The sequence below is a fragment of the Lentzea sp. CC55 genome (assembly GCF_021056325.1).
Classification (GTDB): Bacteria; Actinomycetota; Actinomycetes; order Mycobacteriales; family Pseudonocardiaceae; genus Lentzea; species Lentzea jiangxiensis.
Genome location: NZ_JAJCXE010000054.1, coordinates 269,038 through 326,708, shown reverse-complemented (window position 1 = coordinate 326,708; position 57,671 = coordinate 269,038). Strand labels below are relative to the sequence as shown.

The 57,671-nt window shown below is 68.9% G+C and carries 39 protein-coding genes, 1 tRNA gene and 4 pseudogenes (2 of these 44 only partly in view); 16 read left to right on the top strand and 28 right to left on the bottom strand.

The genetic code is table 11. The features are described from left to right. A protein-coding gene (locus L6E10_RS41020; protein WP_236224285.1) for a TetR/AcrR family transcriptional regulator crosses the window boundary here: on the bottom strand, positions 1 to 229 show its start. Its footprint begins 338 nt before the window's first position; the window shows 229 of its 567 coding nt (coding positions 1-229); the start codon lies at positions 227 to 229; its stop codon lies off the left edge, out of view. A 130-nt stretch (positions 230 to 359) separates the two neighbouring features. Here L6E10_RS41020 and L6E10_RS34230 point away from each other — a divergent pair, with 130 nt between their 5' ends. From L6E10_RS34230 to L6E10_RS34215, 4 genes are read left to right on the top strand one after another with little or no spacing between them, the layout of a single operon-like run. Next, on the top strand, positions 360 to 1,244 hold the full coding sequence (locus L6E10_RS34230; protein ID WP_236224284.1) for an ABC transporter ATP-binding protein: 885 nt from the start codon (positions 360 to 362) through the stop codon (positions 1,242 to 1,244). Further along, positions 1,241 to 1,948, top strand: a complete 708-nt coding sequence (locus L6E10_RS34225; RefSeq protein ID WP_236224283.1) for an ABC transporter permease — start codon at positions 1,241 to 1,243, stop codon at positions 1,946 to 1,948. Before L6E10_RS34230 ends, L6E10_RS34225 begins: the two co-directional genes overlap by 4 nt. Beyond that, complete coding sequence (locus tag L6E10_RS34220; protein ID WP_236224282.1) at positions 1,945 to 3,084, top strand: sensor histidine kinase; 1,140 nt, start codon at positions 1,945 to 1,947, stop codon at positions 3,082 to 3,084. Before L6E10_RS34225 ends, L6E10_RS34220 begins: the two co-directional genes overlap by 4 nt. Next, on the top strand, positions 3,081 to 3,686 hold the full coding sequence (locus tag L6E10_RS34215) for a response regulator transcription factor (protein WP_236224281.1): 606 nt from the start codon (positions 3,081 to 3,083) through the stop codon (positions 3,684 to 3,686). The genes L6E10_RS34220 and L6E10_RS34215 overlap by 4 nt, the downstream gene beginning before the upstream one ends. On the opposite strand, the gene L6E10_RS34210 is transcribed toward L6E10_RS34215, so the two are convergent. Then, a complete protein-coding gene (locus tag L6E10_RS34210; RefSeq protein ID WP_236224280.1) occupies positions 3,683 to 4,618 on the bottom strand; it encodes a squalene cyclase in 936 nt (311 codons plus the stop codon). The genes L6E10_RS34215 and L6E10_RS34210 overlap by 4 nt on opposite strands. 138 nt (positions 4,619 to 4,756) lie before the next feature. Here L6E10_RS34210 and L6E10_RS34205 point away from each other — a divergent pair. Then, positions 4,757 to 4,842 (top strand) — tRNA-Leu (locus tag L6E10_RS34205). A gap of 93 nt (positions 4,843 to 4,935) precedes the next feature. After that, positions 4,936 to 5,400: a hypothetical protein gene (locus L6E10_RS34200; RefSeq protein WP_236224279.1), complete on the top strand. Its 465-nt coding sequence runs from the start codon at positions 4,936 to 4,938 to the stop codon at positions 5,398 to 5,400. A gap of 452 nt (positions 5,401 to 5,852) precedes the next feature. On the opposite strand, the gene L6E10_RS34195 is transcribed toward L6E10_RS34200, so the two are convergent. The 3 genes from L6E10_RS34195 to L6E10_RS34185 form a co-directional block, all read right to left on the bottom strand. Continuing rightward, the gene (locus L6E10_RS34195) at positions 5,853 to 6,107 is read right to left on the bottom strand and encodes a transposase (protein ID WP_236224423.1); all 255 of its coding nucleotides are present in this window, start codon (positions 6,105 to 6,107) and stop codon (positions 5,853 to 5,855) included. Positions 6,108 to 7,173: 1,066 nt separating this feature from the next. After that, positions 7,174 to 13,653, bottom strand: coding sequence for an RHS repeat-associated core domain-containing protein (locus L6E10_RS34190; RefSeq protein WP_236224278.1), 6,480 nt, complete (start codon positions 13,651 to 13,653; stop codon positions 7,174 to 7,176). Between the two features lie 38 nt (positions 13,654 to 13,691). Then, positions 13,692 to 15,923 (bottom strand): tetratricopeptide repeat protein, encoded by a 2,232-nt coding sequence (locus tag L6E10_RS34185; protein WP_236224277.1) that lies wholly within the window; start codon positions 15,921 to 15,923, stop codon positions 13,692 to 13,694. A gap of 159 nt (positions 15,924 to 16,082) precedes the next feature. On the opposite strand from L6E10_RS34185, the gene L6E10_RS34180 reads away from it, so the two are divergent. Continuing rightward, entirely contained in the window at positions 16,083 to 16,343 is a 261-nt protein-coding gene (locus L6E10_RS34180; RefSeq protein WP_236224276.1) for a hypothetical protein, read from the top strand. A 383-nt stretch (positions 16,344 to 16,726) separates the two neighbouring features. On the opposite strand, the gene L6E10_RS34175 is transcribed toward L6E10_RS34180, so the two are convergent. The 3 genes and pseudogenes from L6E10_RS34175 to L6E10_RS34165 all read right to left on the bottom strand — a co-directional run. Further along, positions 16,727 to 17,059: a transposase gene (locus L6E10_RS34175; protein ID WP_236224275.1), complete on the bottom strand. Its 333-nt coding sequence runs from the start codon at positions 17,057 to 17,059 to the stop codon at positions 16,727 to 16,729. A gap of 51 nt (positions 17,060 to 17,110) precedes the next feature. Continuing rightward, complete coding sequence (locus tag L6E10_RS34170) at positions 17,111 to 17,557, bottom strand: helix-turn-helix domain-containing protein (RefSeq protein WP_236224274.1); 447 nt, start codon at positions 17,555 to 17,557, stop codon at positions 17,111 to 17,113. A 345-nt stretch (positions 17,558 to 17,902) separates the two neighbouring features. Further along, positions 17,903 to 18,411, bottom strand: a pseudogene (locus L6E10_RS34165) (arpA protein); the annotation flags it as partial. Here L6E10_RS34165 and L6E10_RS34160 point away from each other — a divergent pair. Continuing rightward, positions 18,313 to 22,956, top strand: a complete 4,644-nt coding sequence (locus tag L6E10_RS34160; RefSeq protein ID WP_236224273.1) for a type I polyketide synthase — start codon at positions 18,313 to 18,315, stop codon at positions 22,954 to 22,956. The pseudogene L6E10_RS34165 and the gene L6E10_RS34160 sit on opposite strands and share 99 nt — an antisense overlap. Positions 22,957 to 23,011: 55 nt before the next feature. Here the strand turns inward: L6E10_RS34160 and L6E10_RS34155 are convergent. The 11 genes and pseudogenes from L6E10_RS34155 to L6E10_RS34110 form a co-directional block, all read right to left on the bottom strand. Next, a pseudogene (locus L6E10_RS34155) lies at positions 23,012 to 23,326 on the bottom strand (SNF2-related protein); the annotation flags it as partial. A gap of 83 nt (positions 23,327 to 23,409) precedes the next feature. Beyond that, a pseudogene (locus tag L6E10_RS41310) lies at positions 23,410 to 23,826 on the bottom strand (hypothetical protein); the annotation flags it as partial. Between the two features lie 65 nt (positions 23,827 to 23,891). Next, positions 23,892 to 25,469, bottom strand: coding sequence for an MFS transporter (locus L6E10_RS34145; protein WP_236224271.1), 1,578 nt, complete (start codon positions 25,467 to 25,469; stop codon positions 23,892 to 23,894). A gap of 782 nt (positions 25,470 to 26,251) precedes the next feature. Continuing rightward, positions 26,252 to 26,749 carry a hypothetical protein gene (locus L6E10_RS34140; protein ID WP_236224270.1) on the bottom strand — a complete coding sequence of 166 codons (498 nt, stop codon included), beginning with the start codon at positions 26,747 to 26,749 and terminating at the stop codon, positions 26,252 to 26,254. Further along, entirely contained in the window at positions 26,746 to 27,690 is a 945-nt protein-coding gene (locus L6E10_RS34135; protein WP_236224269.1) for a hypothetical protein, read from the bottom strand. The genes L6E10_RS34140 and L6E10_RS34135 overlap by 4 nt, the downstream gene beginning before the upstream one ends. A 248-nt stretch (positions 27,691 to 27,938) precedes the next feature. After that, the gene (locus L6E10_RS34130; protein ID WP_236224268.1) at positions 27,939 to 28,415 is read right to left on the bottom strand and encodes a hypothetical protein; all 477 of its coding nucleotides are present in this window, start codon (positions 28,413 to 28,415) and stop codon (positions 27,939 to 27,941) included. Positions 28,416 to 28,496: 81 nt separating this feature from the next. Beyond that, complete coding sequence (locus L6E10_RS34125) at positions 28,497 to 29,759, bottom strand: hypothetical protein (protein ID WP_236224267.1); 1,263 nt, start codon at positions 29,757 to 29,759, stop codon at positions 28,497 to 28,499. Between the two features lie 2 nt (positions 29,760 to 29,761). Next, the gene (locus tag L6E10_RS34120) at positions 29,762 to 30,346 is read right to left on the bottom strand and encodes a hypothetical protein (protein WP_236224266.1); all 585 of its coding nucleotides are present in this window, start codon (positions 30,344 to 30,346) and stop codon (positions 29,762 to 29,764) included. Positions 30,347 to 30,705: 359 nt separating this feature from the next. After that, entirely contained in the window at positions 30,706 to 31,335 is a 630-nt protein-coding gene (locus L6E10_RS34115) for a zinc ribbon domain-containing protein (RefSeq protein WP_275677269.1), read from the bottom strand. Between the two features lie 92 nt (positions 31,336 to 31,427). Next, positions 31,428 to 31,655: pseudogene (locus L6E10_RS41305) on the bottom strand (recombinase family protein); the annotation flags it as partial. Between the two features lie 34 nt (positions 31,656 to 31,689). Continuing rightward, positions 31,690 to 32,802 (bottom strand): integrase core domain-containing protein, encoded by a 1,113-nt coding sequence (locus tag L6E10_RS34110; protein WP_236224264.1) that lies wholly within the window; start codon positions 32,800 to 32,802, stop codon positions 31,690 to 31,692. Positions 32,803 to 32,835: 33 nt separating this feature from the next. On the opposite strand from L6E10_RS34110, the gene L6E10_RS34105 reads away from it, so the two are divergent. Continuing rightward, entirely contained in the window at positions 32,836 to 33,000 is a 165-nt protein-coding gene (locus tag L6E10_RS34105) for a hypothetical protein (protein WP_275677276.1), read from the top strand. A 335-nt stretch (positions 33,001 to 33,335) separates the two neighbouring features. Here the strand turns inward: L6E10_RS34105 and L6E10_RS34100 are convergent, their stop codons facing one another. The 4 genes from L6E10_RS34100 to L6E10_RS34085 all read right to left on the bottom strand — a co-directional run bounded on the left by L6E10_RS34100 (position 33,336) and on the right by L6E10_RS34085 (position 37,213). Further along, complete coding sequence (locus L6E10_RS34100; protein WP_236224263.1) at positions 33,336 to 33,485, bottom strand: hypothetical protein; 150 nt, start codon at positions 33,483 to 33,485, stop codon at positions 33,336 to 33,338. Positions 33,486 to 33,936: 451 nt separating this feature from the next. After that, positions 33,937 to 34,335, bottom strand: coding sequence for a hypothetical protein (locus L6E10_RS34095; protein WP_236224262.1), 399 nt, complete (start codon positions 34,333 to 34,335; stop codon positions 33,937 to 33,939). A 378-nt stretch (positions 34,336 to 34,713) separates the two neighbouring features. Continuing rightward, positions 34,714 to 35,796: a serine protease gene (locus L6E10_RS34090; protein WP_236224261.1), complete on the bottom strand. Its 1,083-nt coding sequence runs from the start codon at positions 35,794 to 35,796 to the stop codon at positions 34,714 to 34,716. A gap of 94 nt (positions 35,797 to 35,890) precedes the next feature. Further along, positions 35,891 to 37,213, bottom strand: a complete 1,323-nt coding sequence (locus tag L6E10_RS34085; RefSeq protein WP_236224260.1) for a S8/S53 family peptidase — start codon at positions 37,211 to 37,213, stop codon at positions 35,891 to 35,893. 87 nt (positions 37,214 to 37,300) lie between these two features. Between L6E10_RS34085 and L6E10_RS41015 the strand changes: the two genes are divergently transcribed. Beyond that, positions 37,301 to 39,871, top strand: coding sequence for a CHAT domain-containing protein (locus tag L6E10_RS41015; protein WP_236224259.1), 2,571 nt, complete (start codon positions 37,301 to 37,303; stop codon positions 39,869 to 39,871). Between the two features lie 4 nt (positions 39,872 to 39,875). Here the strand turns inward: L6E10_RS41015 and L6E10_RS34075 are convergent, their stop codons facing one another. Together L6E10_RS34075 and L6E10_RS34070 are read right to left on the bottom strand one after the other, a co-directional pair. Then, complete coding sequence (locus L6E10_RS34075) at positions 39,876 to 40,307, bottom strand: hypothetical protein (RefSeq protein WP_236224258.1); 432 nt, start codon at positions 40,305 to 40,307, stop codon at positions 39,876 to 39,878. Between the two features lie 7 nt (positions 40,308 to 40,314). Then, positions 40,315 to 40,899, bottom strand: coding sequence for an RNA polymerase sigma factor (locus tag L6E10_RS34070; protein ID WP_236224257.1), 585 nt, complete (start codon positions 40,897 to 40,899; stop codon positions 40,315 to 40,317). 94 nt (positions 40,900 to 40,993) lie between these two features. Here L6E10_RS34070 and L6E10_RS34065 point away from each other — a divergent pair, with 94 nt between their 5' ends. Next, positions 40,994 to 42,439 carry a M6 family metalloprotease domain-containing protein gene (locus tag L6E10_RS34065; RefSeq protein WP_236224256.1) on the top strand — a complete coding sequence of 482 codons (1,446 nt, stop codon included), beginning with the start codon at positions 40,994 to 40,996 and terminating at the stop codon, positions 42,437 to 42,439. Between the two features lie 492 nt (positions 42,440 to 42,931). Here L6E10_RS34065 and L6E10_RS34055 read toward each other — a convergent pair whose 3' ends face one another. Continuing rightward, entirely contained in the window at positions 42,932 to 45,172 is a 2,241-nt protein-coding gene (locus L6E10_RS34055) for a glycoside hydrolase family 3 C-terminal domain-containing protein (RefSeq protein WP_236224255.1), read from the bottom strand. Positions 45,173 to 45,197: 25 nt separating this feature from the next. Then, positions 45,198 to 47,609: a glycoside hydrolase family 2 TIM barrel-domain containing protein gene (locus L6E10_RS34050; RefSeq protein ID WP_236224254.1), complete on the bottom strand. Its 2,412-nt coding sequence runs from the start codon at positions 47,607 to 47,609 to the stop codon at positions 45,198 to 45,200. A gap of 158 nt (positions 47,610 to 47,767) precedes the next feature. Between L6E10_RS34050 and L6E10_RS34045 the strand changes: the two genes are divergently transcribed. The 5 genes from L6E10_RS34045 (at position 47,768) to L6E10_RS34025 (ending at position 56,797) form a co-directional block, all read left to right on the top strand. Next, a complete protein-coding gene (locus L6E10_RS34045) occupies positions 47,768 to 48,787 on the top strand; it encodes a LacI family DNA-binding transcriptional regulator (RefSeq protein ID WP_236224253.1) in 1,020 nt (339 codons plus the stop codon). Between the two features lie 154 nt (positions 48,788 to 48,941). Next, positions 48,942 to 50,207, top strand: a complete 1,266-nt coding sequence (locus L6E10_RS34040; RefSeq protein WP_236224252.1) for an MFS transporter — start codon at positions 48,942 to 48,944, stop codon at positions 50,205 to 50,207. Next, positions 50,204 to 51,694: a glycoside hydrolase family 43 protein gene (locus L6E10_RS34035; RefSeq protein WP_236224251.1), complete on the top strand. Its 1,491-nt coding sequence runs from the start codon at positions 50,204 to 50,206 to the stop codon at positions 51,692 to 51,694. Before L6E10_RS34040 ends, L6E10_RS34035 begins: the two co-directional genes overlap by 4 nt. Then, entirely contained in the window at positions 51,691 to 54,141 is a 2,451-nt protein-coding gene (locus L6E10_RS41010; protein WP_236224250.1) for an alpha-L-rhamnosidase, read from the top strand. The genes L6E10_RS34035 and L6E10_RS41010 overlap by 4 nt, the downstream gene beginning before the upstream one ends. A gap of 31 nt (positions 54,142 to 54,172) precedes the next feature. Continuing rightward, complete coding sequence (locus tag L6E10_RS34025; RefSeq protein ID WP_236224249.1) at positions 54,173 to 56,797, top strand: glycoside hydrolase family 3 N-terminal domain-containing protein; 2,625 nt, start codon at positions 54,173 to 54,175, stop codon at positions 56,795 to 56,797. A 43-nt stretch (positions 56,798 to 56,840) separates the two neighbouring features. Here L6E10_RS34025 and L6E10_RS34020 read toward each other — a convergent pair whose 3' ends face one another. Further along, positions 56,841 to 57,671 carry the 3' portion of an FAD-dependent oxidoreductase gene (locus L6E10_RS34020; RefSeq protein WP_236224248.1) on the bottom strand. The gene runs 405 nt beyond the window's last position, so the window shows 831 of its 1,236 coding nt (coding positions 406-1,236); its start codon lies beyond the right edge, outside the window; the stop codon is at positions 56,841 to 56,843.

The following is a 57,671-nucleotide window of genomic DNA, read 5'->3' as shown; positions in this document are numbered from 1 at the left end:
CCAGGACGGCCTGCACGCTCGTGGTGAGCTCCTCCACGAGCTGGTCCTGCGCGAACAGGAGCAGCTCGTCCTTGCTGCGGAAGTACTTCTGCAGCAAGCCCGTCGTGGCGTTCAGCTCGCGGGCGATCCGCGGCAGGCTCGCCGCGTCCAGCCCTTCGGCGTCGACCACCCGGTAGAGGGCGGCGACCACCTGCTGACGCCGTTCGACCGGGTCCGCGCGTTTTGGCACGACCGTTAGATTACGACCTTAATCCAACGCTCGCAAGTTCCGGGGCGAGCTGGCCCGCATGACATCTGTCATGGGGAACTGATGTGTCGTGGCACTGCCGCGCGCCGGTGCCCGCCGAGATCGTTGAGGCATGACAGCGATCGAGGTGCGTGGGCTGACGCGCCGGTACAGCGGAGGGTTCGAGGCCGTGCGGGGCGTGTCCTTCGACGTCGAGCGGGGCGAGATGTTCGCGCTGCTCGGCACGAACGGAGCGGGGAAGACCTCGACGGTGGAGGTCGTGGAAGGGCTGTCGCGTCCGGCGGAGGGGACCGTGCGCGTGCTCGGGCACGACCCGTTCACCGAACGCGCGGTCGTCCGGCCGCGCGTGGGGGTGATGCTGCAGGAAGGCGGTTTCCCGCCGGACCTCACGGTGTCCGAGGCGACGAGGATGTGGGCGGGGACGCTGACGTCGCCGCGTCCGGTGGCGGAGGCGTTGGCGCTGGTCGACCTGGAGCACCGCGCGTCGGTGCGGGTGAAGCAGCTGTCCGGCGGTGAACGGCGGCGGCTGGACCTGGCGCTCGCGTTGCTGGGCAAGCCGGAGGTGCTGTTCCTCGACGAGCCGACGACCGGGCTGGACCCGGAGAGCCGGCGCAACACGTGGGAGCTGATCCGGACGCTGCTGCGCGAGGGCGTGACCGTGCTGCTGACGACGCACTACCTCGAGGAGGCGCAGGAGCTGGCCGACCGTCTCGCGATCATGCACCGCGGCCGGATCGTGGCGCAGGGAACGGTGTCCGAGGTCGTCGACGCCTACCCGTCGCGCATCTCGTTCGTGCCGCCTTCCGGGGTCCCGTTGCCCGTCGTGGCCGACGCGGACTCGTCGGGGCGCGTGACCGTGCGGACCAACGACCTGCAGTCGACGCTGCACGAGCTGCTGACCTGGGCACACTCGAACGACGTCGCACTGTCCGGTCTGGACGCCCGTTCGGCGTCGCTGGAGGAGGCGTTCCTGGCGATCGCGGAGGAGGCGGCATGAGGGCCGTGGCCATCGGGCAGGCGGAGCTGAAGTTGTTCTGGCGCAACCGGACCGCGCTGTTCAACTCGCTGCTGATGCCGTTGTTGCTGGTGCCGGTGCTGATCTCGGTGAACGCGAGCGGCGTGCCGCTGATCGCGGGCCTGATCGGGTTCTCGCTGCTCATGGCGGTGTACTACAACCTCGTCACGACGTTCGTGGCGCGGCGGGAGGAGCTGGTGCTCAAGCGGCTGCGCGTCGGCGAGCTGACCGACCCGGAGATCCTGTTCGGCGCGTCGCTGCCCTCGCTCGTGGTGGCGCTGGGGCAGATGCTGCTGTTCTCGGTCGTCGTCGCCGTGGTCGTCGGCGTCCCGCTGCCGCAGCGGCCGTGGTTCATCCTGCTGGGTGTGCTGGGCGGCATCGCGTCGTTCACGCTGCTCGCGGCGGCCTCCTCGGCGTTCACGCGGACCGTGGAGATGGCGCAGGTGACGTCGTTGCCGGTGCTGACGGCGTGCTTCTTCGGCTCGGGGATGATGTTCCCGCTGGACGTGCTGCCCGAGCCCCTCGCGAAGGTGCTGGCGTACCTGCCGCTCACGCCGGTCCTCGACCTGCTGCGCGCCGGCTGGGCCGACGGCCCGGTGCTGCGGCCGTTGATCGTCCTGGCGGTGTGGATCGGCCTGGGGACCTACGCTGTGCAGCGGTATTTCCGGTGGGACCCTCGGAGGTGAGCTTGCTCGGCTGGTGGCGGTCGCGTGGCAACGCGGCGCGGTTCGACTTCTTCGTCCGCGCCACGTTCTACCTCGCCTACTTCTTCCTGCCGCCACTGCTGATCATCGGCATCGCCGAGGAGATCAGCACCGCCGCGGTGGTCGCGACCTCCGCGGCGGTGCTGCTCCACCTCGCGCTGAGCCTGCGCCTGGCCCACCTCGGCATCGAGCACTACCTGGGCAGGACCACGTTCCCCGGCCGCCTGCTGGTGCTGTACGTGGCGTACACGAGCGCCGTCCTGCTGGTCGCCGAACTGACCTACCCGCACCCGTCGCCCGGCAGGATCGACAGCCCGGCCAACGGCATCGCGGTGATGTTCCTGGTGCTGACGATCACCACCCTGTCCGCCCTGCGCCCCACCCGCCCGCTCGCGGTGGTGTCCGCGGCCGCGATCGGGTTCCTGTTCCTCACCGCACCCATGGGTCACGCGGTCGCCAGCAGCGTCATGGTGCTGTTCCTGGCCTTCGCCTTCCGCACCACCCTGTGGATGCTCGGCCTGGTCTGGGAGCTCGACCGCTCCCGCGAGGTCCGCGCGAACCTCGCCGTGGCCGAGGAACGCCTCCGCTTCGCCCGCGACCTGCACGACGTGGTGGGCCGCAACCTCTCCGTCGTAGCCCTGAAAGCCGACCTCGCCGCCCAACTGGCGCGCCGCGGCCGTGACACGGCGATCGACGAGATGCTCGAGGTCCGCCGCATAGCCCAGGACTCCCTCGACGAGCTCCGCGCCGTCGTGAGCGGCTACCGCACCGCCGACCTCTCCGTGGAACTGGCCGGCGCCCGCTCCCTGCTGGGCTCCGCGGGCATCGACTGCCGGGTGATCGGCGACGTCACCTTCGGCGGCGAACCGGCAGGCGCCCTGGGCTGGGCGGTCCGCGAAGGCGTCACCAACGTCCTGCGCCACAGCGAAGCCAGGACGTGCACGATCACGTTGCGCGGCAAGGTCCTCACCATGTCCAACGACGGCGCCCGCCCCGGACCGTTCCGCTTCGGCAGCGGCCTGACCGGCCTGCGCGAACGCGTAGCGGCCCTCGGCGGCACCGTGACCGCGGCCCCGGAAGCCCCCAACCGCTTCGTCCTCACCGTGGAGCTCCCGTGATCCGCATCCTCCTGGCAGACGACGAGCACCTCATCCGAGGCGCCATGGCGGCACTCCTGTCACTGGAGGACGACCTCGAGGTCGTGGCCCAAGCCGCCACCGGAGCCGAAGCCCTCGCCACCGCCCGAGTGGTCCGCCCGGACGTGGCCGTCATCGACCTGCAGATGCCCGACCTCGACGGCGTCTCGGTGGCCCAGTCCCTGGCCACCGACCTCCCGACCTGCTCCACGATGATCGTCACCAGCCACGGCCGCCCGGGCCACCTGAAACGAGCACTGGCAGCAGGCGTCCGGGGCTTCCTCCCGAAAACCGTCTCCTCGGACGTCCTCGCCACAGTCGTCCGCACCGTCCACAGAGGCGGCCGCTACGTGGACCCGGCCCTCGCCGCCGAAGCCATCAGCGCCGGCGACAGCCCCCTGACCCCACGCGAAGCAGACGTCCTCGAACTCGCCCTGGAAGGCGCCCCCATCGAGGAAATAGCCCGCCGCGCCTCCCTCTCACCGGGCACCGTCCGCAACTACCTCTCCTCGGCAGTGGGCAAAACCGGCGCCTCCAACCGCCACGAGGCAGCCCGCTTCGCCCGAGCACGAGGCTGGATCTAGCTCTCCCACCACTTCAACACCCGCAGGGCGTAGAACGTGAGCCACTTCGACGGCTCCCCACGAGGCACGTCGACCTCGAACCACACCCGCCCCGCGTGCCGCCCGGCCTGCAACCACGTCCCATCGACCTGCCGAGCGTCGCGGATCATCCCGACGGCCTCCTCCATCCGCGGATCCTTCACCCCCGCGGCCCGGAAGTAGTCCATGGCGTTGAGCACGCTGTACCCCCACCGAAACGGCGACCGGAACTCGGCCACCCACTCCCCCACGACCTCCCCGGTGGACAACCGCCGGCACAGCCGCCGCGCGAGCAGGTACTCATCCCCCCGCCGACGAGCCTCCCGCGTAGCCGCCGTGCCACCAGTCGCCAACTCGTGAAACAACAACCCCTTCAACGAGTTGAGCGTGGAGTGGAACGACGACCTCACCGACCCCTCGACCCACTCGCAGTTCCACCCACCGTCCTCAAGCTGGTGCTCGACGAACCACTCCGCGATCCCCTCGACAGGCGCCCCGAGCCACACCCCGTTGGCCAAGGTCCACGAGTTGATGCAGCAGTCCACCTCCCCACCCCAGTAGGGCAGGTCCCGGTACTCCCACCGACACCCTTGGTCCAGCAACTCGACGGTCCGCCGCTTCCGCAACACGGCAGGATCAAGCCCCCACTCCCGCAACGAACTCAAGGACCAGGTCGTAGCCGTCCAAGGCTGTCCACCCTCCCCGGCCCCGTCGAACCCGGCAGGGAAGAACGCCCCACCCGCCCACATGCCATCGCTTCCCTGAGCGGCAAGCAGCCGAGCCCCGAACCCCTCCACAGCCACCCGCTCCCGCGTGGCACGCCACACAGCCTCAGGCTCCCCCACCAGATCCCGCTGCACCTGCCACCGCAACGCAGGGTCCGAGTCCATCAACCAGGCCATCACCTCAGGCATCCGACGACCCTAGCCCTCGTCCCCGTCCACATGTCCCCACCAGCGCAAACCCGTCCATGACACCCCGATTTTGGCGGGCGGCGACGATCATGTAATCTATGGACACACCACGGCGCGAGCCGAGGCAGAACTGAATACGTCCGGGTGGCGGAATGGCAGACGCGCTAGCTTGAGGTGCTAGTCCCCGAAAGGGGGTGGGGGTTCAAGTCCCCCCTCGGACACCAAAATGTCGCAAATTTGCGACGTCTACGTGGCAGGTGCTCAAGTCCACTTGAGCACCTGTTTTGCGTTTCCGTGCCACCTGCAGGTGGCGTTCGATGACGATTTCCTACATCCGCCCGATCGTCCCGGACACGACGTCGGAAAAGGCGTCCGACGCCCTGACCCGCGCCATTGCCCAGCCTCTCCCGCTGATCGCCGTCCCGGCGTCCCGGCCGCCCAGGCTGACGAACGTCCTATACCGGATGGCCACCGTGGACCAGCGCGGCCGCCTCGCCGACCGGCACACCACGGCCGCGCTGGACTGGAACGCGGGCACGAGGCTGAACATCCGCGAGCACGACGGCCTGCTGGTCATCACCGCCGACCCGCACGGCGTCTTCCACCCCACCAAGCAGGGCTACCTCCGCCTACCAGCAGACGCCCGCCGCGCCGCGGGCGTGAGCTGCGGCGACGGGGTGCTCCTTCTGACCCACCTCGACCGCCAGACCGTGACGGTGTTCCCACCCGTCGCGCTGGACGACCTGCTGCTGCGCGTCCTGCCAGGTGGTGAGGAGGCGTGACCGGCGCACCGACGCAAGCCGAACTCGACGCCGCACGCCTGGTCCTCGACCGCATGGGCGTGACCGCCGAGGACCTGCTCAACTCCATGAGGCCACCGGCACCCACGTTCGGCGAGTACATCCCGGTCGTCTCCGCCGCGGTCAGCGACGGCACCCGCCGCGCGTACACCCCGTACTGGAACCGCGTGCTGGACCAATGGGCGAACATTTCGCTGAGCGACCGCAGCCCCACCGACATCCAGCGGCTCGTCCAGCACATCAGGGCCAATCTGACCGTGCGGCGCAACACCCGCAACGGCAACTCCGCCGCCGAACACCTCATCGCCGCACCGCGCTGCCTCTACCGGCACGCCGTCAACGACGAACTGATCGACGAGCGGTCCAACCCTGCCGCCAAGGTCGCCAAACCGCGACGCCAGCCCTGTGCGTGCCGAAAACCGCATCCATGCAGATTAAGCAGCATGGCGGTACTCGTGGATGACTCCGCCGAAACGGACCTGTCGGTCTATCGTGAGGCGTTCAATCTGGTCGGGTTCAAGGGGCTGGGGCCGTGCCCGCAGAGGTGCTGCGGCGGCGAGGGATCGGTGGGTGCGGTGCTCGTTGTAATGCCGCTCGTACGCACGCAGCGCGTGCCGCAGATGGGCCTGATTCCAGATCAGAGTGCGGTCCAGCAGTTCGACGCGAAGGGTCTTCACCCAGCGTTCCATGATCGCGTTCATGCGGGGCATCCGGACACCGGTCGGCACCGAAGCGATTCCTGCGGTGCCGAGGATTTTGGGGGTCAACGCGGGGTATTTGGCGTCGCGGTCACGAATGAGGAACTTGATCTGCGCGAGGTGTCCTGTGTCCTCGAGGTCCATGAGCAGGTTGCGAATGACCTGGATGACCCATGCGTGGGTGGGGTGTGCGGTGGTGCCGACTATCCATGCACACCGGTTGGCGTGGTGGATGGCGGCGAGAATGTACTGATGCTGCCCGGTCAGCGTGACCGTCTCGATGAAGTCCATCGCCAGGATCGCCTCGGCCTGCGAACGCAAGAAGTCAGCCCAGGTAACGGTCGTCCGGCGCGGGGCCGGATCGATGCTGGCAGTCTTGAGGATCTCCACACCGTCGACGCGGCGGTGGCGACACCGAGCAGCGCGAGTTCACCGTGGATACGTCGATACCCCCACGAGGGGTTCTCGGTTGCCAGGCGCAGGACGAGCCGGCGAATCGAAGCGACAGTGCGCGGACGTCCGGACGCACGGTTCACGCTCAAGCGGACATGGCGGCGCTTATTCAAGTCGCGATGCCACCTCACTACCGTGTCCGGGCTGACCAACAGCCGGAGCCGGCGCAACGTCGCGCCGGTCGAGGGTACGAGCAAGGCGGCGAGCAACGCCCTGTCCTCTGGCTGCAGTCGTGGGCGCTGATCGCCGAGTTGCCGGTGCAGGACCGCGAGTTGGTGGCGTAGCGCGAGGATCTCGACGTCCTTCTCACGCTCGGTCATGCGCAGAAGCCACAGCGCGGCGAAGGCGTGGGAGACGGCGACGTAGGCGAAACGGACCAGCACGACCGCGATCATGCCGGATGATGAGAGCCACCCATCGATACCCGTTGACCTGTACGGACGTATTTCTCGGCACGTACAGGGTGCGCGCAGCGCTCAGGACCCGCACCCCAACAAGCTGTCAGCTGTGGTTCAACCGGACGGCGTGAACCTGGCCGTTCCGGTGAGAAGCCAGAACGGCGCACGGCCCGCGAAAAGCGAGCCGTGCGCCGTTCAGCGAGACGTCAGTCCTTGCCTCCCCTGGTTCCTCTGTACGGGAAGCATGCGGCCACCAGGCCCATGATGTACGTCATGACACCCGTGACGACACCCCACAGTGCGGGCAGACTCCACGGAATCGTCGTCGCGCTCGCCCAGATGACGAGAATGAACGAGATCAGGGCCAGTACGCCCGCGATGCAGAGGAAGATCTTCTGAGGGTCGACGCGGTTCGGGTTGATCTTGCGCAGCGCCTTGCCCGCCCTCTTGAGCGCCTTCTGCAGCCGGCTCTTGTACTTCCTGGACACCTTCTTGACCCGCTTCTGGGCCTTCTTGAGGACGCTCTTCGCCTTTTTCAGCTTGCTCCTGAGCGTCTTCTTGCTGCCGCAGCCGCACCCGCCGCCGCGTTCCTCCTTGTTGATCCTGCCGTCCAGGTCCACCCGGTTGACCGGGTCGGCCGGGTAGTTGTAGGCGTTGGTGTTGCCGCCGCGCACCGGATCGACGGACAGGAACAGTCCGGTCGCGGGGTTGTAGAGACGCGCACCCATGAGCGTGAGGCCCGCACCGGAGACCGCACGCTGCTTGGCGCCGAGCCAGCCGTACTGCACCTGACCGGTCCGGTTCGTGTTGCCCGGCGCCGGGTTGCCGTACTCGTCGTAGTCGTTCCAGTTGCTCAACGAGCTCGCGGTCGTCGCAGGTGTCGCGACGTCCACAGTGGACACCACGTCGCCGTGCGGGTTGGCGATCGCCAGGGATCCCGCGCCGTTCTGATCGACCATCAGCGAGAGGTCATCGCTCATCAGCTCGACGTACCGGCGGCTCGACTCTCCCGCGCTCACCCAGGTCGGATTGTCCGAGCTGTCGGTGTAGTGACGGGTCGTCGTGCTGAACTCGCTGCCTTCCACGACGGACTCCGCGAGTCGCCGGTCGGCGGCGTCCAGCGTGTACGACGTGGTGACACCGCCCTGGGTGATCGACTTGGCCTGGTCGTCGTCGTAGTAGCCGATCTCCACGGCACCGTCGACAGCTCGTGGAGCGTCGGCGGACGGCAGCGTCGTGGTGCGGCCGAGTCCGTCGTAGGTGTAGCCGGTGACCGGACGGTCAGCGGTGTCGAACGAGCGCGTCACCGTGGTTCCGCCGGTGGTGGCGCACGAGCCGTCCGCCTCCGCGTTCCTTACCGTCTTGCTGAGCCTGTTGTCGTTGCGGTCGAAGGAATAGGTACGGGTGACGCACGGCGCCGTGGACGGGTCGTCGACGCCGGTCGTGGCCGCCGTCCGGTCCCGGACCTCGACCAGCCTGCCCGCCCCGTCGTAGGAGTAGCCGCGGTTGTAGGGAACCGCATCGCCCACGTCGGACGGGTCGCCCTCCGCGGGTGGGCCCGTGAACGCCTCGCCGTCGGGGGTCCACTCGCGGACCACGCGCCCGGTCACGTCGACGTCCTGCGACCAGGACAGCCAGCCGCCTCCGGATCCGGCGTAGCTCAGGCCGGTCCGCGTGCCCGTGTGGTCCACCTCGTTCTGCTGGGTGATGCCGCCGGGCAGCTGGTGCACGATCAGTGCGCCGTCCGCGTCGTAGGCTCCCGCCGAGGTCCAGGTCGATCCCGCGGTGGTGACCTCGACCTTCGTCGGCAGGCCACGCCGTTCGGTCTTGCCTGTCGCGTCGGTCCCGTCGTAGGTGTAGCGGGTGGAACCGTTCGCGTCGGTCACCGTGGCGATCGAGCCGGAGGCGTCGTAGACCGTCGTGGTCGTCGAGTCGCCGGACGGCTGGTAGCCGACCTGCCTGCCCCATCCGTCGTACGTGGTCGTCAGGGTCGAGGCGACACTGCCGTCCGCCCGCAACGCTCTGACGCCGGTCTCGACACCGGTCGCCGGGTCGTAAGTGGTCTCCTTCTTGGTGTTCGGGGTGGAACCGCTCAATCCGGTCGTGCTGGTTGCGACCGACGACACCCGCCCGTCGGCGAGGTAGGTGGTCGTCCTCGTGCGGGTCACCTCGCCCGAGGTCTCGGTCACCACCGTCGGCTCCAGCAGGTAGCTGAACCCGGTGTTGGTCGTCGACGGCAGCGCCGGACCCGACGACGGTGCGGCCGCAGGGAACCTCTTGCACACCAGGCCCGCCCACTGCGGTTTGCCGCCGCACTCGGTTCCGTTCACCGCCGCTGTGTAGTAGACGGTTTTGGTCGTGCCGGCGTCCGCACCATTCGACGCGGGCTGGCGCGTCTCCACGACGCGGTTCTCGTTGTCGTAACGCGTGACCCGCACGGTGTCCGCAGCGGACACGGCGCCGTCGAGGTCGGTGTCGTTGATCGTCCGGCTGGGCAGTCCGGACGCCCAGCCGTCGGGATCGCCTGCCGCCACGGCGTTGTAGTCGGTCAGCGTCCGGCTGACCGCTTCCACGTCCACGCCGGTGCCGGGATCGTGGGCGAAGGTGGTCTCGGTCGTGGCCAGCCGGTACGGCATGCCGCTGGCGGGGTTGACCCCGCCGTTAGGCGCACCCTGGTCGAACTCGATCTTGCGATGGGCACGCATCGGCTGGGAGGTGCCGTTCCGCAGTGTCGCGGTCACCACCGGGCCGTAGGTGTCGGTGATCAGCGTCTCGTCCTGGTTGTAGACGGTGATCGACGCCAGCTGGTCGGCGGCGGAGTGCTGACCGTCGATGATCAGCCGCAGCGCCCGCTGGTCCAGCTCGCGCACCTCGTTGCCCTTGGCGTTGTAGTCGGTGGCGGTGTATTGCCAGGCGCCCGCGCCGAACTCCGCGGTGTTCACCGTGTAGCCCTGGCCGTCGGTGTACTGCAGCTGCGCGAACTCCCAATCCCCCGCGGACGTACCGGCCGGGTGCTCGGGGCCGAACACCGCGAAGCCCTTCACCGGGGCGGACTCCTGCCCCCAGTTGTCCACAAAGGACTGCGACAGGTCGGGCAGGCCGGAACCAGTGAGAGGTACGTCATAGACGAAGCTCGCCAGCGTGGCGGTGCCGCCGGCGGGGTCACCGGCTGGCCGATCGCGCTTCACGTCGGCCAGCTTCACGTTCGGCGCGGCGGTGTAGCTCAACCGCACCGGAACCTGGCCCGGCGGCGTCACCGAGGTGAGCCGGTTGGCCGAGTCGTAGCCGTAGCCGGTGGTCAGGTTGCTGCGCGGGTCGGTCACGCCGGCGAGCCGTCCCGATGAGTCGTAGGCGTAGGACGCGACCTTGATCGTGTCCATGCCTGCATTGTCCGGGTTGAAGATCTCCAGCCAGGCGGCAACCATCCTGCCGTTGGACACCCCGGACGTCCCGTAGTCGAAACGCAGTGATCGGCAGCCGGCCACGTGCTGGTAGGCACCCTGAGCGTCCACACAGGCCACTCCTGGGGCGGAGGGCGCCAGGATCCGGAGTACTCGGCCGGCATCGTCGTAGCTGTAGGAGGTCTTGCCGGGCACGCCCTGTTCGGCGATGCTCGCCGGCCGGAACCTGCCCGCCGCCGTCGCGGTCGGCGCGGTGGCCGCGGTGGTGGCGAACGTGGTGACCGTGCCATCCTCCTCGGTGAAGGCGATGGTGGTCGCCGCGCCGCTACCGCTCACCGTGAGCTTCGTCCTGGCCTGCGCGGCGTCCTCCTCTGCGGCCACCCAGGTTCCGGCCTCCAGCGTCGCGGTGGTCCGTCGCTTGCCGCTCGGCGACTCGAAGACCAGCGTCGAGTCACCGCCGTCGACCAGGGCGATGGTGCCGTCGAGCCGCGTGTTGTCGATGACCTGCAGGCCGCCGGCACCCGCGTCGGCGCCCTCGAACCGGGCGGTCCATCCGGGCCCGAACACGCCGCTGACCGCGTCGGTCGGGCCGGCGAACGTCGAGTGCGACCGGGACACCGAAAGCTCACCGGTGTAGCCGGGCACCTCGATGTCGGTCTCCTCCGTGCGGAACTCACCGGTCCACAGCGCGACCTCGCCCGGTCCCGCGTCGGCGGTGGGATAACCGTTGCCGAACGCGTGCGGCACACGCAGGACCGTGCTCTTGGCCTGGGACCAGGTGCATTGCGTGGTGCTGGTGTAGACCAGGCACACCTGGACGTCCAGCAGCGCGGGCACCCGGTCGTTCAACGGCGTCGGCTGAACGCCCGCCGCGCCGGGATCGGCGTCGAGCTGACCGTCCTGCGTCTCCGCGGCGGTGTTCCAGGTGCCGGAAACCGTCACGCCCGCGGCGCCGTTGTCGGTCACCGTCAGCGGGGCGTTCGCGGAGGTGTTCCAGCCGGTCGACTCACTGCTGCCGCCGTAGCCGGACAGCCGCCAGCGCAGTGAGGCGGTCGGTGTGGCGGAACTGCCCTTGGGCGGTCCCGACGCGGAGATCCGCACGCCACCTGTGGTGGTGGTCCGCGGGTTCGCGGCCGGGCTGTTCAACGTGGTGCCGCCGTAGCCGAACGCGTAGTTCGACGCGGCGGACAGCTTCCCCGCTGGGGACTCGGCCTGGGCCTTGATGGTGTGCAGACCCTGGGTGTTCGGCATGGTGATCGTCGCTTTGGCCACGTTCGGGTCGGCTGACGGCGTGATCTTGAGTTGACCCGGTGCGCCGCCGGTGAAGTTCGTCGGTCGCACCACGCCGTCCGCGGTCACTCTGACGTAGCCGGGTGCGTTGAACCCGTTGCCCGGCGCGGAGATCGTGCAGGTGATGTTGGCAGCCGGTGGCGTGTCGGTCCACGAACCGTTGGAGTACGGGCAGGTGATGGTCAGCGCGGCCGGCGTGGCGGCGGCGATGCGCACCAGTGTCCACGGGGACCAGGCCGAGGTCAGCGACCCGTCGTTCGTCCTGGCTCGCACGACGATGGCGGTGTTGTCCGGCAGATCGACGTTGGGCTGGCAACCGGCCGTGGTGCCGGACGGATAGGTGGAGCTCGAGCAGGTGGCCTTCAGCGTCGCGGCCGTGCCCGCGGTCGAGGTGTGGAACTCGAAGTCGTACTTCACCGTGTTGCCGTCGGGGTCGGTACCTTTCGATGACACCCACGTGCGCCGGTTGGAGGTGTAGCGGTAGCTCGCGCCACCCGGTGCCGCGTAGGAGACGGCGTTGACGATCGTGGGCGCAACCGCCGTCGCCGGAACGCGGTTGTAGGTGTAGGAAATGTACGGATCGGCCGAGCCCTCGGTGGAGTGGAACCTCTTCCACGAGTTGGAGTCCGACTCGTTGGCCGCCATCAGCGCGATGCCGCCGGTGGCATAGCTCGCTCCCGACCACGCCTTCGCCAGAGTCGTGATCGGCACCGACACCCGGCCCGCCGGGCAGTTGGCGTCGTGGCCGCGGGCCGCCGTCGCCGAACCGTACTGGCTGCCGATCGTCGGCTGTGACGTCCAGCGCGTCGCCGTCGACGCGAGCTGCGCGCTCTTCACGACGTACGCGGACGGCGTGCAGGAGTACGACCACGTCTCGAAGAGGAAGAGGTTCGCGCTCAGGATCTGCTTGTTCTTGAACGGCGCGGTGGCGAAGTGCAGGAACGACCGCGCCTTGACCGCACCGCCGTTGTACGTGCCGAGCTTGAGCTCCGGCGAGGCCGACTGGTCGGTCGAGTAGTCCGTCTGGACCCACGTGTCGAAGCTCGCCCAGTTCGTGCCCACCGCGTACGTCGGGTCGACGGTGATCGGGAAAGTCCGCTTGGTGTCGTTGAACCACGCCGGATCCGGCTTCACCACGAGCGTCGTGGCACCGTGCGCGGTCTCGACCGCGATGCCGACCTGGGCGCGGTTAACGTGTTCACCGCTGCGTTCGTCGACGGTCGCGTCCCACATCAGCGGGACAGGGATGCTGGAGTGCACCTGGTTCTTCGCGTTGACGAAGTCGATCGATCCGTCCGGCTGCGGTTTGACGGTCAAGCCCTTGACCTGCAACGGGATCCGCCACACAGGGGTGGTGGCCGGTCTGCGTTTGACCACGAAGTCGTACTCAAAACCGGAGCGACGGTTGTGCACCACCAGGTCCACGCCCGGCTCGATCTCGGTGTAGGTGGCCTTCGTGCCGTCCAGCTTCGGCTCAGGCAGCGTCCACGGCGCCACCCACTCCACCTGCCGGTCCGAGCCGGTGCCCGCTGCGGCGAACGCGGTGCCGGTCTTCGCGGTCTTCGCACCGAGCTTCAAGCCCAGCGGGTGACCGCCCGGGGTGACCGCGCCGTCGCGATCCTTGCGCCAGTTCAGATCGATCGTGGTCCAGGCGCCCTGCTGGTCCTTGAACCGGATCGGCGCCGCATGCTCGTCGGTGGTCATCGTCCCGTCCGGGTTCGACCAGGTCGTCGAGGTCTCGGTGCGCAGCTCCTCCACCTCGACGCGGGAGCCCTGTGCGCGGGCCGACACGGCCGCGGACACCACGTCCGGTCTGGACGTCACGGTCGGGGCTTTGGCCGAAGCCGGCGGTGCGGCCTGCGCGGGTTCCGGATACGCCACCTCGACCGAGGTAGCGGTGAGCGCCATCAAGGCGGTTAGCAGAATCCCTTTGCGCAGCGCGGATAGTCGTGTGGTCACAGGGCCCCCCTCGCGAATCGACTCAAGTACCGCCACTCTGGCGGCGTGCCGTCCGATCAGCCCAGCGACAACCTCTACAGTTCGCCTACACAGTTGTCGTCGCTCTGCAGCAGCTCCACGACTCTCTTCTCCCTCACCGGGTCACCCAAGCGGCGCAGCAGGGCGAGCGCCCGCTCCAGCACCTCCCGAGCGGCGTCGGGCTCACCTGCGGCGAGAAGGGTCTCGCCGAGGTCCGCCAGTGTGTTCGCCTCTCCGGGCGCGTCGGCGATCCGGCGCCACTGCTCGGCGCTGCGCCGCAGGGCCTCGACGGCTTCCGGGAAACGGCGATCCGCACGGTGAACCAGGCCCTGCACGACGAGCGCGTACGCCATGCCGTGGGCGTCGTCCAGCGGCTTGAGATGGGCGATGGCGTCCGCGAGGTAGCGGTGCTGGGTCACCCGGTCGCCGGCCAACGCGTACAGCTCGGCGAGGTTCACCATCGTGATGCCACAACGACGCATCGCGAGACCGCGTTCGCCGAACTCGATGGCTTCGCCGATCGCGCCACTGAGCCGGTACACATAACACGCGTTGTTGAGGGCCCTCGCGGTGATGTCGTCGTCGCCGTGCTCCTCCAGCAGTGCGATGTTGTCCCGAATACATTGCTGCGCAACGGAGAAATCACCGGTGCCGCGGTGCGCGAGTTCCGCTTCCGCCAGGGCGAGGTCACTCAGCAGGGACGCGTGCGTCAGCCGGTCGCCCGGCTCCTTCAGCGCCGCCTCGCAGACTTGCCGCCAGTCCCGCCACAGCCCTCGGGAGCGGTAGAACTCGAACAGTCCCAGAGCGAGACCGGCGATCAGCGCCCTGTCCACATCGGAGTCCGCCACCGCCTGACGCACCACCGCAACCAGGTGAGTCTGCTCTCCGTCCAACCAACCGAACGCGTCCGCGATCTCCGGAGCGGCTGTCATGCACGGTGCTCTCATCAGCCGTGGCGAACCGGCCGCACTGGACAGGGCGAGCCCGCGCCAGGCGACCGCGCTGTACAAGTCCAGCAGGCGGTTCAGCACTGCGGTGCGTGCCGGTGCGACCGCCAGCCCAGCGCCATACGCGCGCAACAGGTCGTGCATCCGATAACGACCGGGGGCGGGTACCTCCAGCAGACAGGCCGCAGCCAGTCGTTCGAGCAGCCGGTCGACCTCGTCCTCGCCGAGGCCGAGCACAGCGGACGCGACCAGTACGGACAGGTCCGGCACTGCGGGCCAGGCCAGCAACGGGTATGCGGCCGCAGCGTCCCGGTCTACCGAGTCCTCGCTGGCCGCCAAGCCGTCGATTGACAGCGCGAAGCAGGCCCGCACGCCGGCCTCGTGCTGGTCAAGCTCTTCCAACCGGCGGCTGTCGTCGGCCAGACGTTCCGCCAGGTACGACAACGGCCAGGCAGTCCTGAACGCAAGACGTGTGCCCGCGAGGCGGACCGCGAGCGGCAACCTGCCGCAGCGGCGCACGACCTCCACGGCCGCGTCCGGTTCGGCGGCCACCCGTTCCCGGCCGGCTGTCGCCGCCAGCAGCGCAATCGCGTCCGGCTCGGAGAGAACGTCGAGGTGCACCTGCCGCGCGTGCCGTACGGCAAGCAGTGCCCGACGGCTAGTGATGATCGCGGCGGCACCCGCGGTGCCCGGCAGCAGAGGAATGACCTGCTCCGAGTTCGCGGCGTTGTCGAGCACCAGCAGGACGCGCCGGCCAGCGAGCTCGGTTCGCAGCCTCGCCGCGGCCTCGTCCACGGTGCCGGGAACGCTCGTACCCGCCACTCCGAGGGCACGTAGAAGCAGGCCCAGCGCTTCCAGCGGCGACACCGGCTCGTGGGCGCCCTGCAGATCAACGTAGAGCTGGCCATCCGGGAAGTCGGCGGCGAGCCGGTGACCTACATGCACAGCCAGCGACGTCTTGCCCACCCCACCCATGCCGGTGATCGACGCGACCGCCGCCGCGGCCGGGTCGCGCACGATGTCCGCGACGATCTCGACCTGGTCGGCGCGACCTGTGAAGTGCGTGGTGTCCGCAGGCAGTTGGCGCGGCGTGGAGCCGACGGCACGCCGGGGCGTGCCCTTGCGTGCTGCAGCCCGCGCGAATTCCTCACGCCGCAGCCCCGTCAAGCCCAGCACACCGACCAGCCGGTCCACCGTCACGGCCTGCGGATACCGGCGGTCCCCGCGTTCCAGCGCACCGATCGCCTGCTCGCTGAGACGGGCTTTCTCAGCGAGCGCCTGTTGCGTCAGCCCTGCTTCGACCCGGTAGTAGCGCAGCAACTCACCGAACGTCTCGAGCACGTCCTCAAGTCTGCCCCTCCGCAGCTGTGTGCTGGGCTGGTTCAGCACATTCGGTTGTTGGGTCCAGCCGTCCGCGCCCATCAAGGGGCACCAACGGCGGTATACGCCACCGATCACTACCGCACCGCCCTCGACCAGCGGCACCCCGACCGAAGGCCGATGTTCACCGCGCTGGAGGCTCCAAGGTCATCTGGCCGGACGAGCAGCGCGAACAGGTCGACGCGATCATCCTCGCCACAGGATATCGGCCCGACCTGCCGTAACCTGAGCACGCTGGGCATCGAGCACGACCGCGGCGTCTCACGTCACCACCGCGGTCTCGGTTTCGTCGGGCTCGAATGGCAGCGCAGCCTCTCGTCCGCGACCTTGCGCGGCGTCGGCCGCGATGCCTTCCACGTGGTGCGCCGCCTGTTCCGATGAGGCCGACCACAGCCCGACGCCTGCTGGCCGACCGCACCGGTACGGATGGCGGCAGCGGCGGTGAGGCTCGCCGCTCCGTCTCGGAGAACCGCAACACTGCTGCCAACAGGCGGCACTACGTGAGGTGAATAGTGTGCGACTTCGTCCTCGGACACAAAAATGTGGCAGATTTGCCACATCCATGTGGCAGGTGCTCAAGTTCATTTGAGCACCTGTTTTGCGTCTCAGTGCCACTTTCAGGTGGTGTCCGATGACGTTCGCCTATATCCGCCCGATCGTTCCTGACACCGCGTCAAAAAATGCCGCGGGCGTTTCGGCTCGCGTGGTTGGCCAGCCGCTTCCGCTTATAGCCGTGTGCATGCCGAAAACTACGTCGATGCAGGTTAAGCGGCATGGCCATACTCGTGGATGACTCCGCCGAGCCGGTCTTGCCGATCTACGGTGAGGAGTTCGATCTGATCGAGTTCGAGAGGCTGGGGCCGCACCCGCAAGGGTGGTGCGGCGGCGAGTGATCGGTGGGTGCGGTGCTCGTTGTAGTGCCTCTCGTACTCCCGCAGCACACGCCGTAGGTGGGCCTCATTCCAGACCAGCGTGCGGTCCAGCAGTTCGGCCCGAAGCGTCTTCACCCAGCGTTCGATGATGGAGTTCATGCGGGGCATCCGGACGCCGGTCAGCACCGTTGCGATCCCCGCGGAACCGAGGATATCGTCGATCAACGCAGGGTATTTAGCATCGCGGTCACGAATGAGGAACTTGATCTGCGCGACTTATCCGGTGTCCTCCAGGTCCATGAGCAGGTTGCGGATCGCCTGGGTAACCCAGGCATGGGTGGGGTGTGCGGTGGTGCCGACGATGCCTACACGCCGACTGGCGTGGTGGATGGCGGCGAGAATGTACTGGCGCTGTCCGGTTAGCGTGACGGTCTCGATGAAGTCCATCGCCAGGATCGCCTCCGCCTGCGAGCGCAAGAAGTCGGCCCAGGTAACAGTTGTCCGGCGCGGGGCCGGATCGACGCCGGCGGTCTTGAGGATCTCCCACACCGTCGATGCGGCGACCGCGACACCGAGAAGCGCCAGTTCGCCGTGGATGCGTCGATACCCCAACGACGGGTTCTCGGCTGCCAGGCGCAGAACGAGCCGGCGGATCGAAGCGACAGTACGCGGACGTCCAGGCCCTCGGTTCACGCTCATGCGGGCATGACGGCGCTTGATCACGTCGCGGTGCCACCTCAGCACTGTATCCGGGCTCACCAGGAGCCGGCACAGCGTCGCGCGGGCCAAGGGCGCGAGTAAAGCGGCGAGCAACGCCCTGTCCCTCAGGTAGCAATCGTGGGCGCTGAGCGCCGAGTTGCCGGTGCAGGACCGCGAGTTGGTGGCGTAGCGCGAGGATCTCGACGTCCTTCTCCCGATCAGTCATACGCAGCAGCCACAGCGCGGCGAAGGCGTGAGAGACAGCGAGGTAGGCGAAGCGGACCAGCACGGCCGCGATCATGCCGGATGACGAACGGCAACTTGCCAATACCGCTGACCTGCACGGACGTACTTCTCGGCACGCACAGCCTGGGTCAGCATGCTGACGGTGAACTCGTTGGTGTCGAAGTGCCACGGGTGCGCGCGGCCGGGCGGGATCACGTTCAGCACCAGGCCGGACAGTGGGTCGGCCAGCTCCGGCAGCTCGAAGCACGCGGCGACGAACCGCTGGAACACCTCGCTGGTGTAGAGCTGGTGGATGATCGCGTCGCGCGGGACGACGTCGCGGGCCACGAACGCGTTGCCGCGCTCCATCGTCGTGCCGCCGGGGTGGTCCGGCGGCAGCGGGCTGTCGACGTCGATGTTGTAGGCGTTGACGGTCTCGACGTCGTAGTAGGCGTGCGGGGTGATCTCGGCGCCCTCTCGCCGCAGATCCTCGTGCAGCGCGGGTCTGATGAAGTCGGGCAGGACGCTGCACCCGACGGTGTGCAGGTCGCGCGGTGGGTGCATTCGACAACATCCCGCCACGCCGCGCCGTCCGGTTCGGCCAACGGATAGTCCGCGGTGTTCACGACCTGTTCGAGCAGTCCCGCTTCCATCCGGTCACCGCCCGCCATCAGGTCACCGAGCACGGCGTGCGCAGGCTGCTGCTCGTCTCGCGGCGCGGGCCGGCCGCGCGGGGTGCCGCGGAACTGGTCGCCGAACTGACCGCGCTGGGCGCCGTCGTCCGCGTCGCCGCGTGCGATGTCAGCGATCGCGCGGAAGTCGCGGCGCTGCTGCTGTCCGAGCCGGTGACCGCTGTCGTGCACACCGCGGGTGTGGTCGACGACGGCACCATCGACACCTTGACCGCCGAGCAGGTGGATCGAGTGCTCGCACCGAAGGTGGACGCCGCCTGGCATCTGCACGACCTCACCCGCGAGATGGACCTGTCGGCGTTCGTGCTGTTCTCCTCCGCCGGGCCGCTGCTCGGCGGGCAGGGCCAGGGGAACTACGCGGCCGCCAACGCCGCGCTGGACGCGCTCGCCCAGGCACGCCGCGCCGCCGGTCTGCCCGCGCACTCGCTGGCCTGGGGGCTGTGGAAGCTCGGCATGGCCGAAGGGCTGAACGAACCTGGCGGCGACCACCTGGTGCGTCAGATCCGCACGCGTCTCGGCTTGTCCCCGATCGAGCCGGACGTCGGCATGCGGATGTTCGACAACGCGTTGGCCACCGGCGAACCGATGCTGATGACCGCGTTGCTCGACACCCCCTCCCTCACCGCGGCGGGCCGGCTGGGCACGCTGCCCGCGATGCTGCGCGGCCTGATCCACGTGCCGTCACGCGCTCAGGCCGCCGACAGTCCGTTGCGCCGGCGTTTGCTCGACGCCCCCGCCGACCGGTGGGAGGCGTTGATCCGCGACGAGGTCCGCGCGATCGCCGCAGCGGTCCTCGGCCACGAGTCGGCGGACGCCGTCGACCCCGGAACACCGTTCAAGGACCTGGGCTTCGACTCGCTCGGCGGAGTCGAGTTCCGCAACCGGGTGACCGCGGCCACCGGTGTCCCGCTGCCGGCCACGCTGGTGTTCGACCACCCCACCGCCGCCGCCGTCGCGAGCTTCCTGCGCACCCAGGTCGACGGGTCGGAGCCGGCGGGACCGCGGCCTGTCGTCAGGGCGAGGGCCGACGAGCCGATCGCGATCGTCGGCATGAGCTGCCGGTACCCCGGCGGTGTCGAGAATCCCGACCAGCTCTGGGAACTGATCACCGGGCGCGTCGACGCGATCACCCCGATCCCCGGCGACCGCGGCTGGGACGTCGATCGCCTGTACGACGCCGAACCCGGCAAACCCGGCAGGATCTACACCAGGGAAGGCGGGTTCCTCGATGCCGCGGGTGACTTCGACGCCGCCTTCTTCGGAATCGGGCCCCGCGAGGCAGCCGCCATGGACCCGCAACAGCGGTTGATGCTCGAAGCGTCCTGGGAAGCGCTCGAAGACGCCGGTATCGACCCGGCTTCACTGCGCGGCAGCGACACCGGTGTGTACGCGGGCGTCATGTACCAGGACTACGGCTACACGGCACGCGAGGCCGCCGACGGTGCCGCGGAGGGCTATCTGGCGACCGGATCGGCCGGCAGCGTCGTCTCCGGCCGGGTGTCCTACGCACTCGGGCTGGAAGGACCGGCGGTCACGGTCGACACGGCGTGTTCGTCGTCGCTGGTGGCCCTGCACGTGGCGGCGCAGGCCCTGCGCGCGGGCGACACGTCGCTGGTCTTGGTCGGCGGGGTGACCGTCATGTCGACCCCGTTGCTGTTTCTGGAGTTCTCCCGGCAGCGGGCGCTGTCACCGGACGGACGCTGCAAGGCGTTCTCGTCATCGGCGAACGGTGTCTCGTGGGCGGAGGGCGTCGGTGTGCTCGCCCTCGAGCGGTTGTCCGACGCGCAACGCAACGGGCGCGCGGTTCTGGCCGTGATCCGCGGCAGCGCGATCAACCAGGACGGTGCGAGCAACGGCCTGACCGCGCCGAACGGCCCGTCGCAGGAGCGGGTGATCGCGCAGGCACTGGCCAACGCGGGGGTGACCGCGGCCGAGGTCGACGCGGTGGAGGCGCACGGCACCGGCACCACGCTGGGCGATCCGATCGAGGCACGAGCGTTGCTCAACGCCTACGGGCAGGAACGCGCCGAGCCGCTGCGGATCGGCTCGTTGAAGTCGAACATCGGGCACGCGCAGGCGGCCGCCGGCGTCGGCGGTGTGATCAAGATGGTGCAGGCGCTGCGGCACGAGACGTTGCCGCCGACCCTGCACGTCGACGCGCCCTCACCACACGTGGACTGGTCGGCCGGGGAGGTGCGAATCCTGACCGAGGCCGAACCGTGGCCGGTCGGACAGCGCCCGCGCAGGGCGGGCGTGTCGTCGTTCGGGATCAGCGGAACCAACGCGCACGTGATCCTCGAGGAGGCCCCCGCGGTCTCGTCGCGGCCGGTCGATCCGCCGCGCCCGGCGACCGTGCCGTTGCTGCTGTCCGCACGGACGACCGCCGCGCTGCGGAGCCAGGCGCGACGGCTGCACGACGCGCTGCTCGCACATCCGGAGCTCGACCTGACCGACGTCGCGGTGACGCTGGCGCACCACCGCACGCGGTTCGAGCAGAGCGCCGCCGTCGTGGGCTCCGGCCGGGAGACGCTGCTGCCGGCGCTGATGCGCCTGGCGGCGGGAGAACCGGGACCGGGCGTCGTCGACGGTGTCGGCCAAACGGGCACGACCGCGTTCCTGTTCACCGGCCAGGGCGCGCAGCGGATCGGGATGGGCGCCGGGCTCTACCGGGAGTTCCCGGTCTTCGCGGCCGCGCTCGACGAGGTGTGCGCGGAGTTCGACGCGCACCTGGGGCATTCGCTGCGGGAAGTGATGTTCGGCTCGGTGGACGAGACCCTGCTGGACCGCACCGAGTACACCCAGCCCGCCTTGTTCGCGTTCGAGGTGGCGATGTACCGCCTGGTCGAATCGTTCGGCGTGACGCCGGACGCCGTGGCCGGGCACTCGATCGGCGAACTGGCCGCGGCGCACGTGGCCGGGGTGTGGTCGCTGCCTGACGCGTGCAGGCTCGTCGCGGCGCGTGGCCGGTTGATGGGGGCGCTGCCCGCGGGTGGAGCGATGCTCGCCGCCGCGGTGCCGGAGGAACGGGCGCGGGAGTTGGTCGCCGGGACGATCTCGCTGGCGGCGGTGAACGCTCCTGACGCGGTGGTCTTCTCCGGGGAAACCGAGGCGGTGTCGGCGCTCGAGTCGAGGTTGGTGGCCGAGGGTGTCAGGACCACGAGGCTGAAGGTGAGCCACGCGTTCCACTCCGCCCTGATGGATCCGATGCTGACCAAGTTCGCCGAAGTCGCCGCGAGCCTCACGTACCACGAGCCGCGAATCCCCTTGTGTTCGACGGTTTCCGGGGCGTTCGACCCGGTCGGCACGCCCGAGTACTGGGTGCGGCAGGTGCGCGAGGCGGTGCGGTTCGCCCCAGCGGTGCGGACCCTGCTCGACTCGGGTGCGGGCCTGTTCGTCGAGCTGGGCCCGGACGCGGTGCTGACGACCATGGCCCGCGCCACCCTGGCGGACGCCGACGCGTCGGTGGTCGCGGGATCCCGTCGCGCGATCGCCGAACCCGAGCAGCTGGTCGTCGCGCTGGCCACCGCGCACTGTGCGGGCCGGCCGGTCCGATGGGCGGCTCGCCTCGGCGAACGGACGCGGCAGCGGACCACGTTGCCCACCTACCCCTTCCAGCACGCACGGTTCTGGCTGCAGCCCGCGGAGAACACCGCGCCGCTCGGCGCCGGCTCCGCCGGCCACCCGCTGCTGCACGCCCAGGTGCAGCTCGCCGGCAAGGACGAGTGGCTCTTCACCGGCAGGCTCTCGCCGCGCACGCAGCCATGGCTCGCCGACCACGTCGTCTTCGACACGGTTCTGATGCCCGGCAGCGGACTCGTCGAAATGGCGCTGGCGGCCGGTGCCCGGCTCGGCGTGCCGCGACTGGCGGAGCTCGTGCTCGCGGCGCCGCTGGTCCTCACCGCCGACGGTGCCGCGGACCTCCAGCTCGCCGTGGGCGAACCCGGCGCCGATGGGCACCGCACCGTGGCCGTCCACGCCCGCGCCGGCGATGCCTGGGTGCTGCACGCCCGTGGCGTGCTCACGCCGGCCACGCCTGCCATCGCACCTGACTGGCCCCGCGGGTGGCCTCCGGCAGCAGCCGATCCGGTCGGCGGACAGCAGGTGTACCGCGCGCTCGGCGACCTCGGCCTCGGATATGGCCCGGTGTTCCGCGGTGTGCGCGCCGCCTGGTCGCACGGGGAGGAGGTGTTCGCCGAGCTGGAGCTCGACACCTCAGCGCGTGCCACCGATTTCGGGCTGCATCCGGCACTGCTGGACGCGGTGTTCCACGCGGCGGCCGGCCCTCTCACCGAGGGCGGGGTACAGCTGCCCTTCGCGTTCGACGGTGTCCAGCTGGAGCAGTCCGGCGTGGGTGCCCTCCGCGCCCGGATCGTGCGCGTCGCACCGGACACGGTCCGCGTGGAGGCGGTCGACGCGACCGGTGCCCTCGTGCTGAGCGCGGAGTCGGTGCGGGTCCGCCCGGTCGAGCGGCAGGCACTGGCCCGGCTGCGCGGCGCGGCACCGTGATGGGCCGGATGAATCGACGGCGGAACTGCGCCTTGTGCCCGAAGAGCTGCGGTGCGACCAGGTTCAGCAACGCCCAGAGTTCCTCAAGACGATTCTCGACGGGCGTTCCGGTCAGCGCGATCTTCGCGTCGGCCTCGATGGTGCGCGCGGCCTTCGACACCTGTGCGTACGGGTTCTTCAACACCTGCGCCTCGTCGAAGACCGCGGTCGTCCACTCGTGTTCCGCGAGAACTGGGCCGTGCATGCGCAGCGTTGGATAGCCGGTGAGCACCACGGTCCTGTCGCCCGTCGGCTCCAACGGCCCGCCACGCCAGATCCTCGTCCGCAGATCCGGCGCGAACCGCGCGATCTCGTGCGCCCAGTTGCCCACCAGCGACGTGGGGCACACCACCACCTGCGGCCCCTCGTCGGCAGCGTCTTGCCGAGCCCCATCTCATCGGCGAGCACCGCACCGCCGTGCGCGTTGACGGCTTCGCGCAGCCAGCTCACCCCGCGGACCTGGTACGGCCGCAGGTCGGCGGTCAGCGTGGTGCGCAGTTCGGCCGCGACCGCGGTGGTGCGCAGGAAGACGGCCACGGCGTGCTCAGCCGACGTGACGGCGGCACCGGTGGCGTCGGGAACGGCGTGCCCGGCGATCGGCAGGACCGAGTCGCCGCCCGCGATCCGCGCCCGCCAGGCGTCCACCGACCGGCCGGGCGAGTCGAGCACCGCGTCGGCGAGCCGGTCCGGCTCGACCAGGGCGCAGTCGACCTGGGACACCTCGAGCCCGGCGAGGTCCCAGGTCGGAACGGCCAGGGTGATCGGCTGCACGTCACCGACGGACGGCGCGGCCCCCACCGCGCTGCTGGACCGGGTCCACAGCGCGAACATGTGCCGGTCGAGGAGGTACGTGGCTTGACTGTCGCCCGTGGCCGGGGCCGGCGTTTCGGTCTTCATCACACTCGTGGCGCCTCGGTGACCTTGCCCTCGACACCCGCGGTCTCCACCTCGGCGGGTTCCTTCCTCTTCGCGGTGGCGGGCAGGGTGAGGACCAGCACGACCGCTCCGAGGAGCGCGATGACCGTGATCCAGCCCGCCCCGACGTGCATGGCTTCGATGAACGCGTTGTCAGCCGCCCTGGCGAGAGCCGGCCGCTCGATGACGTCGGCGACGTGGCGCGCCTGCTCGGCGGAGATCCGCGCCTGGTCCTGCTCCGGACCGGCCACACCCACCAGCGAAGGCTCGATCTCCCGCCGGTACACGATCGACAGAATCGTGCCACCGATCGCGATGCCGATCACGCTGCCGGTCTGCCGGATGGTGTTGGTGACGGCCGATCCGGCACCGGCCCGGTCGAGCGGCAGGTTGCCGATCAACGCGGCCGTGACGGGCCCGATCACCAGGCCGATCGCGAGACCCTGCACCAGCAACAGGGTCTCGATCCAGGCGAGCGGGGTCTCCAGACCGAGGAACGCGTACCCCGCCATCGTCAACGCGGCCGACGTGAACGCCGGCACCGCGACGACGCGCAGCGAAAACCGCCGGACCAGGCGCGTGGCGAGCGGCGCCCCCACGAGCGCGCCGACCGCGGTCGGAATGTTGGCCAGACCTGCCTGCATCGGCGAATACCCGAGCGCACCCTGCAGGTAGAAGGCGTTGTAGAAGGTGATGGCCGCGACCGCGAACAGCAGCAGCCCGAGCGCCGCGTTGCCTCCCCCGAACACGCGTTGTGCGAGCAGTCGCGGATCAAAGCTGGGCATCTCGGCTCGGAGTTCGACGAGCACGAAGAGGCCCAGCAACACCAGACCCAGCAAGATCGGCGCCCAGACGTCGGCGCGGCTCCACTCAGCCACCTGCCCGGCCCGGATCAGCCCGTAGGCGAGCGCCACGAGCCCGCTGATCGACAACACCATTCCGGCGGGGTCGAGCGGCCGTACGGCGGGGCTGCGGAAATTGGGCACCAGCAGCGCGAGCCCGGCCAGCGCCACCACCGCTACCGGAACGTTGATCAAGAAGACCGAGCCCCACCAGAAGTGATCCAGCAGGAACCCTGCCAGCACGGGACCGGCGGCCATGCCGACACCGGCCGACGTGGAGAAAACACCGATCGCGGCCGCCCGTGCGGGCCCGGTGAACGTCCACATGAGAATGGCCATCATGGCGGGCGTGATCAGCGCGCTGCCGACGCCCATGACCGCCCTCGCCGCGATCAGCTGCCCCGCATCGCTCGCATAGGCCGCCCACACCGACGACCCGGCGAAGACCACCAGCCCGCCGCAGAACACGGTCCGGTGCCCGAACCGGTCGCCTAGAGCGCCCGCGGTGAACATCAACGTGGCGAAGGTCAGCGTGTACGCGCCCGTGGCCCACTGCAGCTCACCGGGATCGGCGCCCAGCCCGCGAACAGGGTCGGCGAGAGTCTCCAGCGCAGTGCTCAGGACGGTGTTGTCCAGCCAGATCAGCACCGAACACAGCATGAGGACGGCAAGAATCAACTGCTGCCTGAGCTTCGGCAGCGTCGGAGGCGTGGTCATGACCACCTTCGGATATCGATCGGCGAAAGCCTGAACGACTGGAAGACAAGCAAATGCACACAACAATGTCAAGCCGAAAGTTTCTCGTCAATACCGTTGCGGCAAACCTGTTCTCATGCCCACCGGGGAGATTTGCTTCCCGAGCAGTTTTGTGCCCTCGGGGGATTTGCAATCCGCAGAATTTCATACCTTCCGGAGGGTTGCGATCGTACCGGTTTCATGCCCTCGGACAGCTGCCGTGCGCCGGATCGTGGGTGGTCGCCTCTGGTCGCGGTGCGCGGGCGGCGAGTCCCCGAAGCACCGGAACCCCTGAGCCAGGCCCCCTCCGGGGACACAAAACAACGCCGAACGCAAATTCATCCGGAGGCACACAATTTCGCCGACCGCAAATACGTCCGTGGGCATGCCGCCAGCTTCACCGCAATAGCAGCGGCAATGATCCCTGACATTGACAATGCGTCGCGCGCCTGATCAGCTGTCAGGGATCAAGATGTCCGGACCTCAGGGACAACTCCAGTGGTCGGTGAGACCGAGGTGACCGACAAGGCCACCGCTGAGTTGACCGACCGGATCAGCATCGACGAACCCAAGGTGCCAAGGACGAAGTCCGCTGCCCTGGCTGGGCATCCAGGCGCCTGCCCTGGGGACGAAGCCAAGTGACACTCCGCCAATCCCGCGCTCGGGACTTCCCATCGCTGCAGCTCAGCGAGCGAGTGCAGAGATGTGGCACTCGACAGGGCACGCGAGGCACGCGAAGACATTTCAGCCGAAGCCGATAGTTATCATCCGGGGCAGTCAACCAAGTGTCCCCACCGTGGGAACTGCATGATCCCCAACCCCGGCTTGATGTCGGAAGTACCGCGACTGAAAGCGATGAGCCCCGTGTCGGGTTGGCAGAACGTGAGGCCGCCTTGACCTCCGATGCCGGGTTTTTCGAGCACGCGTGCGGCGGCCCGGAGCTTGACGCCTGCAGGGTCCTCTTGCCGCCATTGCTTGACGATGTCGGCAGCTGTCCAGCCGGCAGAAGGTGCGTCGGGAACAAACGGGATCAAGGCGTCGTAGTCACCGGCACACGCCGCCGCGTGAACTGCGGCGACTTCACGTGCTGTCTCGTCGGTGAAGCTCGTACCGCCTGCATAGGCGGTGGCGGGTTCACCGCAGCTCGCTTGTACGGCTTGCGTGTTCTCGGGTCTGAGCTGAAGAAGCCCTAGCGAGAGGAATACCCCGGCCACGAGAACAGTGAGCGCTATGTTGAGTCTGCGGTGCTGGTGCGGCTTCACCGGCATTCCAGCCCGATCAGGATGTCACAGCGCGCGGCGCTGGCGCCGCTGACGACACGAAACGAGCCGCCACCGTCCGGCACGGTCAACTTGCCTGTCCGTCCGCCCGACGACCAGGCGAAGTGGACGATCCAACTGCAGTCGCACGAGGTCGTGCTGGCGTCGAGCAGGAACGTCTCGGCGTCTGTCGACGTGACTTCGTAAGGAAAGGCTATCGGGTCAGTGCGCCAGCCGTTCCTCTGTGCTTCCTGGACCGCGTTGAGGTCGACAGGCCGGCCGGTGACTCTGGGCTGGGAGTCGTCCAGGTTGACGTCGACGTATCGGTAGCTCGGTGCGTCGCCGCAGCGGGCATGCAGAACAGTGCCCGCCGGCGGCGGATTGCGGCTTACCACCTCGACTTCGATACCGGTGACGGTCACGCTACGGTCGGCGTGCGTGCCTTGCAGGGTCACCAGCAGCTTGCCGTTGTCGGCGAAACCACCGTCAGCGAGATGGTCCAGATCCGACCAGGAGTTCGGTTTTCCGTTGAGCACTCCGCGGATCTGGTCAGGAGGCTTCGGCGTGAACCAATCTGCGCCGCAGGCGTTGACAAGCGGTTCAACCGCCGCGACCACAGGCATCACGTCGCCGTCAGACGGTGGTTGTCCCAGCTGCTCGTCACCGAGCGTGCGGACGAGCAGTGGTACGCCCGTGGCGAGCAGCACGGCCGCGGTCGCGGTCCAGCCCCACCTCGCCCACTTACCCCGCTTGTCACCGATGTGATAGTTCTGCGTGACATTGCCGCTGATATACCCGGCTTGGAAGACGGAGGAGGCCGACCCGCTCATCGAGTTCCGCGTTGTCGGCGAGTCCTGCCCTTCTTCTATCGGGTCGGTGCCACCAGCATTGTCAGGAGATGTCGGCTCACTCACAACCGGAAACCTATCAACATCGAACGACACGAAACCTCAGTTTCGACAGCCGGTCTCAATGCAGCAAAAATACCACCTCAGATGTACTGAACAGCTAGATGACCGCAGACTGAATGTGAACTACGCTCACTTACGCGTTGTCGTCGATGACTCGCGATCCTGGCCAGTTCGTCCCACACGATCTAGTAGCCGCGGATTTGTTGCCGTCGCTCTTTCTGCAGAGCGGCGGCATGGTCTCTGGTGAAGATGTCCAAGCCGGCCCGGCCGACAGCGACCACCTACGAGTCAGCTGAGTCGGCCAGGCTCTCGAACTGCTCGACCAAAGCCGCCAGGCGATCCGACTCCTCTCCACGGTGGACGCCGAAAAGCGCTTGGTACGCAACCACCTCTGCGGACACACCACGCGGCACCAGTAACTTCGCCAGGTCCACGATGGTCGGCTCCGGCCCACCGAGGCCGTCTTTGCTCTTCAGCGCCTCTTCCGGCGTCATCAGCCCCTCACGGAGAACGACGTCCAGCCACGTGACGTCGTTGCCAGGCAGGTTTCGGAGCAGTACCCAGCGCGCGGACGAGTCACCGTGTTCCCTGAGCATCTGCGTCTTCAGCTCTGCGGGCAACACGTGCAGCCAGCCCAGCAAACCATGCCGAGCCCAACTCTCGACGCCTTGCGCCAACAGGCTCAGCTCACGCTCGAAGAGCCGATACAGCATCTCCGGTCGCTTTGCCGTCAACAGTTCCGCGAGGTCGTGCAGCACGCCATCGGCGACCGGCTCGATCTCGGTGAAGTCGATCTCCTCGATCGCGGCGAGCCAACAACTTTCGAGATGTCCGGCGAGTCAGTCAGACTCGGACAGGTTCGACTCGAACATCGCCAACGCCGCGGTACCGCGCACGTTCGCGTCCGAAGAGGTCAGAACGGCGCATCGACGCTGCTCTGGCATGACGTCGTCGAACAGGACCATCTGCAAGATCCGGTAGTCGCTGACTCCGAGGGCATTGGTCACGTGAACCACGAGCTCTGCAGCGGCGTCCGCGCAGGTGAGAACCGCATGGGCAGCGCTCCACCGCGCAGTTGGCGCGGACAGGCAACGCTGGAGTGCCTCGATCGAAAGGACGTCGTTCGCGACCGCGTGATCGAGCAACATGGAGGCTTCGGGGAAAAGTCCGTGACCAAGCGCGGCGTGCACCCAGTCGGGCAGCTGCTGTACTTCGAGGTGCTGCGCGAGCGCGTTGAAGGCCAGTCTCACGCGATCCGGCCACCTGGCACCGGCGAGGGCGCATTGCTCCTTGAGCCAGTTGAGCCGCTCCAGCACGACATCCACCGGCTCGACGGTCCAGGTCACGACGAGTTGATCGATCTCCTCGCGTCGCTTCTCCACTGCTTCGCGTCGGCGCCCTTCCCTGGACATTTCTACGAGGAAGAAGTCGCGCAGCTGGTCAGGAGGTAGCGGTACCTCGATATTTTGCCAGCGCAATACGTTCATCAGTGCGGCCTGCAAACCTGGCTGCCCGGATGTGAGCAGCACGAGATCGTCGAGAAGAGCTCGCGTGAGGTCGGCGGCTTTCGCGATCGAGTCCTCGTCATGCTCCCGGCCGAACGGCTGATCCAGCCCACGGCCTATCCGCAACCACGACGACAGCACGTCGACGAGTGCTCTTCGTGCCGTCGTCGGTGCGTCTCGGAGACGTTCGAGGATCGGCGGCCAGACCTCGTCGTAGACGGCCTGCATCTCGGCAGGCTCAAGCACTGTCTCTATCAGGACGAGCTCGCGCCCACTCGTAGGACTCATGTGGCTGCCGTCCCGTTTGAAGCTTAGCAGCTCGCCGCAGACCGCGGAGTACGCCACCCACGCCGCAGAGTCCGCTGTACGGGAATCAATCCATCTGTTCGCCTCGGCAGCAATCACGCGCCTAGCGCTCTCGTTGGGCTCAAGCGCGGGGTGGAACTTCCGCACCAGATCCTGAATCTGCCGCAGTGGGTGCCTCTGGCGATGGGGTGAGCGATCATCGATCAGCATTGCGTCCAGGAGAAGACGAGCAGCCGGGGCCATGGCGTGCCGTCGAACGAGATAGCCCGCCAGACCAACGATGACCTCCAACCTTACCAGTCGACATCGTCGTGGGCGCACAACGTCTTGAACTCGTCGTCCACCCAACCGAAAGCGATTCCGCCGGCGGCCGCCCCGATGTCGGCGTATTCCCGCACCAGGTCACGCCGCTCCTCGACAGACGCCTGGTCGGCCTCCAGAACGGACAGCAGGAGCTGGGTGGCCACCGGCTCCGCGTGAACAACACCAAGCTGAGCGGCTCGGATCGCTCCGCTAGCGAGTTGGACCGACCGTTCCGGCCACTCCGCGCCAAGATCCTGCAGCCTCACCGCCGGCACGTCCGAGCGGAACGCGTGTTCGGCGACAAGCACGTCCGCGAGCATCGGCGGCCTGACGGTGTATGTACGCTGCGCGCCTGCTGACGTCGCTCCGTGCGCAACGTCCACGATGCCGCTCCGCGCCACGCTGAACAGCATGGGACCCAATCTCGACGTGGGGATGTCCAGTGACCTCGCCAGCCTCGCGATCTGATCGTCGGTCACGAATCGCAGAGCCGCCAGGGCGGTCAGCACGCCGATCGACTCCGACGAGATCCCCGCCCTCCTCAGGTACCTGTGCGTGCCGAGAACTATGTTCATGCAGTTCAAGGCGCATGGCAATAGTCGCGAATGACTCGGCCGAGAAGATCATGTCGGTCTATGGTGAGGCCTTCGATGTGAGCGGTTCGTCAGGCTAGGCCGGTCCCGCAAGGGGCGCGCCGACGAGCCATCGGCGCGCTCGGTGCTCGCTGTAGTGCCGCTCATCTCGCGCAGCGTGTGGCGCAGATGGGCCTGATTCCAGATCAGCGCGGTCGAACAGGTCGCCGCGAAAGTTTTGCTTCACCCGATACAAATCAGCTCGAAAGATTGATTAGTGCCGACTGGCCCTCTATACTAGGTTCGAGCTATTCAATAGCGCATGAACACACGAACCGCGCAAGCTTGCTACATACGGGAACTCAAGTCCCCCCTCGGACACAATCGCTAAGTACACGCGGAGAGGTCGTCGCATAGACGGCCTCTTTCGCTTTGTCGTACTTCACCTGGATCCCGAGTTCCCCGTAGAGCTTCGCCAGCTTCTCCGGCTTGCCCTCTTTGATGATCACCGTCACGTCCGCCAGGGAGTCGACTGCGGCCTGCAGCTCGGCAGCCGAAGCCAGGTGCGGAGCGGGCAGGCCGTCCAGTTCGGCTTTCGCCGCGGCCCGCTGCTCCTCCGTCTCGTTGATCGCGTCCACCAGCGCGACCGGATCAACGCCGGCCGCGATCGCGGCCTGAAAACGCCGCAGCTTCGCTTCCGCGTCGGCGAGTCGTTTCTTCACGATCCCCCTGCTCGACCTCGCGCTGGGATCGTCCTGAGAAGCGACCATCGCCGCAATTGTCCGGTCAAGGCTGGTCCGGTCGAAGATCTGGCACAGCCATTTGTTGAGCGGTTCGAGAATGACGTCCTCGGCGAGGTTCACCGTACGTGGGTGCTCGGCGAGCACCTGAGATCTCGGCGCCAACGTGCGAGCGTGGCACCGGTAGTAGGTGTGGTGCTTGCGGATCGTCGCCGCCTGCATCTTCCGGGAGCAGACTCCGCACCTAACCAGTCCGCGAAGGATGTACGGCGCGTGCCCGCCACGCGGGTGCGCTCCAGCTTCGCCCGTCCCCTCATCCCTCCCGCTGCCCGGGAGCGACGCAGCAACTGTGCCTGCGTGAAGTCCTCTACCGTAACCAGCGCGGGATGCGCGGGCAGCCTCGACCGCACCACGCGATCGGGCGTCGAACGCCGGAACTTCACGACATGACCAGCAGCAACGTCGTCGAAGTCAATCAACGTCTCGAACTTCCGCCAACGCCCGAACACGGCGTAACCGGTGTACCGGGGATTGTCGAGAATTGCCCGCACGGTGCTACCCTGCCAGCCATCACCCGTGTGCGTGCCGAAACCTCATCCACGCAGGTCAAGCGGCATAGCGATACTCATGGACGACTCCGCCGAGACGGTCCTGTCGATCTATAGTGAGGCGTTCGATCTGAGCGGGCTCAAGTGGCTGGGGCCGTGCACGCAGGGGTGCTGCGGCGGCGAGTGGTCGGTGGGTTCGGTGCTCGTTGTAGTGCCCCTCGTACTCGCGCAGCGCGTGCGTTAGGTGGGCCTGATCCCAGATCAGTGTGCGGTCCAGCAGTTCGACGCGAAGTGACTTGACCCAACGTTCGATGATGGAATTCATGCGGGGCATCCGGACACCGGTTAGCACCGTAGCAATTCCCGCGGAACCGAGCACATCCTCGATCAACGCGGGATATTTGGCGTCTCGATTACGGATGAGGAACCTGATCCGCGCGACGTATCCGGTGTCCTCGAGGTCCATGAGCAGGTTGCGGATGGTCTGGGTGACCCAGGCATGGGTGGGGTGCGCAGTGATGCCGAGTATGCGTATCCGCCGGCTGGCGTGGTGGATGGCGGCCAGAATGTACTGGCGCCGACCTGTCAGCGTGACCGTCTCGACGAAGTCCATCGCCAGGATCGCCTCCGCCTGCGAACGCAGGAAGTCAGCCCAGGTAACGGTCGTCCGGCGCGGAGCAGGATCAACGCCGGCAATCTTGAGGATCTCCCACACCGTGGAGGCGGCAAGCGCGACACCGAGAAGGGCGAGTTCGCCGTGGATGCGTCGATATCCCCACGAGGGGTTCTCGGTTGCCAGGCGCAGGACGAGACGGCGGATCGAAGCGACAGTGCGCGGACGCCCAGGCCTACGGTTCACGCTCATGCGGGCATGGCGGCGCTTCATCACGTCGCGATGCCACCTCAGCACCGTATCCGGGCTGACCAAGAGCCGGAGCCGACGCAACGTCGTGCGAGCCAAAGGCGCCAGCAGGGCTGCGAGCAACGTCCTGTCCTCTGGCCGCAATCGTGGACGCTGACCGCCGAACTGTCGGTGCAGAACCGCGAGTTGATGGCGTAACGCGAGGATCTCGACATCCTTCTCGCTCTCGGTCCTGCGCAGGAGCCACAGCGCGGCGAATGCGTGGGAGACGGCGAGGTGGGCGAAGCGGACCAGCACGGCCGCGATCATGCCGGACGATGACCGCTACCCGACCAACGCCCCTTGACCTGCAGGGACGTATTTCTCGGCACGCACAGCATCGAGTGCGGGGAGAGCGATCCGACGCGGATCATCACCCACACCCTCCGGCTCGATGAGGCGGCACGCGGCTTCGAGATGTTCAAGAACAAGGAGGACGACTGCGAGAAGGTCGTTCTCAAACCTTGACAGGGCAAGGGTGTCCGGCCGCCGCGGCAAGCGCGGTGGCCGGACGCGGCGCCAGCACGTCACGCGTGCAGCGAAATGTCCTGGTGCGGCTCGATCGAGCGGACCGCGAGGTCCACTGTGGACGCATCGATCTCCACTCGCACGGACTCTGATCACCCTGCGGCGAGAGAACCAAGATCGGAACCATCTGCGTGGGCGGTTCGCACCCTCGGACGTGTCACCGCCAAGCGGCGATGACCTTCCGGACATCAGCCGTCCAGTCCGTCGAGCCCCCGCTGGAACCACTCGGGCGTGTTCTCCGGCGTGCGCGGGAACCGTTCCTGGTCCAGGGCGAACTACTCGCGGGCGGGCGGTGCCGGGAACGGCGGCTGGTCGTTCCAGTTGTACTGGATGGTGAACCGGTCCTGCGGCTGCACGATCAGTCGGAACGAGTACCAGGCCCCGCCGTCCGGTGTGTACATGCCCTGCCGCAGCGCGGAGAGCATCGGCGCGAGCTCTCGCGGCGCCGGGAACCGTTGCGTGCTGCCGTTCGCAACCTGGCGATCGCGCCGACGTTGATCTTCCTGCCCACCACCATGTAGTCCATGATGATCCGGTCCCAGCCGGAGGGCGCCTGCCCGAGCAGGGTCTTGGTCGCCTCGCCCACCAGGTGGTGCTGCTCGTCCGGGGGCATATCGCCCACTGTGCGGTCAGATGCGCGGTGACACCGGTGGTGTGGAGCGTGCGGGTGTGATGCTCGAGGAACGGCAATGCGTACAACCGTCTGCCGGTGATCGTGTCCACATGAAAGAAGTCCGCAGCGATGATCCCCTCGGCCTGGGCGGTGAGGAACTCGCGCCAGCTTGGCCGGTGCAGCGCGGAGCGGGGTCGACGCCAGCCGTGTGCAGGATCTTCCAGACCGTGGACGGTGCGATCCGATGCCCCAGCCGGACCAGCTCACCCTGGATTCTGCGGTGACCCCACCGCGGGTTTCCCGCGCCAAGCCAGCGTCAACTTCTTGAGCCCGGCCACAGTAGGTGGGCGCCCTGTTCGCCGGCGTCGAGTCGTGCAGTCCCACTTTCCGGCGACCAGTCTGCGATGCCAGGCCAGCAGAGTCCCAGGGACGACAGGGAAGACACTGCGCCAGCGGTGGCGCGGTAGCAGCGACGATAACGCCGCCCGCCAGAACCGATCCGCAGGCTCGTAGCGGATCGGACCGTTGAGCTGTCGGCGCAGCACCGCGTTCTCGTGCCGCAGCACGAGCAGCTCGGCCTTGACGGCAATATCCCGGCGCAGCAGGACCGCCGGCGTGGACAGCAGCGCACGCGTCGCTCGACACAGCAGCGAAACGATCATCCGGGCAGCATCTCAGCCGCCGCCGGAGGGCTGTGCACGCGGGATTCCACTGGCAACGATAGCTTTACGAGCCCCACAGGCCATGCGCGTAGCGGTCGCCGAAGACCGGAGCGGTCCAGATACGCACATCTGCGGTGACTTTGACGGTTGAAAGCCTCGACAATGTGCGAGCACCCTTTGGTACGCCGCGATCAACCTCGGTGGTGGGTGACTGATCCCGAATGGATCTTCGTCGACAGGTCGGCCCGCGGGACGTGGGAGGAGGATGTCGAAGATCAGGTTGCACGACCGACCTTTGACACCCTCCTGACCGCACCCTACGTCTTCTGCGTGACCGCGAGACCCGCGTCTGCAACCACAGAGGCGCGAATACCACCGTCACGGCCAGTTGTTGCGGGCCCAGTGCAACAGGTTGGTCAGCGCGTTGCCGCCCGCGGCGACATTCTGCCGGGGCTCGCCGAAGTTGTCCTCGCCGCCCGAGTGGGTCCCGACGACGTCGGGTGATCCGTTGAACCAGGCGAACACGGGTGCACCGCTCTGGCCGCCCTCGGTGTCGGCTCGGTACTCCAGCTCGACGCCCGCGCCGTCGTTGTCGTCGTCGATGATCGGGAAGTTCAGGTGCAGCCACGGCCGGTTGCCGGAGTCCTTGTCCCATGGGTAGCCCGGCAGCGTCCAGACGTTCTGGTCCTGCCAGGCCGAGTTGTAGGTCCGGAATCCGAACCAGCCGAGGCTGTTGCCGAGGGGAACGTCCAGGCGCATGACCGCCATGTCGTCACCTTGGGCGTGATTGCGGTAGCCCTGGGCGTTGGTCACCCAGGAAGCGGCCCACGCGCCGTGGATCGACGCCCCGTCGTAGAAAGCGGGCACGAACAGCGCCTTCCAGTTCGACGAACCCCACGGCACGACGTGGCTGGCGGTCAGGATCGTGCGGACGCCGAGCAAGGAGGCGGTGCCCCACCACGACCAGTTCGGGTGGGCCGCGTCCTGCCACACGAAGAGCCTGCCGACGAGCGAGAACGGGTACGAGTTGGGGTAGTACGCCGACCGCGCGTCGGGGTCGATCACCCACTCGGGACGTACCCGGGCTCCGCTGCGGCGCACCAGCCTCGGGTGCTCGACGGCGGGCGCTAGGGACGGCGTGACGGACACGGCGGTCCAGTCCGGGATGTACGCCGAGCTGTCCCCGTCGCCCGCCTGCTCGTCGAGTTCAGCCTTGACCGCTTCCGGGGTCACCGGCTCCACGGCGCCCACGACGACGCCGAGCACGGTGCCCGGATCGCTGACGGCCAGGCGCCCATCCCGGCCGGTGGTGAACACGGCGTCGTCGGCCGGGCGCGCGGACGGCAACCGGTCGAAGACCAGGAAGTTGCGCGGATCGTTGACCTCCGCGGGCGCGTCTGCCTGCTGTGGACGCGATTGCGCGATGATGCGGTCCAACGGATCGGGGCGATCTTTCGGCATGGTGGCTCCTCCACTCCTGTGCGGTTTCCAAGCAACCGCTGCCGAGTAGATGCCGGCCGGTGCGGCCGTGATACATCAGGAGGCGCCACTGCTTTCATGTGTAGTCGAGAGCTTTGATCACCTCGCCATCGGCGTCGTGGATCGTGCGTGCGGTACCCAGCACCGCCTGGGCCGCCTGACGAGGGTCCTGCTCGGGTTTGCTGGACATGTAGTCGGCGATGACGCCTGCGACCAGCGGGGTGGCGAAGGAGGTCCCGCTCCACCGCGCCATTCCGCGGAAGGCCACGACCGCGCCCTGGGGCGGCATCGTCACACAGCTGCACGCGCTGTACAGCCGCGACTTCGGATAGAACCGGCAGGTGAGGTCATCGCGCTGCGGGTCGACGTAGGAATAGAGACCGACCGGGAACGCATTGACGTGGCGCTCCCCCATCGCATACACGTCGACCCAGTCGCCGTGATTACTGAAGCAGGCTCGGCCCTCGCCGTCGTAGCGCAGGGCGCCGACCGACACCACGGCCTCACCCGCGTCGGCGCTATACGCCGCGGGATAGAAGCGGTGGTCGCTGCCGTCGTTGCCCGCCGCGGCGACCAGGAGCGTCCGGATCTCGGGTCGGGTCAGCTCGGTGAAGAACGGTTCGAGGGCGATGTGCGGCAGGCCGTTCGCCGTGCTTCCGCCCGCCGACAGGCTGATGATGTCCGGCTTGCGGTTCAGCGCGGCGAGCAGGGCCCGGCCGAGCTGGTACTCGGTGGTGGCGCCCGCGTACTGGAAGATGCTCAGCGAGCGAACCGACGTGCCGGGCGCCGCGCACCGCAGGACGCCGGTCACAAACGTGCCGTGCCCCGCGTACTCCTTGATGGCGCCAGTGGGCCCGAAGGACACGCACGTGTGCCACTCCTCGATACCGGCCATCCACCCGTGCACCTCGTACCCCGGTGAGAGGCCGGTGTCCAGCACGTCGACCTGGACACCCTGCCCGCCGGTGCCGTCGCGCTTCGGCGGGTATGGGACCTGACTCGCGGTGACCGGCAACGGCGCTGGCTCGTCGGCTGGGCACAGCTGCACAGGACAGATCGACACGAGGTGGTTCGGCGTCACCGCTCCCGCTCTGAACTCGCGGTTCACCCGCTCGACCGCGTCGGGAACCAGCTCATCCCCACCGATGCGATAGCGGTGAATTCCGGGAAGTTCATCGTCGTCGACGCGCTCCCAGCTGCGGTTGCGCAGGGTGACCTCCCCGGCGTCGGCCCCCCGAACCAGCACGTGATCGCGCTCGTAGACGTAGAGCGGAGTGGTCCGATTCCCGCTCAACTCCGCCGAGAAGGCCAGGTCGATGCCTGCGTCCAGAGCGGCGATGCGCACGGCGTCCCATTGGGACTGAAACTTGGCGTCGATCCGCGGGTCGAATGCCGTCATGATTACTCCCTGTCCGGGATAGAGCTGGCGAAAAGGAGATCGCGCGTGCTGGTCGTCTGATACGCATCGCCGACTAGAATCGCTTGTGTGGGTGATGCCCTCGCGCTACTTGAGCTGGTGTTCGCCCGCCCGACGGAGGCGGTCGCCGAGGCCCGCGCCCTGTTGGACGGCGCCCCGACGGCGCTGGAGGCCTCCGTCGCCCACCACGTCATCGGACTGGCCCAGCGCGAGTACGGCGATCTCAACGCGGCTATCGCCGAACTCCGCACGGCCCGGGCGCTGGCTCGCAAGTCCGGCTCGAACCAGCGGCTGGCCGACGTGCTCGCCACGCTGGGAATCGCGACCGTGCACGCGGGCCGGACCAGCCGGGGACTGGCCATCCTGGACGAAGCGGTGGACCTGGGCTCCGGGGCGCCAGCGGCGCGAGTGCGGTTCCGGCGCGCGGGCGCGCTGTGGATCGTCGGCAGGCACCAGGACGCGCTCGCCGACCTGCGGGTCGCCGTGCCGGCGCTGCGCCGGGCAGGCGATGTGCTCTGGACCGCCCGCGCGCTCACGCTGCGCGGCCTGATCAACCTGGCGTTCGGGCTGGTGGGACGGGCCGACTCCGACCTGCTGGCCGCCGAACGCATGTTCACCGACATCGATGAACGGCACGCTTCCGCGTTCGCGCTGCACAACCGGGGCCTGGTGGCGTTCCGGTCGGGCGATCTGCCCGCCGCGCTGTCCTGTCTCGATGAGGTCGAGCGACGCTACCGGGAACTCGGGACATCGACCCCGGAGCTGGCCATCGACCGGTGCGCGATCCTGCTTTGCGCCGGACTGGTGCGGGACGCGGTGGCCGTGGCCGACTCCGCGCTCACCGCACACCGGCGGGGACAGGCGACCCGGCGTGCCGAGCTGCTGCTGGTCGCGGCCCGCGTCGCGCTGGCCGCGGGCGATCAACCGGCGGCGCAGGACCGCGCCGCCGCGGCAGCAGCCCTGTTCGCCGCCCAGCGTCGCCAGTGGTGGTACGCCCATGCCCGGCTGTTGCTGCTGCAGGCGCGGTTCGCTGCGGGCGCGACCGGCAGGCTGCTCGGCCAAGCCGAACGCGTGGCCCGGCAGCTCGACGCGCTCGGCTCGCCGGACGTGGTCCAGGCTCACCTGCTGGCGGGGCGGGTGGCGCTGGCGCGAGGCAGCTCGCCGACGGCGCACCTGGGTCAGGCGGCGCTGGCCCGTCGGCGCGGTCGGGCGATAGGCCGGGTCGACGGCTGGCTGGCCCAGGCGTTGCTGGCCCATGCCCTCGGTGATCGCCGCCGGATGCTCGCCGCGTGCAGACGCGGTCTCGACTTGCTGGACGAGCACCGGCTGACCCTCGGCGCGTCCGAGTTGCGCGCACACGCCACCGCGCGGGGCACGCAGTTGGCCGAGCTGGCCATCCGGGACAGTGTCGCCAACCCGCGCGGGCTGCTCCGGTGGAGTGAGCGCTGGCGCGCGACGGCGTGTGCGATGCCCCCGATCCGGCCGCCGGACGATCCGGTCATCCGCGGCGACTTCGCCGCGCTGCGGGAGGTCACCCACCGGCTCCGGCTCGCCCGCGGTCAGCGCGCCCCGACGCACGCGTTGGAGTCCGAACGGTCGCGCCTGGAACGCCTGGTCCGAGCCCGGACACTGCACACCGCGGGCGGCACGTCCCCGTCGCGCGCGTTCGACCCCGCCGTCCTGCTCGATTCGCTGGGCGGGGGCCGGCTTCTCGAACTGGTCGACATCAACGGCGACCTGCATCTCCTGGTCTGCGGCTCGGGACGGGTGCGTCGAGTGCGGGCGGGCCGGACGGGCGCGGCCAAGGACGCGGTGGAGGCCGCCCGAACGGTTCTCCGCAGGCTCAGCTACGCCCCGCCGGAGGGGGACCGGCTACTTGTCCGCCTGACCGACCTCGGCAAGCGGCTGGAGGAGATCCTCCTCGGGCCCGCCGTCCGGTTGCTGGGCGACGGGCCCGTGGTGATCGTGCCGCCGGGTCGGCTGCACGGCGTCCCGTGGTCGCTGCTGCCCGCCCTGGATGACCGCGTGCACGCCGTCGCCCCGTCCGCGGCCACCTGGCTCAACTCGCGGACGGCGAAACCGGTATCCAACGGCGTGGTCCTGGTGCGAGGGCCGAGCCTGGGCACCGCGGGCGCCGAGGTGCCCGCGCTGAGCCGGATGTACCCGGACGCGCGAGTGCTGGCCGATGGTTCGGCCACCGCCGCGGACGTGCTCGACTCGCTCGGCGGCGCGGCACTGGCCCACGTCGCGGCGCACGGCACGTTCCGGGCCGACAACGCGCTGTTCTCCGCACTCCATCTCGACGACGGGCCGCTCACGGTCTACGACTTCGAGCGGCTTCCCCGGGCGCCGCACCGAATCGTGCTGCCCAGCTGCGGCTCGGGCAGACTGCTTCCGTTGGGCGCCGACGAACTGCTCGGTCTGACCGCGGCGCTGCTGCCGCTCGGCACGGCCGGGATCGTCGCGAGCCTCGTCACGGTCAACGACGCCGCGACCGTGCCGCTGATGGTGGCCCTGCACAAGTCGCTGCGCACCGGTGAAGACTGCGCGAAAGCGCTGTGGCAGGCCCGACGCGCGGCGTCCGACGAGCCGGTGCATCGGGCCACCGCGGCGTCTTTCATCGCACTGGGCGCGGGCTGAGGCCTCAGATCAGCACCCAGCTCGTCACGATCGGCGTCCCGTCGTCACCGCGAAGCCGAAACCGCGCGCTGCCATCCACCAGCCCGACGACGGTGAACCAACCACCCGCGTCGATCGGAGCCGAACGGAGCCCGGACGCGGCCTCGATGACGACCGAACCGCTCGCCCCGGCCACCAGCCCGCGCAGGACGAGCTGCCCGCCGTCGGGTTCGACGTGCACCTCCAGCGTCACCCCAGCCGTCTCGAACACCAGCAGCCGGGGTTCGTCACCAGCGCCGTCGCGAACCACTCCGGCAGGCACGAGGTCGGAGTCGGCGATCAGCGCAGCGAGTTCCTCGTCGATCCGTCGCGTCGACAGCGCCGCCCGGCCTACTTCGACGACCGTGGAGGGAGGCGGATCGATGCGCTCGGCGGCCGCGCGCAGCAGGTCCAGCAACTCGTCGTCATCGTCGGTCATGGCGGGTCGCCTCCCGGGCGTCCGGTGCGAGAACCTCGTCGGCCAGCACGACCCTCCGCAGCTGGCCGAGACAGCGCTGCCGGGTCGGGCCGATGCTGCCGATCGGGATGCCGAGCGCCGCGGACACTTCGGCGTACGCGGGCGGCGGCGTGGCCATGAGGACCCGCAGGAGACGCCTGCACCGCTCGGACAACGTGGCCAATCCCCGCCACAGCGCCAGGTCCCGCTCCCCGCGCAACAGGTCGTCGTCCACCGGCGGAGCCGGGTCAGCGGGCTCGGCGATGGTCGCGAGTTCGCTCGGCGCCTCGCGACGGGTGCGGCGGAACAGCTGCAGGCACTCGCGGCGAGCGGTGGTGGACAGCCAGGCGGGTAGCCGCTCCGGGTCGGCCACGCTGTCGAGGTTCTCCACCAGCCGCAACCACGTCATCTGCACCACGTCGGAGGCGTCAGCGGTGTTGAGCCCGTACCCGCGCGCGATCGACCACAGCAGGCCGGTATGCCGCTCGACCAGGGTGCTCCAGGCGACTTGGTCTCCGCTGGCCGCCGAAGCCAGCAGCTCGCGAACGTCCATCGTCACCTCCAGGCGTCAAGGGTACTGACGGACACAGTCCCATCCTGATGCGAAACGGGTGTATCAGCTTCTGGATCGGGTGCATCTCGAGGTCATGCGGTACACACTCACACCTCAGCACCCTGACCACTGCGGCGCGCAGAACGCGTGCCAGGTCCCGCTGTCACCGCTCGCGATGACCCGGCTCCACGCCAGGTACGTCGAGCTGACGACATCGGGGCGTCTGCCCAAGACGATCTCGTTCGAGCAGTACTACACCGTGTGGCGATCGGCCCGGCGCGGCCGGAACACAGTCGGCATGGACGACGGCGCGCTCAACCCGGCGCCACACGCGGACAAGCAGCTGATCACTCGGCCGACCGCGCGGCTCAAGGGCGAGGTGCGCACGATCGTGCTGCTGGTCGACTTCCCCGACCAGCCGCACGACCCCGACCACACCCCGGGCTACTTCGACACCATGCTGTTCAGCGCGGGCACCTTCCCGACCGGCAGCATGCGCGACTACTACCGCGCCCTCAGCGCCTTCGACCCGGAGTCCGACAACGGCATCGACGTGCGCGGCGAGGTGCACGGCTGGTTCCGCATGCCGCGGCCGCTGTCCTTCTACGCCGACGGCAACTCCGGGATGAACGAGAACTTCCCGCGCAACTCACAGGGCATGGCCCGCGACGCCGTGAAGGCGGCCTTGGCCGAAGGCGTCGACTTCACGCCCTACGACGTCCTCGACGAAGGCATGGTGACCGCGCTTTTCATCGTGCACGCCGGTCGAGGCGCCGAGGAAACCCTGTCCGGCGCCGACCTGTGGAGCGTCAAGTGGGGAATCCCACCGAACGGGGTCGAGGTCGCCCCCGACCTCGTCGCGCTGACGTTCCTGACCGTGCCGGAAGACTGCGCGGTCGGCGTCTGCGCCCACGAGTGGGGCCATCTCGCCGCCCGTTGGGCCGACTACTACGACACCGGCACCGCACAGCTCACGCGGTCCAACGGTCTGGGCAACTACTGCCTGATGGCCTCCGGCTCGTGGGGCAACGCAGGCGTGACGCCTACGTTCGCCAGCGGCATGCTGCGCATGTTCCACGGCTGGATCACGCCCCGGCTCGTCACCAAGTCGACCAGCGGCATCTGCCTGAAGCCCGCCGCCGACGGTGGCGACGTCGTGCTGATCCAGAACCGCGCGACAATGACCGACTCGCAGTACATCATCGTCGAGTACCGGCGCAGACGCGGCCAGGACGCGTTCCTGCCGGACGAGGGCGTCGCGGTCTACGTCGTGGACGAGAAGATCAAGAACGTCAACGACGAGGATCGACTCGCCATCGAACTGCTGCAGGCTGACGGCAGACGCGACCTGGCGACCGTCTTCGGTAAAGGCAACCGGGGCGACGCCGACGACCTCTACCCCTTCGGCGAACGCGACACCGTCGGCGAGACCACCGTGCCCGCGCTCAACCTCCCGGGCGGCGCTTGGTCCGGGGTCACCATCAAGGTCACGGGCACGCCTGGCGCCGACGAGATGTCGATCGATGTCACGCTGAACTGAGATCCGCGTGTGTCTGAACACCGCAAGAGTCCCGCGCCGGGATACCGGCGCGGGACTCAGCGGTCCGCTCAAGTAGGTGTGGCAGTGCCTTGAGCAGGTGGTCTTCCCGGACGTAAAGGTTCCGCGGTTCGCCGTCGGAACGTCGCTTGACGCTCGTGAAGCCATGCCGGCATCAATAGCCAGCTCGCCCGTGAACCCAGTGCCCGTCCATCCGTCGGCCACCCTGGCGAAAGTGCGCCCTCATCCGCGGCGGCGGATGAGCGTCGAGGATCCCGCCGGCGCCGACACCGAACACCCCGGCCGCCAAAGAGCAGGTCGAGGCTGGCGACCTCCTGGGTACGGGACCTCGGAGCTGACCGGGATGTGCGTGTGTTCCGCGAGTAACAGCGCGCTCAGGCCGCGCTTCTCAAGACCTGGTCCGAGGATCGTCGGTCCGATGCTTCCGTCAGTCAGAAAGGTCGGCACACCGAACTTCGCCGGGTTCTCCATCATTCACGAGGTGGCACGACTCATCTTGATCAGCTCGTCCAGCCGGTCAGCGGGCAATGCGGCGGGGAGGAAGCCGGCGAACTGGTGCAGGGTCATCCCGCGAGCCATCTTCATGCCGTCCTCGACGTGGTCGCTCTGCTCGGATGCCGGAGCGCCCATGACGGAGTGGAGCAGCTCGGTGAACTGCGCTCCGACGACCGGGTGGTCGAACCAGTCGCCGACGGTCGACTGCATCGAGAGTTCCGCGGCCAAGATTTCACCGGCGAGCGCCACGACCGTTTCGGCGACGATCTCGGTCACCGAATGTCCGATCTGGACGGTGTAGTCACCGGGTGCCACCACCCAGCGGCCCTCCAGCACGTCCCAGTAGGCGAAGGCACGGCGGTCGAGGTCCAGGGTGATGGTGCGGGTCTCGCCCGGTGACAGCTCGACCTTCTCGAACGCTCGCAGCTCGCGCGCGGGTCGCCGCACGGGGCCCGCCGTGGTGGCCACGTACACCTGTACGACGTGCTTGCCCGAGCGCGGGCCGGTGTTCGTGACGGTGACGTCGAGCCGTGCGGTGTCGGGGCCTGTGGGGGTGACGGTCAGGTCGGTGGTGGTGAAGGTGGTGTAGCTCAGTCCGTGCCCGAACGGGTAGCGCACATCGCGTTCGGCGGTGACGTAGTGGCGGTAGCCGACCATCACGCCTTCGCCGTAGCGCACGTGTCCCTGTTCGCCGGGGAAGTTGAGGTGCGCCGGGGTGTCCTGCAGCCGCAGGGGGATCGTTTCGGCGAGGTGACCGGACGGGGTGACCACACCGTAGAGCAGGTCGGCCAGCGCCGCGCCGCCCGCCTGGCCGAGCAGCCAGCCTTCCAGGATCGCGTCGGCCTCGTCGTGCCAGCCCTCCAGCGACACCACGCCGCCGTTGGACAGCACCACCGCGGTGCGCGGTGCCGCCGCGGCCACCGCCCGGATCAGCTCCACCTGGTCGGCGGGCAGGTCGACGTGCTCGCGGTCGAAGCCCTCCGACTCGCGCACGATGCCTGCGAACACCACGGCCACGTCGGCGGCGGCCGCGATCGATACGGCTTCCGCTCGCAGCTGTGCCGGGTCACCGCTGCCGTCGCGGTGGTAGCCGGGGGCGTAGTCGACCTGTCCCCGCGCATGCGAGCGGATGGTGTCCAACGCTGTGTCGAGCAGGGTCGGGTTGATGTGCGAGCTGCCGCCGCCCTGGTACGAGGGCAGGACGGCGAACTCGCCGATGACCGCGACATGTGAAGTCGGCGCCAGGGGAAGTACGGCGTTTTCGTTGCGCAGCAGCACCGCGCACTCGGCAGCGACCTGCCGCGCCAGGGCGTGCCCGGCTTCGACCTCCTGCCGGGTCAGCACCGGGTCCCGGTCCGAGGGGCGGGCGTACCGGCCGAGCGCGGCCACCCGGCGTGCGGCGGCGTCGACCACCGCTTCGGGCAGCCGTCCCGACCGCACCGCGTCGACCACCTCCCGGACGGACGACGGCGCCCCCGGCATCTCGAGGTCGGTGCCCGCGGCCAGGGCTGCCACCCGGTCGTTCACCGCGCCCCAGTCCGAGACCACGAGGCCGGTGAAGCCCCACTCCTCGCGCAGCACCTCGGTGAGCAGCCAGTGGTTCTCGGAGGCGTACACGCCGTTGATCTTGTTGTAGGAGCACATCACCGTGGCCGGGGACGCCTCGGTGACCACCCGTTCGAACGCGGACAGGTAGATCTCGCGCAGGGTCCGCTCGTCGACGTCCGCGCTGATCCGCATGCGCTCGGTCTCCTGGTTGTTGACCGCGAAGTGCTTGACCGACGCGCCGACGCCTTCGGCTTGCAGGGCACTGACGTAGGCAGAGCCCAGCACGCCGGACAGGTGCGGGTCTTCGGAGTAGTACTCGAAGTTGCGCCCGCACAGCGGCGTGCGCTTGATGTTCACGCCAGGACCGAGCACGACGTCGGCGCCCAGTGCACGGGCTTCGCGCGCGACGGCGGTCGCGACCTGCGCGGCGACCTGCCGGTCCCAGCTCGAGCCGACCGCGACCGCGGGCGGGAAGCACGTGGCGGGAAGGCTGGGGTTGATGCCCAGGTGGTCGCTGGTGTCGGCTTGCCGGCGGATGCCGTGCGGACCGTCGCTGAGCACGACGGGCTCCAGCCCGGCCTCCTCGTCGGCGGCGGTGGACCAGAAGTCGCCGCCCGTCAGCAGCGCGGCCTTGCGCTCCAGCGGCAGGTCGGCGGGATCGAGTCCGTTCATCGTGGTGCTCCTGGATGCGAAGGGATCAGGCGATCTTCTCAACGGTGACCAGCACTTCAGCTGTCAGACCGGGGTCTGCGGCGACGCTGATGCGGATGTCCCCCGGCCCCGTGGGGCGGATGACGGCGAGCGCACGGCCGCCGAACGTCGAATGGGCGGAGGCGGTGAACGGTTCGGTGTTCCGCGGGTTGCCGCTGCCGAGGCCCTGGAGGACGGCCGGACCGTCGATGGTCACCTCGATCCGGCGATCGGCCGCGGTGTGCAGCACGCCGTCGCGGTCGACGAGGGTGATCTCGACGAACGCGAGGTCGTCCACGCCGGCCGAGATGACCGGGCGGTCCGCAGTCGCGGTGAGAGCGACCTCGCCGATCGCTGTGCGCAGTTCGGCGCGACCGGTTTCCGCACCGCCGCGGTAGGCGATCGCGGTGACGACACCCTCGGCGTAGGGCACCTCGAACTCCGCGCGGTACCGGTGCACGGGCTCGCGTCCCGTTGACGCGCCGTTGACCAGCAACTCGATCTCGTCGGCATCGCTGTAGACCTCGACCTCCAAGGTCTCGTGGCCCGGCCAGGTCCAGGAGGCGATGCTGTCGCTCCAGGCCCACGGTGAGGACACGACCTCGCGGCCGCGGGACTCCGGCCTGCGGACCGCGAGGTAGGGCGCGGATCGCAGGCCGAAGACGATCTCGCGGTAGTAGGAGGCCGGGCGGCGCACACCGGTGATGTCGATGTCACCGACCCACGCGGTGAGCCAGGGGTAGCTCGCCATGAAACCACCTGGTTCGTCGCGGTACTGCGGCCTGCCGACGCCCACTTCGCCGAGGTAGTCCCATCCCGTCCAGGTGAAGTCGCCGATGACGTGCGGGTACTTCATGACCAGGCGCCACAGCTGGTCGATGCGCGTCGGGAAGGTCTCCGAGCCGACGATGACCCGGTTGGGGAACAGCTCCTGGTCGAGCTCGTAGCGGCCGTCGAGGTAGTTCAGGCCCGCGATGTCCAGGGTGGCGAAGACCTCGGCGGTGCGTTCGGTGACCAGGTCGGAGGTGCCGATCTGGTTCATCATCTCCCCCGCGTCCGACATGAACGTGTTGATCCCGGTGCCTTCTGCCCGGCGGGCAGCGGCCTGGGCTTTCAGCTCGTCCATGACGGTGAGCAGGGCGTTGACACCGCTGGTCACGTACCGGGTGCTGTCCAGCGAGCGCACCCGCTCCGCCAGCCGCCGCGCCCAGATCGCGCCGTGCGGGCGACCGGCCTCCGGGATCTCGTTGCCGATGGAGTAGGCGAAGACGCTAGGGTGGTTGCGGTCCTTGCGCACCATCGCCTCGATGTCGCGTTCCCACCAGTCGGCGAAGTCCAGGGCGTAGTCGAAGTCGCTCTTGTTCTGGGTCCACATGTCGAACGCCTCGTCCATGACCAGCACTCCGAGCCGGTCGCAGGCGTCGAGCATCGCGCGGCTCATCGGGTTGTGCGAGCTGCGGATGGCGTTGAACCCCGCCTGCTTGAGCAGTTCCACGCGCCGCTGCTCGGCCCTGGCGATCGCCGCGGCACCGAGGACGCCGTTGTCGTGGTGGACGCACGCTCCGCGCAGCTTGACGACTTCGCCGTTGATCCGGAAGCCGCGCACCGCGTCGAGCTCAAGCGTGCGGATGCCGAACGTGGTGTCCGCTTCGTCGATCACGTCCTCGCCCGCCCGAACAGTGACCGATGCGCGGTACAGCGACGGCGAGTCGACGCTCCACAACGCCGGCTGCGGCACCGTCATGCGTTGACGCAGCACGGCGTCCTCGCCCGGAAGCGCGCTCACCGGGGCGTGGTCCACCGCGACGACGTTGTCCTCGGCGTCGAACAGCGTGGTTTCGACCGTGACGGTGCTCAGCCTCCGGGCTTCGTTCTCGATCGTCGTGGCGACGTGCACCACGGCACGGTCGTGGCCGATGCCGGAGGTGGTGACGGCGATGCCGTCGAGCGCGACGTGCACCGGGTCGGCGACGATCAGGTGCACGGGACGGTGGATGCCGCCGCCGGAGTACCAGCGCGAGTCGCGGTGCGCCCGTGCCTCGACCCGCAGGACGTTCTCCTCCCCGTAGCGGAGGAAGTCGTCGGCCTTGACGGAGAAACCGGTGTACCCCGACGCCCAACGGCCGGCGAGGTCGTCGTTGAGGTACACCAGTGCTGACCGGTACACACCCTCGAACTCGATCCGGATCCGCTTCGCGGCCCACTCCTGCGGCACGAAGAACTTCTTGGTGTACTCCCAGACGCCGCCCGGGAAGAAGCCCGTCGCCGCCCCACCGTCCACACCGGCGTCGCGCCGGATGACGATGACGGCGTCGTGCGGCAGGGTCACCGGTTCAGCGGGAACCGATCGGCTGAGCTCGGCGAACTCGTTCACCTTCGCGCGGAACGCCCAGCCATCGGAGAACTGCTGACGGATCACTGGTGCTGCCTTTCGCAGGAACGTCTCGATGGTTGGTGGCGCGCGCAACCAAGCGGTGAGGCGTACCGTACGGGCCAGCGGTTGCCCGCGCAACCACCGGCGGCTGCTGCTAGCGTTTGCCGCGGTTGCGCGCACAAGCAGAACAGTGGAATGGACGCATGTCTGACCGTGTACTGAAGGATCGAAACGACCGGCGGGTCACCGCGGCAGACGTGGCGAATTCCGCCGGCGTGTCGCGTGCGACCGTGGGCTACGTCCTGAACAACACGCCGGGAACGCGCATCTCCCCGGAAACACGCCGGCGCGTCCTGGACGAGGCCACCCGCCTGGGCTACCGGCCGAGCACGGCCGCCCAGGCACTGGCCCGCGGCAGGTCGAAGATCGTGCTGGTCGTGCTGCCCGACTGGCCGCTGGAGATCACCCTCCGCACGCAGTTGGACGAGGCAGCCCGAGTGCTGGACGAGGCCGGTTACGCCGTCATCGTCCACACCGACCACGGATCCGAACACGCACAGCCGCTGTGGAAGCTCGTCGAACCGGAAGTGGTCGTCGGCCTCGTCCCGTTCACCCCGGCCCAGGTGCGTTCCATTCGCGCGGCGGGGATCTCACGCATCACCCCGGATCCGGAGCTGAGTCCGGACATCGGCGCCATACCGGCGGTGGTGGCGGGTGCCCAGCTCCAGGTCCGGCACCTCGCGTCACTGGGCCACCAAGCCCTGGCGTTCGCATCACCGGCTGATCCGCGTCTCGCCGACCTGGCGGCCGTCCGGCGCACAGCCGCGGAGCGGGAAGCCGCGGCACTGGGCGTGGAGGTGCGCGACGCCCGCGCGGTCGACCATCGCGACGACGCCCTGCCGTCGGTGCTGCACGCCTGGTTGTCGGCCGGCATCACCGGCGTGGTCGCGTTCAACGACGACGTGGCGGGCACGATCGCCGGCACGGCGGTGCGGGCGAACATCTCCGTGCCGGAGGACCTGGCGGTCGTGGGGCACGACAACACACCCATGGCGTCCTACTTCGTCCCCACCCTTTCCTCGGTGGGCATCGACAGCGTGGGTTTCGGGCGGTGGATGGCCCAGCAGGCCCTGAACCTGGCCGAAGGGCGGCCCGGCACCGACGAACTCCCGGCGCCCACCGCCTTCCTGATCGAACGCGAATCGACCAGCCCGGCGCGGTGAGCACCCCGCGCCAACCGTCGCGGATCTCCTGAGATCGACACACGCTCATAACACCGTGAACTCGTGGTTGCGCGCGCAACCTAGCCGACGTAACGTCTGCGAAACTTCGGTTGCGCGCGCCACCTCTCTCAGTCGAGACACTGGAGTCACCGCGATGACGAGCACCATGCACGACGTGGGACCGGTCGAGGAGAACCTGCGGCCGGTCAGCGGCTGGTTCATGACCGTCTACACGCTCACCAACTTCGGCCTGTCACTCGTGGTCCTGATGCCGATCCTCTTCAGCCTGGCCTACAAGGTCCAGGTCGTGGACCCGGCCTCGAAGGAGAGCAGCCTCGGGCTGGTCATCGGCGTCGCCGCGGTCGTGTCGATCGTCATCGGTCCGGTCATCGGTGCGCTGAGCGACCGGACCCGTCTGGCGTGGGGCCGCCGCCGGCCGTACCTGCTCGCGGGGATCGTCGTCAACGCCGCCGGCTCGCTGCTGATCGCCACCTCGTCGTCGATCCCGGCGATCCTGGTCGGTTGGGTGGTCGCGACCATCGGCCTGACCTTCGCGGCGACGGCGGTCAACCCCGTGATCGCGGAGTGGGTGCCCCAGGCGCAGCGCGGCAAGCTCGGGGCGTTCGCCGGTGTGGCCGCACAGCTGGCCGGGGTGGCGGCCACCCTGATCGGGAGCCTGCTGCTCGACCACCAGGTGTTGCTGTTCCTGCTCCCGGTGCTGGTCCTCGCGGTGATGTCGGTGTTCTTCCTGTTCACCGTTCCCGACCGCCCTGCGGAGTCCACCGCACAGGCGACGTCGGCAGTCCGCTTCGTCAAGGAGCTCGCGTTCAACCCGTTGGAGCACCGCGACTTCTCGTTGGTGCTCATCGGCAAGTTCCTGCTGACGCTGGGCACGAACTTCTTCACGACCTACCAGCTGTACTTCATGCTCGACCGGTTGAAGCTGGTGCCGGCGGAGGCAGGGCAGAAGCTCGCACTGCTCGGGGGGATCGGCGTTCTGGTCGGGACGATGTCCGCCATCGTCAGCGGCCTGGTCTCCGACCGGATCAAACGGCGGAAACCGTTCATCTACGGAGCCGCCGCGGCGATGTCCGGCGGCCTGGTCATCGCCGCCGTGGCGAATGATCTGGTGGTCTACAGCGCGGGCGCCATTCTGCTGACGGTCGGCGTGGGCATGTTCGGCACGGTCGACCTGGCGCTGGTCAGCGACGTCATGCCGGACCGCGGGAAGCGGGCCGGAAAGTACATGAGCATCTACTACAACATCGCCAGCAGTCCGGCCGGAGCGATCGCCCCGATCCTCGCGCCGCTCGTGCTGGCCATCGGTGGTGGCGCCAACTACGCCGCGTTGTTCCTCACCGCCGCCGTCCTGGCGGTGGGCGCGGGCGTGACGGCTTGGCGAATCCGCAGCGTCCGATGATCACGGAGAAGAGCGAGCAGGTGACAACGCCCATCATCGCCGGGTTCTACCCCGACCCGACCATCTGCCGGGCAGGGAACGCCTACTACCTGGCCAACTCCAGCTTCGAGTACGCACCCGGCGTGCCGATCCACCGCAGCACCGATCTGGTGACCTGGACACCGGTCGGCAACGCCCTGCACCGGCCGAGCCAGCTCGACGTCCGCATCGCCCCTGCGAGCACCGGCGTGTACGCGCCGACGCTGCGCCACCACGGGAACAAGTTCTGGTTGGTGACGACGAACGTGCTCGAGCACCACCGCGGCCAGCTGATCGTCACGGCCGACGACCCGGCGGGTCCGTGGTCGGACCCGGTTCACGTGGACGGCGCGATCGGGATCGACCCTGATCTGATGTGGGACGAGGACGGGGTCTGCCACCTGACGTGGGCTTCGAACCTGCCCGGAATCGCGAGCATGCCGATCGACCCCGCGACCGGCGCGGCCCTCGGCTCACCGCGATTGCTGTGGCAGGGCACGGGACTCGCTCACCCGGAGGGGCCTCACCTGTACCGGCGCGACGGCTGGTGGTACCTCGTGCTCGCGGAGGGCGGCACCGAGCGCGGGCACACCGTCACCGTCGCGCGGGCCACCTCCCTCGCCGGGCCGTGGGAGGCCGCACCGACGAACCCGGTCCTCACACATCGCAGCACCACCCATCCCGTGCACAACACCGGCCACGCCGACCTCGTCGAGCTGGCCGACGGCTCGTGGGCCGTGGTCCACCTCGGCGTGCGACCACGCGGCCGGACACCGATGTTCCACGTCAACGGCCGCGAGACGTTCATCGCGGGGGTGACGTGGATCGACGGGTGGCCGGTGGTCGACGAGGAGCGCTTCGCCCCGGCCCCACCGGACCACTCGTTCGTCGACAGGTTCGACTCCACCGAACTCGACCACCGCTGGGTCTCCCCCAACGTCTTCCCGGACAGCTTCTCGAGGCTGGAAGGCGGTCGCCTCGTGTTGAGCGCTCCAGCCGAGGGCGACCCGAAGCCGGTGCTGTCGGCACGGGCGCGTGATCCCGAGTGGACCGCCGAGGTCCGGCTCGACACGTCCGCGGGCGTCGGGCGGTTCCTCGTCCGGATCGACGAGTCGCACTGGTACGGACTCACTGCCGACGCGGAGACGGTCTCGGCCACCGTGGTGATCGGTCCTGCCCGCACCACCGTTGCCCGGGTGCCGTTGCGCGGACGGGCAACACTGCGCATCTCCGTCCGTGAACCCGTCGCGGTCCCGCCCATGCCGGTGCACGAGCCCGATCTCGTCGAGCTGGCCGTCGTGGCGGACGACGGAACACCGGAGGTGCTCGGGACCTTCGACGGTCGCTACCTGTCCACCGAGGTGGCAGGTGGGTTCACCGGTCGCACGTTCGGCGTCGAACCCGTCGCGGGCGAGGTCGCGGTCCACCACATCTCGTACAGATCACTTGGCCGACAAGGAATCCTGTGAATCACACCTGGCACGCCAGCTTCGTGGCGTCCGAGGCGGCGGGCGATGCGGCGCCGTACTTCCGGCGCGAGTTCACCTCCGGAAAACCGGTGCGGGCGACGCTGCACGTCACCGGACTCGGCATCGTCGAGCCCTACCTCAACGGCGTCCGCGTGGGAGACGAAGTGCTCGCGCCGGGCTGGAACTCCTACCGCCACCGCCTGCACGTGAGCCGGTACGACGTCACCGGCCTGGTCCGCGACGGCGCGAACGCGATCGGCGCGATCGTCGGTGACGGCTGGGCGGTGGGCCGGATCGGGTACGAGGGCAAGCGCAACCTCTACACCGACCGACCGGCGCTGTTCCTCCAGCTCGAACTCGACCACGGCGACCGCATCGAGATCGTGAGCACGGCGGAAGGTTTCCGCTGCGGGACCGGAGCGGTCCTCGCCAATGACCTGCTCGACGGCGAGACCTACGACGCCAGGCTCGAACCCGGAGGCTGGAGCGCGTCCGGATTCGACGACAGCGCGTGGACGCCGGCCGTTCCGTTCGACTGGAGTCTCGACGCGGTGGTCACCACCGACGCACCGCCGATCCGGCGGATCGAGGAGCTCACGCCGGTCTCGGTCACCACGAGCCCGTCCGGCAGGACGATCGCCGACTTCGGGCAGAACATCGCCGGCTGGGTGCGGATCACGACGTCCGGCCCTGCCGGCACCGTGATCACCCTGCGGCACGCGGAAGTCCTCACCGACGGCGAACTGGACACGACGAGCCTGCGGACCGCGACCGCGACCGACCGGTACACCTGCCGTGGCAGCGAGGAGACGTGGGAGCCCCGGTTCACCTTCCACGGTTTCCGCTACGCCGAGGTCGACGGACCGTTCGACGAGATCCGGGCCGTGGTCGTGCACAGCGACATGACCCGCACCGGCTGGTTCGACTCCTCGCACGAGCTGCTCAACCGGCTGCACGCCAACGTGGTCTGGTCGATGCGCGGAAACTTCGTCGGTGTGCCGACGGATTGCCCGCAGCGGGACGAGCGCCTGGGCTGGACCGGTGACCTCAACGCGTTCGGCCCGACTGCCGCGTTCCTGTACGACGTGCGCGGTGTGCTCGGCTCCTGGCTCGCGGACCTGGCCGCGGAGCAGCGGGACAAGGGGTACGTGCCGATGGTTGTCCCGGACGTGCTGTCCACGCCGGCACCACCGACCGCGTTGTGGAGCGACACCGCGGTGAGCCTGCCCTGGACGATCTACCAGGAGTACGGCGACGAAGAAGTCCTGCGCCGCCAGTACGACTCCATGTCCTCCTTCGTCCGGGACGTCGAGGCGCGGCTCGACGAAAACGACCTGTGGAGCACCGGGTTCCAGTTCGGCGACTGGCTCGACCCCGACGCCCCGGACCACAACGCGTCGGGCGGCAAGACCGACCGGCATCTCGTCGCCTCGGCGTTCCTGTGCCGGGTGACCGGGGAAATGGCCGACACCGCCGCACTGCTCGGCAAGCACGACGACGCCGTCCACTTCACCGCCCTGGCCGAACGCGTGCGGGCCGCCTTCCGCCGCGAGTACGTCACGGCGACAGGCCGGGTCACCGGCGAGACCGCCACGGCGTACGCGCTCGCGATCTGCTTCGGCATCCTCGACCCCGCGCAGGAAACCCATGCCGGCGACCAACTCGCGCGGCTGGTCGCCAAGGCCGGCTACCGCATCTCCACCGGGTTCGCCGGCACCCCCTACGTCTGCGAAGCGTTGAGTCGCACCGGGCACCTCGACGACGCCTACCGGGTCCTGTTGCACACCGAGTGCCCGTCGTTCCTCTACCCGGTCACCATGGGCGCCACCACCATCTGGGAACGCTGGGACGCCATCAATCCCGACGGCACACTGCACCTGACGGGGCTGGACTCGCAGAACCACTACGCACTCGGGGCAGTGGCGAACTGGCTGCACCGCGTCGTCGGCGGCCTCACGCCCGCAGAGCCCGGCTACCGCGCCATGCGCATCGCTCCCCAGCCGGGCGGTGGCCTCACCCGCACGACCCTCACGCACGACACGGTCCACGGCCGGGTCACCATCGCTTGGCGCACGGCCGACGACCGCCTGCGCGTGGAGGTCGGCATCCCGGAGGGCACCACGGCGACGGTCGTGCTGCCGCAGCACCCGGACGGGTTGGTGGAGGAAGTCGCCGAGGGCAACCACACGTGGGAGTACGACACACCGAAGCCACCGCAGCGGTCGTACACAATGGACACTCCTCTCCAGGCGCTGGCCAGCGATCCGGAGGTCTGGCGCGCGGTCACCGCGGTGTTCGACGAGCTCCTCCCCGGCATCCCGATCTACGGCAACACTCCGGAGAGCGCGGGCATCTCGCTCAACACCATGCTCGACTACCTGCCGCAGACGCCAGCCGGGCTGAAGGCCGGCCTCGTCGCGGCCATCGGCGCGGAGGCCGAGCGCTGAAGTGCCCGCACCAACTGGAAGGAAACCCGTTTTGCCTCCCGAACAGCGCTACCGCGATGCGTCGCTTCCTGTCGCCGACCGGGTCGCGGACCTGCTCAGCCGCATGACCCTGGAGGAGAAGGCCGCACAACTCACCGCACCCACCGCACCCGCGATCGACGTCCACAACCCGCCGTCCACCGGGTGGGGCGCCGTTCTTGCGGCGCTGGCGTGCATCGAGTCGTCGCCGCGCGAGATAGCCGCCGCGATTAACGAACTGCAGCGCAAGCACGTCGAGGACACGAGGCTGGGCATTCCCGTGCTCGTCGCCGAGGAAGCCCTGGTCGGGTTGAAGATCCAGGGCGCGACGATGTTCCCCGACGCGATCGCCCAGGCCGCCACGTGGGATCCGGAGCTGATCGGGCGGATGGGCGCCGCGATCGGGACCCAGATGGCGCGCACCGGTACCCGTCAGGCACTGGCGCCGCTCGCCGACACGGCCAGGGACCCGCGCTGGGGCCGGGTGGAGGAGACGTACGGCGAAGAGCCGTACCTCGTCGGGTCGATGGCCACCGCGTTCGTCCGCGGCCTGCAGGAGGCCGACCCCGAGGCGCCGCTCATCGCGACGGTGAAGCACTTCCTCGGCTACAGCGCCAGCGCCGGTGGCCGCAACACCGACTCGGCCTCGATCGGCCCGCGCGAGCTGCGCGAGGTCCACTCGGTGCCGTTCGAGATGGTGATCCGCGACGGCGGGGCGCGTGGCATCATGCCCGCGTACATCGACATCGACGGCGTTCCGGTGACTGGTTCGCGCGCGTATCTCACCGATCTGCTCCGTGACGAGCTGGGTTTCGACGGGCTGGTCATCTCCGACCTCGGCGCCGTCGGACAGCTCCACACCAAGCACGGCACCGCGGACAGCGAGGCGGACGCGTGCGCCCAGGCCGTGCGGGCCGGGGTGCACCTGGACCTCGTGCCCCGGCTGACGACGGGCCACCTGGTCGAGGCGGTCGAGTCCGGACTCCTCACGACGGCCGGCCTGGACCTGGCGGTGGGCACGGTCCTGCGGACGAAGTTCGAGCTGGGCCTGTTCGAGCGGCCGTACGTCGACCTGGACGGGGTGCCGGAGACGCTCGACCCCTCGGAGACACGTGCCCTCGCTCGCGAGATCGCCGAGCAGTCGATCGTGCTGCTCCGCAACGAGCCGGTCGACGGCGTTCCTCTCCTCCCTCTCGGCCCGGACGCCGGAACGATCGCGGTCATCGGCCCGAACGCCGACCGTCTGATGGGGCAGCTGGGCAACTACAGCTATCCGGTGCTCGAGAGCGTGGCGAAGCGGTTCGCGCTCGCCGCGGACCCGACGGCCCGCGCGGACGAGGCCGTCGAGTTCGGCGGAAGAACCGGAGCGGACCAGGCCCGCCTGATGGTGGACTCCGTCCCCGTGGTCACGTTCCTCGACGGGATCCGCGCCAGGGCCGGTGGTGCGACGGTGCTGTACGAGCCGGGATGCCCGGTGCAGGACGAAGACCGCTCGGGCATTCCCGCGGCCGTCGAAGCGGCGAGGTCCGCGGACGTCACCGTGCTCGTCGTCGGGGACCAGGCGGGCATCAACGCTTTCGGCACCGTCGGTGAGGGTCTGGACAGCTTCACGTGCGAACTGCCCGGCGTGCAGCGAGAGCTGGTCGAGGCGGTGCTGGCCACCGGCACGCCGACCGTCGTCGTGCTCAGCCACGGCCGGCCCTACTCGCTGAAGTGGATGGCCGACTCCGTTCCCGCGATCGTGACGAGCTGGTTCGGCGGTGAGGAAGCCGGCAGTGCCACCGCCGCGGTGCTCTTCGGTGACGTGAACCCCGCAGGGCGGCTCCCCGTCTCGTTCCTGGACTTCGGCGGAAGCGCGCCATTGCCCTACTGGCGAGCGGCGCAGACGCCCGCGTACGTCGAGGGACGCGCCGGGGCCACGTTCCCGTTCGGACATGGCCTGAGCTACACGACCTTCGTCTACCGCGACGTGGAGATCAGCCGGCCGGAGGTGCCGACCGACGGTGCGGTAGAGCTGTCGTTCACGGTGGTCAACGCCGGAGATCGTGCCGGTGACGAGGTCGTCCAGGTGTACGGGCAGGATGTGATCGCACGGACCGCGCGGCCGCGACGCAAGCTGGTCGCGTTCCGGCGGGTGTCGCTGGAGGCCGGCGCCGCTGTGCGGATCACGGCGACAGTGCCTGCGAGCATGTTCGCGCTGTGGGACAGCGACGAGGGCTGGCTCGTCGAGCCGGGAAAGGTCAAGTTCTTCATCGGTGGGTCGTCCGCGCAGATCCGCCTGCGCACGTCGGTCACGCTCACCGGCGACGTTCACCACGCGGGCCCGGACCGTGCTCTCACCAGTTCGGTGTCGACGATCCCGGTCGACCCCGAGGCCGAGGCCGAGCCTGTCACGCGCACCGCCGCACCCTTGGTCGCAGCCCCGCTCTCCGGCGACAACACGGTCCTGGAGTGGCTCGAGCACCCTGTCGGTGGCGATCTGCTGCGCGGCCTGCTCCAGGGAGCGGACGAGGAGACCCTCGCGCCGGCGTTCGGCATGTCCCTCAAGGAGATGGCGATGTACAGCGGCGGCCGGATCACTCCGGAGAGTGTCGATCGGCTCGCCGCCCAGGCGCACGAGCAGATGTCGGCTGAATAGCCAGAAGGCTCCGTACGTCGAGCAACGACGTACGGAGCCCTTCTCACCCAGCCAGGTACTTCTTCAACGGCGTGCCGGGCTCAGCCGCCACCTCGCAGGGCAGGGATGTGCCTTGTGTCAACGCCTTGCGCACGACCAGGAAATCCGCCGGGGCGTTGACGCATTCCACCGCCACCAGCCTCTCGCCCCGGTAGCGCAGCACGACGTGCTGCCCGGCGCGCGTGCCTTCGCGGACCACGACGTCGTCGTCAGGACCGGCAAGTCCGGCGATCTGGAGCTTCAACGCCCCCTGGTCGGACCAGAACCACGGCACGCTCCGATAGGGCCGCGGGTTTCCGGTCAGGGTGCTCGCGGCCGCCTTGGCCTGTTCGGTCGCGTTGTCGACGCTCTCCAGCCGCAGCCGCCTGCCGGGCTGCACGCCGGGGGTCGGATCGGGCAGGTTGGCGCAGTCCCCCACCGCCACGGTGCGGCCGTCCGAGGCGAGGGACAGCTCGTCGACGACCACACCGCCGTCGCAGTGCAGCCCAGCGCCACGCGCCAGGTCGTCGCGCGGGCGAGCCCCGACACCGACCAGCACGAGACCGGCGGGCAGTTCGGTGCCGTCGTCCAGTTCGACGGCACGGACCGCGTGGTCGCCGCGAAGACGCAGAGGACGGGCACCGGTGAGGATCCGGACCCCGGCGGCTCGGTGCGCCGCTTCGACCACGGCCGCGGTGTCCGGGCTGAGGACGCGGTTCATCAGCGACGCTCCGGCCTCCACCACGGTGGCCCGCACGCCGGAGGCGGCGGCGGTGGCGGCCACCTCCAGCCCGATGAAGCCGCCGCCGATCACGACCAGGTCGGCGACGGCGGTGAGCCGGCGGGTCAGGGCCTC

Coding starts and splice junctions, on each gene's coding strand:
- L6E10_RS34180 (WP_236224276.1), top strand. CDS start 16,083: ATGTTCACCGCGCTGGAGGCTCCAAGGTCATCTGGCCGGACGAGCAGC.
- L6E10_RS34045 (WP_236224253.1), top strand. CDS start 47,768: ATGTCTGACCGTGTACTGAAGGATCGAAACGACCGGCGGGTCACCGCG.
- L6E10_RS34200 (WP_236224279.1), top strand. CDS start 4,936: ATGACGATTTCCTACATCCGCCCGATCGTCCCGGACACGACGTCGGAA.
- L6E10_RS34120 (WP_236224266.1), bottom strand. CDS start 30,346: ATGAACATAGTTCTCGGCACGCACAGGTACCTGAGGAGGGCGGGGATC.
- L6E10_RS34070 (WP_236224257.1), bottom strand. CDS start 40,899: ATGGACGTTCGCGAGCTGCTGGCTTCGGCGGCCAGCGGAGACCAAGTC.
- L6E10_RS34195 (WP_236224423.1), bottom strand. CDS start 6,107: ATGGAACGCTGGGTGAAGACCCTTCGCGTCGAACTGCTGGACCGCACT.
- L6E10_RS34055 (WP_236224255.1), bottom strand. CDS start 45,172: ATGAACGGACTCGATCCCGCCGACCTGCCGCTGGAGCGCAAGGCCGCG.
- L6E10_RS34210 (WP_236224280.1), bottom strand. CDS start 4,618: ATGCCTGAGGTGATGGCCTGGTTGATGGACTCGGACCCTGCGTTGCGG.
- L6E10_RS34230 (WP_236224284.1), top strand. CDS start 360: ATGACAGCGATCGAGGTGCGTGGGCTGACGCGCCGGTACAGCGGAGGG.
- L6E10_RS34100 (WP_236224263.1), bottom strand. CDS start 33,485: ATGCTCTCCGCGCTGCGGCAGGGCATGTACACACCGGACGGCGGGGCC.
- L6E10_RS34065 (WP_236224256.1), top strand. CDS start 40,994: ATGCGGTACACACTCACACCTCAGCACCCTGACCACTGCGGCGCGCAG.
- L6E10_RS34110 (WP_236224264.1), bottom strand. CDS start 32,802: ATGATCGCGGCCGTGCTGGTCCGCTTCGCCCACCTCGCCGTCTCCCAC.
- L6E10_RS34035 (WP_236224251.1), top strand. CDS start 50,204: ATGATCACGGAGAAGAGCGAGCAGGTGACAACGCCCATCATCGCCGGG.
- L6E10_RS34225 (WP_236224283.1), top strand. CDS start 1,241: ATGAGGGCCGTGGCCATCGGGCAGGCGGAGCTGAAGTTGTTCTGGCGC.
- L6E10_RS34085 (WP_236224260.1), bottom strand. CDS start 37,213: ATGACGGCATTCGACCCGCGGATCGACGCCAAGTTTCAGTCCCAATGG.
- L6E10_RS34145 (WP_236224271.1), bottom strand. CDS start 25,469: ATGACCACGCCTCCGACGCTGCCGAAGCTCAGGCAGCAGTTGATTCTT.
- L6E10_RS34095 (WP_236224262.1), bottom strand. CDS start 34,335: ATGATCGTTTCGCTGCTGTGTCGAGCGACGCGTGCGCTGCTGTCCACG.
- L6E10_RS34090 (WP_236224261.1), bottom strand. CDS start 35,796: ATGCCGAAAGATCGCCCCGATCCGTTGGACCGCATCATCGCGCAATCG.
- L6E10_RS34040 (WP_236224252.1), top strand. CDS start 48,942: ATGACGAGCACCATGCACGACGTGGGACCGGTCGAGGAGAACCTGCGG.